Origin of the sequence: Shewanella sp. HN-41, assembly GCF_000217915.1 — a bacterium.
GTDB lineage: Bacteria > Pseudomonadota > Gammaproteobacteria > Enterobacterales > Shewanellaceae > Shewanella.
Genome location: NZ_AFOZ01000038.1, coordinates 1 through 57,582, shown reverse-complemented (window position 1 = coordinate 57,582; position 57,582 = coordinate 1). Strand labels below are relative to the sequence as shown.

Below are 57,582 nucleotides of genomic sequence, written 5' to 3'. Positions count from 1 at the left end.
TGTTTGTAACTGAACTCGCCTTTTTCGACTTGGTCGACCACGGCCAATTTAAAAGCGAGGGAATAATCCCGTTGAGTTCGTTTGGTTGTTGATTTCATTACACTCTCCAAATAAAGATTGAAAAGTGTCAACGCTATTTAGGACGGGTCACTCAAAAATAAAAAGGCCTTACAGTGTAAGGCCTTTTTATTGATATATCGCAGTTACTTAGTGGTTACGATCTACAGAGATTTTTGCCAGTGAGATCAATGCGGCTTTGAAGTCACTGTCGGGTAATACCGCAAGCGCTGCAATGGCCTTGTTTGACTCTTCAATGGCTTTTTGCTGAGTGTAGGTGAGCGCGCCGCAGTGATGCAGGGCGGCAACGATTTTCTCAATCGCATGGGTGCCATCGCCTTGCTCAATCGCTTGGCGGATAAGCTGCTGCTCTTCTTCTGTGCCGTGGGCAATGGCGTAGATCAGCGGTAAGGTAGGTTTACCTTCAGCAAGGTCATCACCAATATTCTTGCCTAACTCTTCACTATCGGCGGTGTAGTCGAGCAAATCGTCCGTCAATTGGAAGGCTGTGCCTAAATATTTACCATAGTCGCCTAATGCGGCTTCTTGCTCGGGTGTTGCTCCTGCTAACACGGCAGCAAGTAAGGTGGCCGCTTCGAATAGCTTGGCAGTCTTACAGTAAATGACCCGCATATAGCTTTCTTCTGAGGTATTAGGATCATTGCAATTCATCAGTTGCAATACTTCGCCCTCAGCCAATACGTTGGTGGTATCGGCTAATACACGCAGTACGCGCATGCTGTCGAGCTCGGTCATCATTTGGAATGAGCGGGTATAAAGGAAGTCCCCCACTAATACACTGGCGCTATTACCAAAGAGCGCATTCGCCGTTTCGCGGCCACGTCTGAGGGTCGATTCATCGACCACATCATCATGGAGTAGCGATGCGGTATGAATAAATTCTATAATCGCAGCCAGCTTGAGATGGGCTTCACCTTCGTAGTCTACAGCGCGTGCCGCGAGTACGGACAGTAAAGGACGAAGACGTTTACCACCACCATTAATAATGTAGAAACCTAGCTGGTTAATCAGGGCGACATCTGACTCCAACTGTTTATATATCAGCTGATTGACTGCTTGCATATCAGTGTCAGCCAGTTGACGAATAGCGTTTAAATCCATAATAGACTCTGGTTGTGGGGCCATTACGTACCCGGCCTCTATTTTAGGCTCACGTGTTATATAGAATGAATTTTACCTAAAATTCCGACATATGACAGCACTAGCACTACTAATGTGCGAGTTATTCCGGCCTTTTTTTATTCTTTCCTAATTAGGGCTTGCCAGAAATAGATTCTTCGCGTAAACTCCGCGCCCATTGTCAATAAAGTTTTTGTAGCGCCCTGCCTCCCCAAAGTGCGAGCCAGCGTGTTAGGAATATCGGAGTAAAATAGCTATGTACGCTGTTTTTCAAAGTGGTGGTAAACAACACCGTGTAGCCCCAGGCCACACAGTTCGTTTAGAAAAATTAGAAGTTGCAACTGGTTCAACCGTTGAATTTGATCAAGTTTTATTGATCGCTGACGGTGAAACTGTGCACGTTGGTGCTCCTTTAGTAGCTGGCGGTAAAGTCGTTGCTGAAGTAGTAAGTCACGGTCGTGGCGAGAAAGTAACTATCGTTAAGTTCCGTCGTCGTAAGCACCACGACAAGAAAATGGGCCACCGTCAGTGGTTCACTGAAGTTAAAATTACTGCTATCAACGCATAATAGGAGTCTAACTCATGGCACATAAAAAAGCTGGCGGTTCTACTCGTAACGGCCGCGATTCAGAAAGTAAACGTCTAGGTGTTAAGCGCTTTGGCGGTGAATCAGTTCTAGCTGGTAACATTATCGTTCGTCAACGTGGTACTAAATTCCACGCTGGTGTAAACGTGGGTATTGGTCGTGACCATACTCTGTTTGCTCTGACCGACGGTAAAGTGAAATTCGAAGTTAAAGGTCCTAATAACCGCAAGTTTATTAGCATCGAAGCTTAATTTTCGAACCTAGCTTATACTGTTAAAGCCCCGCCATTGGTGGGGCTTTCTGTTTTTTATGCTTCTATTTACACTGCATCAATGGTGAATTTGGTAAATTATTACCGGATTGAGGGTGTTGGCAGGTAAGATTGGGAGCAAAGTATCTCGAGTTTTTTGGCGGCCGATGAAGTTAGACGGTATAATTCCTTCATTCAGCGATGCCAGGAGTAAGTATGAAGTTTGTCGATGAGGCAGTAATTAGGGTCGAAGCGGGCGACGGCGGTAGCGGTTGTGTCAGTTTCAGACGCGAAAAATATGTACCTGATGGTGGTCCTGATGGTGGTGATGGTGGTGACGGCGGCAGTGTGTATCTGCAGGCCGATGAAAACTTCAACACCTTAATCGAATTTCGTTTCGAGCGTTTTCACATGGCTGAGCGCGGTGAAAATGGTCGTGGTCGAGACTGTACTGGTCACAGCGGTAAAGATCTGATCTTAAAAGTCCCGGTGGGAACCCGTGCAATTGACCATGATACTGAGGAAGTGCTCGGTGATTTGACCTCCCATGGCCAAAAACTCTTAGTGGCTAAGGGGGGGTTCCATGGTTTAGGTAATACTCGTTTTAAGAGCAGTACCAACCGTGCACCACGACAAAAGACCTTAGGTACACCCGGTGAAGTCCGTAGCTTGAAGCTTGAGCTATTACTGCTCGCCGATGTGGGCTTGCTCGGTATGCCCAATGCGGGTAAATCGACCTTTATTCGTGCCGTGTCCCGTGCAACCCCTAAAGTTGCCGATTATCCCTTCACGACGTTGGTCCCTAACTTAGGTGTGGTGAATCCGCGTCCTGGCCAGAGTTTTGTGATTGCCGATATTCCTGGGTTGATCGAAGGTGCAGCCGAAGGTGCGGGTTTAGGTATTCGCTTCTTAAAGCATCTTGAGCGTTGCCGTATTTTACTGCATATCATTGATATTGAGCCTATCGATGGAACCGATCCGGTTGAATCGGCGCGTGCCATTGTGGGTGAGCTTGAAAAATATTCCCCTAAATTGGCGAGTAAACCACGTTGGTTGGTCTTTAACAAAACCGATCTGCTGCTCGAAGAAGAGCTGCAAGAGAAGGTTGAGCGCATCGTTAAGGAACTAGAATGGGAAGGGGATGTGTATACTATCTCTGCCTATAACCGCGAAGGTACCAAAGAGCTAGCCTTGAAGTTGCTGGATTATATTATGAGTCTTCCACCAGAAGACACTGAAGTTAATCCAGAGGATGAAGTCGAGTTCAAGTGGGATAATTATCATCAAGCCAATCTTGATTCCATTAATGAAGATTATGATGATGATTTCGACGATGACTTTGATGATGACGACTACGATGTAGAAGTGATCTACCAAAGATAATACTCATGTCTTAGTTTTGAGAACTTCGTGTACGCTGATACTCAAAATGATATTACTCGACAGGTTGTGCGCGTAGCACAACTGTTACTGGCCTACGGTGCAGAATCTGATTTAGTTGAAGAAATCAGTCAGCGCCTAGGTCAGGCTTTAGGTCTAGCCAGCGTTGAGCTTTCTATTTCCTCAAATTCCCTCGTATTGACCAGTTTGGTTCACGGTCGTTGCATCACAACAACCCGTCGTATTCGTGAGCATGGCATTAATATGACCATAGTCTGTGAATTACAACGCATCTGCTTATTGGTCGAAAAGGGCTTATATGGACCGAATGAAGTCCGTAAGCGTCTTGCTCGTATTGAGCCTAGAACCTATCCTCCATCGCTTGTCATACCTATGATAGGTTTATCATGTGCGAGCTTTTGTCACCTATTTGGCGGTGATATAGCGGCAAGTGTGATTACTTTTTTTGCCTCGGCAGTCGGGATGACGGTTCGTTTAGCGATTGCTAAACGTCACTTTAACTTACTAGTTAATTTTGCTGTCACGGCTTTTGTGATCAGCTTAATTGCCCAAACTGGGTATCTGTTTTCCCTAAGCGAAACTCCGCAGTCCGCAATGGCGGCCAGTGTGCTAATGTTAGTGCCCGGTTTTCCGATGATTAATGCGATTTCGGATATGGTGAAAGGGCATATGAACGTAGGCATCTCCCGCTGGGGGCACGCGACCTTGTTGACGGTTTCATCTGTGATTGGCATTACTATTGCGATGCAACTTGGCGGTATTTTTCTATGATGGAATTGTTGACGATACTGCTCCATGACGCTTTCTTTTCAGCCATTCCGGCCGTTGGTTTCGCCATGGTATTTAATGTACCCAAGCGTTTCTTACCCTACTGTGCCTTAGCTGGGGCGATAGGCCATAGCTCGCGTACCTTAATGCTGCAATTTGGTCTTCCCATCGAGTGGGCAACATTTGCGGCTGCGGCGCTCGTGGGCACTATCACTATCGGATTTGCCAAGCGTCACTTAGCGCCACCTTTGATGTACGCTGTGGCAGCCATTATTCCCATGATCCCTGGGACCTATGCCTTTAATACTGTGATTGCCTTAGTGCAGTTGACGGCCCAGTCGCAGGTGAGTCAAGAGTTGACGGGACAAGTGATCAGTAATGGTTTAAAAACCGTCTTCATCTTGGGTGCTTTATCGGTCGGCCTCGCGTTGCCAAGTTTGCTGTATTTTAGGACTCGTCCCGTTATTCAATAATTCTAATATCCCCACAACACAGGAGTGAGCATGCGCATTGCTATGATAGCCGCGATGGCAAACAATCGAGTCATTGGAAAAAACAATAAAATGCCATGGCATCTTCCAGAAGATTTACGCCACTTTAAAGCTATGACCTTAGGCAAACCCGTGGTGATGGGACGCAAAACCTTTGAATCCATAGGTAGACCGCTTCCTGGACGACACAATATTGTGATTTCGCGTCAAATCGATCTCGTTATTGAGGGGGTCACCTGTGTGACGTCCTTCGATGCAGCAAAGCAAGCCGCGGGTGATTGTGAAGAATTAGTGGTGATCGGCGGTGGACAGCTCTACGCCGAATTATTGCCCCAGGCTGATATTCTCTACTTAACCCAAATTGATTTAGAGGTTGAAGGCGATACCTATTTCCCTGAATGGAGTGTGGATAATTGGCAGGAAACGGAATCCTTGTCTAGTATAAATGCCGATGGGCTGGAATATCGCTTTATCAATTTGGCAAAAAATGTTAAATTACCTGCTCTGTTGTGTACCCTGTGCGTATGGATTGTCAATGTGTCTAAGGTATTAGATGATGTTGGGTATTGAGTGTTGGCCAAACTGAAATAACTGAATTGGGTTATCGAGGTTTATCGCCAAACGCTAACATCAAAGAGGCTAATATCCGTTAGATATCTATACAGACCATACTGAATTGATAACAAAATTATAAGAAAGTATTTAAGGAGTATCGGATGCGTCTTATGCCTGTAGCCTTGGCTGCACTCATCGGTTTTAGCTATGTTTCTGTTCCTGCAACGGCAGAAGCTGCCGAAGCAGATCCCTTAGTTGCCAGTATCTGCGACTATGTAAAAGCGAATGATAAGAACCGTTTACGTAAAAAATTAAAAGAAAGCCGCGTTAAATTACGTCAGATTTATAGCGGTATCAGCTGTGATGGTCAAAGCCTATTGCGTACTGCCTATGGCGCGAATGCCAACGATGCTGGTGAGTTTGTGGCGAAGCGTTTATCGGTTACTGAACTGAGTGTTCCCGAAGCGGACGGTATGACTATTCAAGCATGGGCAGAGGGTAATGGCCATGGTGCTAGCCCAATCACAGCGGCAATTAAAGAACGTTTAGGCGCAGCTGCGGGTGGCGAAGAAGAATAATCGCAATCTTAGTGAATAAACAAGCCATCAATAGATTTACCCTTTTATTGGCCTGTTAAGGCCCATCCCAATTAAATGCCGAATATATATTCGGCATTTTTATGCCTGAAACATACAAAGCGGATCTTGTGTTCGAGTGGATAAAAAATGAAGGGCCGCATTGCGGCCCTTCATTGACATAGTGCTTAAATCTAGACTCTAAACTCGCCAACGGAAGCTTGCAGTTCTTCGGCTAATTTAGCTACCTGATGACTCGACTGAGCCGTTTGGTCGGCACCTATGGCTGTTTCTTCGGAGATTGCTGCAATATGTTCCAGTTTCTCAGATACCTGTTGACTCACTAGGTTTTGTTCCTGCGCGGCATGGGCAATATGGGTTCCCGAATCATAGGCCTTATGCACCGATTGGCTGATAGTTTCCAAGGCTAAGTTGGCCTGCTCGGTTTTTTCCACACAGGCGTTTGCTTGGGCACGTCCCATATCCATGGCTGCTACGGCTTGCTCTGCCCCTTGTTGTAGCACTTCAATCATTTGCTGGATTTCACGGGTGGAAACTTGGGTGCGAGAAGCAAGACTTCGTACTTCATCCGCTACCACGGCGAAGCCTCGTCCTTGTTCACCGGCCCGCGCCGCTTCAATCGCAGCATTCAGTGCTAGCAGGTTGGTTTGCTCGGCAATACCGCGAATAACATCGAGAATCGAGCCTATTGAGGCACTGTCGGATTGTACTTTGTTGATCACTAGGCCCGCTTTTGATACTTCATCGGCTAAGGCCAAGATAGTGCGTTTGTTCTCTTCGGCGATGGCGCGCATATGCTGGGTTTCTTGATCGGCTTGTTTTATCTGCTCCAGCGCCTGATCGGCACTCAGTGAAACCTGTTGTGCACTCGAGCTTAGCTCGGTTGTTGCCGTAGCGACTTGATCAACTTGGCTCTTTTGTTCCTGGATGCCAGAGGTGGTTTGCGCTGTGATGGCTGAGGTTTGCTCCGCGGCGGCAGCCAGTTGGTTCGAGCGATCTAGAATGCCAATAATCAACCCTCGTAGACTATCCACAAGGCGGTTGCAGTTTTTAGCGAGCTCAGCAAATTCATCGTGGCCCGAGTCATCTAGCTTATGGGTTAAATTACCGGAGGCGAGGACATTAAGGGCATTATTCACTTGATTTAGTGAGCGTTTTAATGGACTAACGACGGCGATACTGATGATAATAGCTGCCACTATCGCAATCAGTACGACTATGATGGTTCTAAAACTTGCCGAGTCAATTTTCGCTATGGTTTCTTGGCTCATATTGGCCGCAACTGACTCGATGTTATTGCTGACATCTTCCATATTGCGGTTGATGGTTTTCACATCCTTTTCAATAATAGTCAGTTGATTGTTCGATGTTTGAGTGTGTTTTAATTGGCTTGATTTCAGTAACAACATCGAGTTTGGCCCTTCGAAGAGGGCTAGCACTTTACCTATATCCTCATTAATGGATTTTAAGGTATCTGCATCAATGATGTCCTGTGCATGGCGATTGACATAGTCGAGTCTATTTTTAGTTTCGCCTAGGGTGTAATCGAGTTCTTTTGAGATCAGTTCATGCTTACTCATTTCATCGTTGCTGACTAAATCGGCAATTGTGGTAATAAGGTTGCCAAGACTGGTGTCTATCGCGCTTGCCGATGCCGCAAGGCTCTGGGCATCCGGATTTTGGCTGGTTTCAAGATCGATCACATCGAGGAGAACCGAGGAGGCATCATCTGCGGCATTCTCGAGTTTTTTCTTCAAGCCAACTAATTGTTCTTGCTTGCTCAGTGCTGCTTCGCGTTCAGTAAACATCGCGAGGCTATCGCGTTCGAAGGCGGAGAAGCTGTCACTCAGTTGAGAGATTAGAGAAGGTAAATTTGTTTGGCTTTTGACTAATTGAGTGAGATTAACGATCTCGCTCTTGAATTGGCTGCTATGTTCATCTAATACCCGACGAATATCGGGAATATTAGCCGCTTTGGGGGCGTGATAGGCGATAAGAACCTGACGTTGTTGCTCACTCAAACTCTCGGTGAGATGGTTAGTGGCCTTAAGTGCTGGCAAGCTTAATTCTTGCATCATGGCCGAACTATCTTTGAGGCTTATATTCGTTAGATAGGAGGTAAATCCTAACAACACAAGTAAAAGCGTAACAATGCTAAACCCGCCAATAACTCTGGTGGCTACATTAACTTTCATAGGATACTCCGGTTATTATTATATTTTTCCAAATGAAAAGATTATAAAATTCAGGACTTAGGCGCACAGTCGTTTATCGACCATAGTCGACTTTAGTTTAACTCTTTTTAACCTTTTTTGGGTAATTTTTTGGTCTTTTTCAAGATGCCATAGAGTAAGGTATTCACCCCAGCAGCATCCAGTATCTAACGCTTTTAATTGGGGATCGTCGACTTTCCCCATTAAGGCAGCCCAATGGCCAAAGACTAATGTGTGACTTTGACGTAGCGGTGATGTAAATTCAAACCAAGGGCGTAACTGTGGGTTAGTGCAATCCTCGGGCGGTTGTTTACAGTCAAAGTCTAAGTGGCCATCGACATAGAGATAGCGCATGCGAGTCAAGGCATTGATACAAAAACGTAGGCGATTGATGCCGATGGCGCTCGGCTCCCAGCGTTCTGCGGTGTCAGTGTACATTTGGCTAATAAGAGCGTCGAGATAGTCGCTCTGTTTGAGGGCTTGACTCACCAATAAGGATTCTTGCCTTAGTACTTCTAATGACCACTGCGGCGGGACTCCTGCGTGGGTCATTATCACCTTATGTTCAGGCAATTCACGCATTAACGGCTGTTGCCTGAGCCAGTCGATCAAACCAGAAATATCGGGCGCGTTTAATAGGGGGGTGAGATTATCGCTGGGTTTATCCCGCTTGAGTCTGCCATGGAGGGCGAGTAAATGCAGATCGTGGTTACCGAGAACGCTTTTGCCCGCATCGCCTAAGGATTGAAAAAAACGCAGTGTTGCTAATGAGTCTGGACCTCGGGCGACCAGATCTCCCACAGCCCAAAGTTCATCTCGGGATGGATTAAAGTCGACTTTAGCGAGTAATCTCTGTAATTCGACGAAACAGCCTTGAATATCACCAACAAAATAATGGGCCACAATATCCTTTCTACAGCTAAATCAATGTAACAGGCCAGGAGTTGCTAAACGGAAGGGGTTAATGATCGCTTGAAAGCGCTCCCCTGATTCGCTGACCATACCATAAGTGCCGTGCATGATGCCAAGGGGGGTATCGAGTACAGTGCCGCTAGTATATTGATAAGCAGTATTCGGGGGGATTGTCGGTGTTTCACCCACAACACCCACGCCTTGAACTTCACTGGTATTACCATTGGCATCGGTGATGATCCAATGGCGGGTTTCAAGCTTTGCCGCTTGATCGCCGAGGTTAATAATGGTGATGGTGTAACTGAAGAGGTATTTCTCATCCTCGGGGGAGGATTGCTGTTCAATGTACTCAGTTTTGACTTCGACCCGAATAGAGGTATCCAATGCGCTCATTTTCATTCCTGCAATGATGTTGGGCACGATTGAGTGCCCAACATTCTTAGCCTAATTAAGCTTTTTTATCACATACCATGTTCGCCATTGCCACATATTGCTCGACGCTGATTTGCTCCGGTCGCTGGCTTTGATCGATTCCTAATTGCTCAAATTCGGCATCACTCAGCATATGTTTGAGGTTATTGCGCAATGTCTTGCGGCGCATATTAAATGCAGTAGTGCAAAGCTGACGCAGCACGTTCACATCTTTACATGGGAAAGGCTTTTCTGCATAGGGTAAGAGCCGTACAACCGCAGAGTCCACCTTAGGGGCTGGCGTAAAGCTGTGGGGCGGTACTTCCAGTACAGGCACCACTTGGCAGAAGTACTGCGCCATAACAGTTAAACGGCCATAGGCTTTGCAACCTGGGCTTGCCGATAAGCGTAGGACGACTTCCTTTTGCAGCATAAAGTGCATGGTTTCAATCTGCTCGGCAAATTCGAACAGGTGGAACATCAGTGGTGTTGAGATGTTATAGGGTAAGTTACCAAAAACTTTGAGTTTTTTACCAGGAACGCTGAGCTGACTAAAGTCAAATTGCAGGGCGTCGCCTTGGTGAATAGTCAACTTATCCTTAAGAACCGGATGTTGGTGCAAACGTTCAACCAGATCGCGGTCTAATTCCACTACGGTTAAATTATCGACTGCGAGTGCGACGGGTTCAGTTAGGGCGCCAAGGCCTGGGCCGATTTCCACCATCACATGGTCATTATCGGGGGCAATAGCGCCCACAATGCGGTTAATCACATTGCCGTCGGTTAAGAAGTTTTGTCCAAAACGCTTTCTGGCCGTGTGGCCTAAATGTACTTTGTTGCTCATTAATAATGTAATCGTTTAGTTTTTTGAGGATAACTCAATGGCTTTATTCAGAGCACAGACAAAACTACCGATATCGGCCTTGCCTGTACCCGCGAGATCGAGCGCCGTACCATGGTCAACCGAGGTACGAATATAAGGTAAACCTAAGGTGATGTTTACCGATTTGCCAAATCCCTGTGACTTGAGAACGGGTAAGCCTTGGTCATGGTACATGGCCAAGACGACATCGGCGTCCTGTAGATATTTGGGTTGGAATAGGGTATCGGCCGGTAATGGGCCGACAATATTCATTTGATGCTCTTCCCTTAACTCATTCAATGCAGGAATGATCACATCGATTTCTTCCCGCCCTAAATGCCCGTCTTCACCCGCATGGGGATTTAAACCACAGACATAGATTTTAGGTGAGGTAATGCCAAATTTACTGATAAGGTCGGCATGTAAAATCTTGATGATATGGTGCAACCTTTGGCGTGTAATCGCCTTTGCCACATAGGCCAGCGGAATATGGGTGGTGACTAGCGCGACTTGTAATCCAGGTGTTGCTAGCATCATTACCACATCGGGGCAATTTGCTTGGTGAGCAAAAAACTCCGTATGACCGCTAAAGGAAATGCCTGCCTGATTAATAATCCCTTTATGTACCGGGCCCGTGACAACGGCATCAAACTCGCCGCTCATGTTTTTTTCACCGGCATAACGGAGGGTTTCAACTACATAGGCACTGTTCTGCTCATCGAGTTGGCCACATACGGCTTCGCTGACTAATTTGAATGGCGCTATGGTTAAGGTGCCAGCCACTTGAGGTCTTGGCGCTTGATCTGGCTGATAGGGACGAAAAGCCACTTGTAGACCGAGTCGTTTCGCACGACTTGCCAATAATTCGGGATCCGCACAAACGACTAACTCAGCGGGCCAAGCCTGCTGAGCCAGTTGTACGACTAAATCGGGGCCGATACCTGCAGGTTCACCTGGGGTAACGGCAATACGTTTAGTGGTCAATTCTACTTAACCTCGGTTGGTCTCAGGCGCAAAGATTTCAATGTATGCGTCAGAACGCATTTCGTCTAGCCAGTTTTGCAGTTCTTCATTAAATTTGCGACGGAAGATCAATTGGTGCGCACGGTTACTGTTGAACTGATCCGTCGCATCTGTTTTTCTGCGCTCTTCTAACTGAGTGATATGCCAGCCGTGGGTGGTACGGAAGGGTTCACTGATCTGATCTGTGCTTAAGCTATTCAGAGTTTGCGCAAATTCAGGCACATAAATGCTTGGCTCTGCCCAGCCCAGTTCGCCACCTTTGGTTGCAGAACCGGGATCTTCTGAGTATTGGCGTGCTAAGTCTTCAAACTTGGCTTCGCCTGAGCGGATTTGTTTTAGGAACTGCTCCAACATGGCTTTAGCACGGTCTTCAGACAGGATCGGGGATGGCTTGAGCAGAATGTGGCGAGCCCTGACTTCCTCAATCTCTTTTGTTTGCAAGCCTCGAGCATCCATAATTTTGATGATATGGAAACCTGCGCCACTCTTGATTGGGCCAATAATGTCGCCGGTTTTTGCACCATTGATGACTTCAGCGAAAAGTGTTGGCATTTCGTTGATATTCATATAATCCCAAATACCGCCCTCCAGAGCCTTAGGGCCAGAGGAAGATGCGATAGCGGTACGGCGGAAATCTTCACCACCCTTTAAACGCTCCAAGACGATGTTGGCACGTTTGCTTGAGGCTTCCAGTTGTTCACTGGTTGGATCGCTTGGCACGTCAATCAGGATGTGACCGATTTGGTATTCAACATCCTTCATACCTTGCTCTTGGATAAGTTTGACTAGGCTGGTAATTTCCTGTGGTGAAACTTGAATGCGACGTTGTACTTGAATGCGTTGAATTTCACCTAGGGTGATTTCCTCCCGCAGTTGCTCACGGTATTGGCTAAAGCTTAAGCCTTCACCTTCGATCTTCTGCTGCATCTGTGCCACGGACATTTTTTGCTCACGGGCAATGTTTTCAATGGCTTGGTCTAATTGCAGATCACCAATATGCAGACCGATACGATCCGCCATTTGCAACTGTAGGCGGGTTAAGATCAATCGCTCAATAACTTGGGTACGCAAAGCGTTGTCGGATGGTAGCGACTGGTTTGCCGCTTTGGCATTGGCTTTAACTGTGTCGATCATGTTAGTGATTTCACTTTCGAGCACAATACCGTCATTAATTTGGACCGCGACACGGTCGAGTTGCTGGGGTGCGGCCAATGTAGGTTGGCTGATGGCGAGTGCAAATAAAGCAAAAATCAGATGTTTACTGGGTTTCATCCACAAAATCCTTGGCACATTCTAAGGTCAGGTTCGACGGCTTATTTAAGTTAACTTTACCATTTATATCGAAATTACAGCGAGTTGCCTAAGTGTTATTTTGCTGGCGACTCAAGAAAGAGAGCGACATCGGCGGTTGAACTCGGCCTTGTTCCCTAAATTGCTAGGGTGTCGCACTGCTTCCATTAACCTGTTTGGACTCTCTGTCCTTGTTGAGGTTCAGCAATCTATCACAATTCTTTGCTAATTCCTCAGATAAAGCGGTTTTCTGTAGTTAAATAGGCCGTCATTGAGCATATCTGTTACGCCTAACGGGCCAGAACCACCGAGTCCTTTGATGACTAAATTCAGGTAGACACCGCTTTCAAATTGCTCACGCTCATCGATAACGGCAGAGCCGATATTGTCATCGTAATTGGTTTTAATCCGGTAGTGGTAGCTTAGGCGAAGAGCATAGCAGCACGACTCGTATTGGAAGCCTGTATAAGTTTCGACACTGCGGCTTTCGTTGAGATCATAATACCAGTTACCGACAAAATAGAGATTGTCGCTAATTGGCCAAGCACCGCGAAAACCCGCTTGGGAAATATTCACTAAATCATTGGTGTTTGAGTTTAATAAATCGGGCACATAACGATAACTCAGTTGCAGTAACTTATTGGCCTCAGGGCGGAAGTCTAAGGTGACTTCGGTCTTCTTATTCTCGCTGGTATTGGTATCGTACTGGATGGCTGCACCTAAGTACCAGTCACTGCTCAGACGGGTATCTAACTCGGCGGCTAGTACGGATGTCGATTGATTTTGTTCGAAAATATTATCTTCGTAACCTAGCTTACTGTCCTGAAGATAAAAAATTTGCCCTAGACTGAATTTAGTCGCCTCTTGGTTATGATCGTCAAATAGGCGAGTCGTCACACCTAGGGTGACTTGGTTAGCATCGGCAATGCGGTCAAGGCCGGAGAAGCGACGATCACGGAACAGACCAAAGTAGTCGTCCTGCAATTGGGCTGTATCATAAATACCAATGCCACGCTGATCTTCATAACCCACATAAAGATATTGGAACTGTGGTTCGAGGGTTTGACGGTAGTTTTGATCAAACAGTGCCGTATAGCGTTCGAAGTTGATCTGGCCGTTAATTCGCAGCTGTGGAATAGTGCGGCTGACTGATTCATCTAATTCTTCGGTCGAATCGTTATTCTGCTGCCAATAATTTGTTTGCATCAGTTTCACTTGGCTAGTGAACGAACCTGAGGGGCCATGGATGGGCAGCGTTACGCTGGGGGCCATGTGCATACGTGTCGCCGTGTTGACGTCGCTATCCTGATGGGAAAAGTTAGTCAGTTCTGAGTTAAAGCCAAAGTCGAGATTATTCCAGAAGTTGGCGGCTCGGTAATTAAAATTCACCTGAGGCATGACTTGGTAAGGCTTTTCATCTTCGCCGAGGACTTTAATATCTTGTACTCGGGTGCTGAGATCCCAGTTATGCTCAAAGTAACTTACCTCACCAATACGGGATAATTGGTTGTCTGTTGCACGGTTCACATCAGACTTTAAGTCATTGAAGTAGTTGTTATCTGAGACTTCAGTAAAGTTGGCTTGTACCCGCCAGTTTTTGTCTATTGCACCTTGATGCTGCCAGTTATACAAATAGCGATTTGGGCTGCCACTGATAAGTTTATCGCTGCCGAGATATTCTAAGTTCACTCGGCCGTTCTGGGCTTCACCTGTGAGATAACGAAACTCGGTTTTTGTAAATAAACCCCTGTTTGTCATATAGTTAGGTGTAAATGTTAAATCATACTCTGGGGCGATATTCCAATAATAGGGAGTGGAAACCTCAAAGCCATTGGTGGTGCTAGTGCTAAAGCTTGGGTAAAGGAAGCCCGACTTACGCTTATCGGATACTGGCACTGTCATGTAGGGAATATAAAATACGGGAACGCCGCCGACCCTCAGCTTTGCATTCCAAATCTCACCCCATTCTTCCTCGCTATTAATCTTGATTTTCTCGGCTTCGAGCAACCAAGACACATTGTCCGGTGGACAGGTAGTGAAGTTAGTGTTGGTGAGGATCAAATTGTTATTCATGGTAATTTGCAGTTTTTCGGCATCGCCGTGAACCTGCTGACCATGGAGCCAATACTGGGCACTCTTCAGTGTTGCTCTATTGCTGCGCATTTGCGCCTGTAATGACTCCGCGGTAACGGTGAAGTTACTGTCTTGGAATACTAAATTGCCATTGGCATCAAATTGTTCGGTGGCTTGATCGAGAATCGCTTCATCGGCGGCAATGTGCCTGTCGCCTTGGCTAAATACAACATCACCCGTAAAAATCGCCTGCTTACCCATTTCAGCCTCGGACCGGTCGGAAATAATCCTAATTTTATCTAGGTCAGCCGCGTCTATCCCAGGTTGAGATACGATTCGGGGTACTGGCGGTTCGATTATGCATTGGGACGCTATTGCGGTTGGAGATTCGTCTGCCAGGACTAATTGCGGTAACAGGCTCAGGGCCAGAAGGTAACGGATCTGCATCTTAGGTAATGGTTATGATTTCTTAGTCTGGACAAGTATTGACGGGGAAAGTTGCAATATACAAGTGCAACATCGCTAAATAAATCTCTCAATTTCTTAGCTGTTTCCAAATTATATGCCAGCTATAATAAAGCAATTTTTCTTTAAGAGCCATGAAATGACTTTATCCGATCCGAGATTTATTTCCCTTAACCTGTGGCTGAACCGTTATTTTTCCTCCGATGTGATCCCTGTATTGATTTCAGGTGACGCCAGTTTTAGACGTTACTTTCGGATTACCACTGCGGATGCGAGCTACATTGCCGCCGATTCACCTCCACAGCTTGTGCCTATCACCCCCTTTATTGTCCTCTCTAATAGCTATGCGAGTGCGGGACTGACAGTGCCAAAAGTGATTGCTTCGGATGTCGAACAAGGTTTTATGTTACTGAGCGATCTCGGTGATACCCAACTGTTATCTGTGTTAACTCCGTTGAATGTCGGCGATTATTATCGCCGTGCCTTGGCATTATTACCTAACATCGCCGCAGTGGTTAGCAGCACAAACCCAGATACGGGTATGTCTCAGGCCCTACCGCTATACGATGAGGACTTTGTCCGCCGTGAATTAGGTATTTTTACCGAGTGGTTGTTAGGGCGGCATTTGCAGCTTGAACTCAGTGGGAGCGAACAGGATTTACTTAGCCAAAGCTTTGATATCTTGGTGGATAGTGCCCTGTCTCAACCTAAGGTGGGAATGCACCGTGATTTTCACAGTCGTAACCTTATGCTGCAAAATGATCAGCTGTGTGTGATCGATTTCCAAGATGCGGTTATCGGCCCTGTGACCTACGATGCCGTGTCTCTGCTTCGGGATTGTTATGTCCGTTGGCCGCAGGCAATGGTTGCGGACTTAATGGCACAACATTATCGACAAGCCTTAGAACACGAATTTATCCCCCAGGATATTAGCTTAGAACAGTATCAGCGTTGGTTTGACTTGATGGGGCTACAGCGTCATATCAAGGCTGCGGGGATTTTTGCCCGTTTACATTACCGAGATAACAAACCCGCCTATATGGCCGATATTCCGTTGACCTTAGCTTACATTGTCGATATCGCACAGGCTTATACCGAATTAGCACCGCTGGCGACATGGCTGCAGGCTCGGGTATTGCCCGCATTCACTGCCACAAGGGACGAAGGGGATAATCGATGAAAGCCATGATCCTTGCGGCGGGAAGAGGTGAACGCTTAAGGCCGTTGACCGATACTGTGCCTAAACCTTTAGTGCCGGTATTAGGTAAGCCCCTCATTATTTATCATATTGAAAAGCTTGCGGCTTTAGGTATTGTCGATATAGTGATCAATCATGCTTGGCTAGGGCATAAACTCGTTGAAACCCTAGGTGATGGCGGTGCCTTTGGGGTGAATATCCGTTACAGCGCCGAAGAAACGGCACTGGAAACCGGGGGTGGGATCAAGCGAGCATTGCCCCTGTTGTGTGAAGGTGAAAGTGATGCTCCTTTTCTCGTGATCAATGGCGATGTATTTATCGACGCTTTGCCACCATTATCGCCACTGGCAGAAGGTGCCCTAGCTCATCTTTGGCTGGTGCCTAATCCTGAGCAGCACCCTAATGGGGATTTTGCGTTAGTGGACAATCGAGTGCATGAGTTAGGTGGCACAAAGTACACTTTCTCAGGGATGGGAATTTACCATCCTAAGTTATTCAACGACATGCCAGAAGGGGCGTTTGCCCTAGCTCCGTTGCTGAGAACGCAAATGTCTCAGGGGCGAGTCAGCGGTGCCATGTTTAAGGGGCTTTGGTGTGATGTCGGTACGCTTTCACGCCTGCAAGCCCTCGAATCCCGACTGCAAAATAACGGGTAAATTTGGCGGCTAGCCTAGTCCAGTATATTGGGTAGATACATTGTTAAAATCAGGAAATAAGATGCGGCTTTGGGGTAAGTTTTTTGGCTTTGTGATTGGTTTTATGTTCGGTCGGATCTTTGGCGCCTTGTTAGGTCTATGGCTTGGGCATCTTTATGATAAACGTGCCAGTGGCGGTGGGAGTTTCAAACAAATTCTTGGACAGGCGAAAAATCGCCAGAGTATTTTCTTCAATACCACCTTTGCGGTGATGGGCCATGTCGCTAAGGCATCTGGGCATATTACAGAAACCGATATTCGGATTGCGACGCTGTTAATGGATCAATTGCGCCTTACTGGCGATGCCCGTAAGGAAGCTCAGCAGGCTTTTCGACAGGGGAAGGCAAGCGATTTTGACTTGCGCAGCAGCCTACAGGCATTTCGTGCCGTGACCATGGGGCGCAAAGAGCTGGTACAGATGTTTATTGAGATCCAGATCCAAACTGCACTGTCCGATGGTGAGCTTGATCCCGCGGAGCAAGCTATCCTAATGACGGTGGCCCAAGAGTTAGGTTATGGTCGTGAACAGTTGGATGAGTTACTCAAGCGTTGGCAGGCTGAGTATCGTTTCCATCAGACCTCAAACGGTAATAAAACCTCAATTACCGACGCCTATAACTTACTGGGGATCACCTCAGATGCGAGCGATCAAGAGGTGAAGCGGGCCTATCGCAAGTTGATGAATGAACACCATCCCGATAAGCTGATCGCTAAGGGGTTACCGCCCGAGATGATGGAAATTGCCAACCGTAAGGCGCAGGATATTCAAGCTGCGTACGACAGGGTGAAATCGGAGCGCGGCATGCGCTAACGCTTCGGTTAGCGTTGTCGACGCAAGGAATCATAATACACATAAGGGATTAAGATGAAATACGCTAACCGATGGTTTGTTATTGCAGGTTTATTGCCCCTCAGTCTTGCCTTACCTGCCCATGCTGAGCCAGAGCTGTTTGTTGCCCCCTACGGTGGTTATAGCTTTGGCGGCAGCTCGTTCGATATCAATCAACTCGATAACGACAATGTAGAAACGGGTAATAAAAAGAGTGTGGGAGTGGAAGAGGCGAGCCATTACGGCCTAATGTTAGGGATTGGCACTAATGATCCCGGCAATATTTACCTGCTCTACAGTCGCCAATCCTCCGAGCTGAAAAGTGGCGGCATGTTTACCCCCGATTTAGTCACCTCATTAGATGTGGACTATATCCACCTTGGCGGTACCTTATTCTTCCCCAATGGCGATTTTCAGCCCTATATTACCGCCAGTGCCGGGGTAACCCGTATGATGCCCGATGATTGGTCAACGGAAACCCGTTTCTCCATGGGCATTGGTGGCGGCGCCGAATATCGTATGACGCAGAACTTCGCGCTATTTGCAGATCTTCGCGGCTACGCCACCTTTATTGACAGTGATACCTCACTTTTTTGTAATGAAAACGAATGTCTATGGCACGTCACCTCGGATGTGATGTGGCAGGTGCAAGCCAATCTTGGGGTCAAACTCAGTTTTTAATTTGTCTGTGTGATTGGCAAGGTGTAAACGCAGTTAAGAGGTAAAGGATGAAAATAGTCGTACTCGATGGTGAAACCTTAAATCCCGGTGATTTAACCTGGCAAGCGGTCAGCGCGTTAGGAGAGTTTAGTTGTTTTGCCCGCACGCCCTATGCCGAGATTATCCCTCGCGCTCAGGATGCTGAGGTAGTACTCACCAACAAGACCCCCCTCGATGCCAAGACCTTAGCCCAACTACCTAAGCTTAAATATATCGGCGTGCTTGCCACGGGCACCAATGTGGTGGATCTCGCCGCCGCAAAAGAGTTAGGCATAGTGGTAACCAACGTGCCCGCCTATGGCCCCGATGCGGTGGCGCAAATGGTGTTTGCCCATATTTTGCATCACACTCAAGCGGTTGCTGCGCACCATCAAGCCGTTGCCGCAGGGCAATGGACCCATTGCAGTGACTTTTGTTTTACCTTAATGCCGCTGCAATCCCTTAAGGGCAAAACCTTAGGCTTGATTGGTTATGGGGATATAGGTCAGCAGGTCGCCAAACTCGCCTTAGCCTTTGGGATGAAGGTATTAGTCAATACCCGCACCGAACCCAGCGATTTACCCCAAGGTGTGAGCTGGACATCCCGTGATACGGTATTCAAAGCGTCCGATATTATCTCACTCCACTGTCCACTCACCCCTGAGACAACCGAGCTTATTAATGCCCAAACCCTTGAATTGATGAAGCCGCAGGCGCTACTGATCAATATCGCCCGCGGCGGCTTAATCGATGAGGCAGCGCTGGCTGCGGCATTAGCGCAGGGCAAAGTCTTTGCCGGTGTCGATGTACTCTCGACCGAGCCACCGAGTGCGGATAATCCGCTACTAACTGCGCCCAATATCAGTATCAGCCCCCACAATGCCTGGGCGACTAAAGAAGCGCGGCAGAACTTACTTAATATCGCGATCGCAAATCTTAAGTCCTTCCTACAAGGGAATATTCGGAATTGTGTAAATAACAAATGACGTGAACAAGGAATGTTATGTATAGAACCTTATTGGTGTGTATGTTGGGATTCACTTTAAACGGCTGTGCTAATCAGATCAGAGTGCCAAGCTCCTGCGAAACCGTAAACCAGTGTGCAGAATTAGTAAAACTCAAAATTCAATCCAATCTTGAGTTTGATGAATCATTTAAAGATCAGACAGTAAAAGTTAACTTTCATCTTGATCAAAGAGCTAATGTCGTTAGCTATACAATGTTAGAGCCCAGCAACGTTATTAAACTAAATGAAGCTGTAAAATCTGCAGTATTTGCCTCATCACCTTTTTCAGAGGTTTTATCTGCTGATTCAGATGTTTTTTCTGAGATTAAAGAAGTAAATCTTATTGTGATCCCACAGTTAGACTAAATGATATCTCGTAAAATAGAACGCCTAGCGATATGCTAGGCGTTATTTGAGAGATGTTTTAATACACTTTGATTTTTATTCTTCTGCGCCAAGCGTAAACCCCGAGGCTGGTCTTGATTTTAGTCTCGAAAATAACCGAGGCTCACCTTTTTAGTATTAGCGTAATCTGTAGATTCAAAAAATTACGCAGCACGCTTTGGGACAAAACGAGCCATATTCTTCACTCTAATTCGTGGGATTGTGATTAATATTTTTATTGATTAACAATCGTTTAACTGGTAAATGGTGGTTGATTAGAATCCGAAGCGAAGCTTAGGAGCCAACCACTATTTGACCTTGTTGAAGCACTGTTAGGTACGCTTACTTTACAATTATTTTTTCACCTTTTTTAGCGTCCCTGACATGCTCAACCAGTCCTTGATAAAAAAATGGAATATTATCTGCTTTATCACCGTTCATTCGTCCTTCTACTTTATCGTGAGCAAGGATACCAATCGAATACTCAGGCTCCCCGACGATTAAAATTGGAACAGGCTCTTTATTGAATTGAAAGAGTGTAAACCGCCCACCATATTCTTTATAAGCAACGTTTAAAATGTACGAAGCATATATATTTATAAGATTGGCTTTCTGTTCTTCATTTAAATCTTCAACGAAGAAGGAAGCGTCATCAAGAACATATTCAATATCTTCCAAGCTTTTTCTTGATAAATCTAGATTTCCTTTTACAAAATTACGATTATTTTCGATCGCAACTTTTGCATTCTCTTTAACGATATTCAAAATATCTAAATGGAGTTCATCATCTTTTGCATTGGCATTAAAACTAAAGCTTAACAACAAGATTAGAGAAAAGACTACTTTTATATAATTCATTTAATTGACTCTTCTAAATTACCTAACGCTTCAATCACCGGCTTGGTGAAGTCGGCGTTTTTTGGGGGGAACAAAAAAGTGACAGCTTTACCAAGTCAGCTTGCTTTGACTTGAATAAATCTGGCCACCCATTTTAAATCAACAACATAATGTACTTTCGGTTTACCTACAACCTGCTTTGGCTAAAATTGCTTGAATGAGCGTTATCAAAAGTAGCAGAGCCGTATTTTAGGCAAAAAATCGGACTCATTCATTCAAAAATGGTGTCTTTCAGACGTCACAAGTCATCCCATAGTGCTTGGGAGATGCTCGTCGATAATTCTTATTAGTGAGATATCAAGTCGCTATCAGTTTTTGTGAAAGTGCTGGCAGTCTGCCACAAAATGTCGTCGTTTTTCTAGATGCTCGTAGTAATCGGTCAGCTCTTGCAAGGTTCCCACCGGGCCATGAAATAGCTTGCCAAACTCAGTGGTCAACTTGAGCCAATTGTCATGGGAGATATTTAATCTTGTCAGTAACTTGCAGCTATTTTCACTGATGACACCTCGTTTATCACTGCAAAGGCAGCCACATCAATAGCAAAAAACGCTTCAAGTTCAAACAGTAGCGACTCTACCCAAGCGCGGCGATGGTCATAGTTTTTACCCGAGTAACTATCATCGCCACACAAAAATGCACATCGAACCACGCGGCTACAGCAATGGTAATAAGGCGTGTCTTCAAGACTTATCTGAGTTCTGCGAGGGCGCAGCATACAAACCTCCTTGTTCAATGCTTAACCAAAACATAGTTGGAGGTTAACTACCGCGCTATTAACAATGGGGGTCCATAATTTCTCACAATAGGGGCACTTGTTGTTAAATAAAGAGGCTACATATCACTGGAAAGATATTGCAGCCCTTACATTGTTGCTATTTGCACAACCAAAGATGACTCGCCATTTCACTTTGAGAGTTAGTTAAAACTTACCTATTTCTTTACGCCAAATAGCTCTCTCTTGCACATCGGTTAATTTCAATTTGGCGAAATACCTCGTCACAATAAAGGCAATAGGAATAGTGGATATGGCAATAGCTTCATAGTTGTATAAGGTCATTACAGCAAAGCCATTGGTCAATAGCCCTATCACACCTATCATGTTTGCATATTTACTCTCATAGATTTTCCCAAATTTGCAGGCTAAATAACCAATCACAGCAGCAGGAACAAACAGCATCCAATAAAAGACTAGCCCATTCCAAACAAAGAGAATCAGTAAGGCTAAACCTAAGAAAACACCCAGTATTGCACCTAAAAATGCCTTTTTCGGTGATTGGTTTTTAACTAGTTCCTCATATGCTTGCTTTGCCTGCTCATCTATAAATTTACGATAAGATTCACTTTCAGCCTTTTCCTTACGCGCCAATTTTTCTCTCCTTACAGATGCGTTAAAACTAATTGCTAGGGCCATTATTTTTTAATAACGGCTTTGTTGTGTACTCGGGGCCATCAAAGCGACTGATAAAAAGGTTTTAGTTTTATGCCCAAACTAACTGAATCCAGCATCTTCGGGTTGTTTGGGCATATTTAACTTTTAAGCTCAGTTGATTTTAGCTTTGATGGTTTTTAGCTCTGCGAGATCGTCTGCGTAGACCAATAAATCCGATCAATACTGCAGTGATAATCAGTGAACCATAGGCCACGGGCTTTTTCAGTTTATGGTAGATGGCATTCCACTTGGCAATACTATTCGCCCGCTGCCGTTTGACGGCACTGTCAAAATCTGGGGGTTCACACTGTAGGCCAAAGTGCTCTGCCCAAGGCACAAAGGGGCCATTGGCGACGTACTTTTTGTAGTAGCGGCTAGCCAGTTCATGATCTCGATACAGTATCCACCCCGTTGCTTGGCAAAGCAGTGCGGCATAGGCTTGGCTGTTATGGGGGACAAAATCCGTAGCCTTATCGGCAAGCTGCGCCGCGGTATAGCGGTAGTGGAATCGTTTATCGGGAATGGCTTGGCTAGCGTCGATGCGTTGCTGCTCTTTATCACTGAGTTTATCCGGTGAATACCAATCACTTAGGTCAAACACCCCTTGGTAGATTGAGTAATCGGGTGCCAGTTCAAACCCCAATATTTCCATCCCTTGGTGACGTGCAAGTTCTGCCGCTACCCAATAAGCCTTGGCGCTCTCTATACCAGTTGTGGCCTTGGCGGTCGTAAGTGCTTTGCCATAGTTTTGGGCGATGGTGTTCAAACTAGGGTTGGGGAAGTAAGCTGGCGCCTCTGCGATTGCACCTTCACGTAATAATCGACGGCCGAGTAAGTAGCGTAAGCGATTGTTAATAGGCTCGATACTATCGTACCAATCACTGTCCTGTGGGTATTCAAATGCGATCAACGGCACCTGTGTGTCGATAAACAGCTTAAGCTCGGCCGTGGTCAGTACGCGCTCGGCCACATAGGCGATATCTTGCCAGTACTCATCGCCACTGGTGAGTAACTGGCGTAAGGCCTCGATATACTCGCCGCGTTCAAGGGATAATACCCCTTGTTCGGCGAGAATACGGCAATAGGTCGCTTGTTCTGTATCGGCATGTATGGCTTGCTGTTGGGTCTGATTGGCATCGCCCCTAGGCTTACTGGTATTGGCTTGTTCGGGAAAGTGGCGCACAGCCTCAGCATAGGCCTTGGCCGCTTCAGCTTGATCGCCCTTTTGTAGCATCAATTTCGCCCTAAGCCACCAGGCGAGGCCGCTCGGCTTAGCGAGTGCTAAGAGGCGATCGGCACTGGCATAATCCCCGAGTTGGTAATAAATGGCCGCCAACTTGTCACCTTGGGTGAGCACTAAGCCATCGGTCGGAAACACCTTAAGGATCTCGGCGATCTTTAAGCCCATATCCGACAATTGACCGTCATAGGCGAATTCATTAGTGCTGCTTTGCCAGTAGGCAATCAATAATTGCTGCACACTTGCCTGTTGTAAAAGAGGGGTGAGCTCGGCAATGTCTTTAGCCATTAAGCTGCGACTTAACATCAAGAGCGAATCATAACCACCACTGTCACCCTGTGCAGATTGGGTTGCATAGAGTTCGATGATTTTATCTAAGGTGGCAGGGTTTAATGCAACTTCAACCTTGGGCGGTTCATATTCAGCATGGGAGGCTTGGATTAAAGGCTGGCCTTGGTGCAATAAAATATAAGCCTGCTCCCCAAGGCTAGCGAGGCTTAAACGGAGTGGATCGGGAGCGCCCCTTGCGACTTCGGCTTGCAGTTGGGTCAGGTAAGCATTGGCACGAACAGCCTGTTTGGGATCGGATGAAGTCTTACTTAATATAAGTTCGATGCGAGAGAGTGAATAGAGCGCCCACAGGCTGCGTCCAGCACGCTCTTGCTCTGGTAATTCAATCACTTTAATAAAATAGCGACTCGCTCTGTCGTAGTCTTTAGCATCGAAAGCCACAGCCCCTAAGGTGTACCATGTCAGTGCTTGTGGGAGCGCATCATTTAGCTCAGCGGCGATTTGCTCGGCTTCAACGGGACTAGGGGCATCGCGTAGGGCATTGACTAAGGCCAAATGGGCCTCATTCAGCTCAGAGTGCTCAAAGGCGCGCGTTTGGGATAAGTAACGATTATGTACTTCATCCCACAGGTATTCCTGTGCGGCTGGTGCATCTTGGTACTGCCAAGGTATAGGTTTAGCTAGGGAGGTTAACTGCTGGCTAAAGGCCGTCTGCGGTAAATAACTGAGGTGGCTCTGCCTGTCTTGGGTCAATTGTAAAGGGAAATCGGGGCCGCAGGCCAAGAGCATAGGGGGAAATAGGCTTAAGCTGATGAACAGGGTCTTTTTAAGCATAAAAGCCCGATTAGTTATTGGGATTGTGAACGATGATTTTGGCTTATGGCACATAAATTCCCTGTAGATATAATGACTCACAACGGGCCCACCCTATCACTCTCTGGCCACCGGGGTTGAGCCTAGTCGTTGTTTTTGAAACTGGAGTCGCCGCAGACGACGTAAAGGGCGCAGGGGCTTCAGCCCTTAATTGCCATTCCAATAGCCCTGACTTTGGTGTGACTCTATAACCATTTTGCGCATCATACCCGCTGCAAGCCTTTGCTGCTAGAGACAAAATACTCGGCAGCTCACCTGCAATATTGCCTTTGTTTATCAAGGTGAGCTGAAAGAGCCGCGACTCTACATTCAGGCTAAGTTGTGGGACATTTGCTGTTGCTATGGCATCTTTGGCTGTTAGCTTGTTATCGCTCAAGAGTGCTAATTCTATGTTTGCAGTGAGTTTTTCGCCCTTGGCCACTGCGATTAAAGTATTGAGTGGCCAAATGCGCCTATCGCCTTCAAGGGGCAGCCTAAACCAGATGATACCCTTGAGTTTATCGTCTGGGAGGGCCTTTAGTCGCTGCACAAAAGTGTGCAAAACCTGCGGGTTGGCCATCAGTTCTTGTACTGTATCAGGGGAGCGAGTCTGATCCCGCAGCGGCGTTTCACTCTCCACTTTATAACCTGAAGTTGTGCTGATGACTGCTGAGCCATAGGCGGGGAGTGCGATAAGGTAAGGCACAGTGCTGATCTTTGAGAGTTGCTGCACCCATTGCCAGCCTTGAGAGGCATCGAATAGTCCGAGGCGCGGGTCGCTGACGCTGTGAATTTGCAGCACCAGTTCATCGATAGTGCTGAGTAGCGGCGGAAAATCGGCACTATTAAGCCAAGTAGGCAGCGCGGTAATACTGAGTTTGAGTTCTGATGGTAACTGGGTTTTAAGCTTGTTAAGAAAATCCCGATAGGCGGGCAGTTTACTGCTGGCGCTGTCGTGATCAATTTCAACACCTGCGATACGCGTGCCTTTTGCCTGCCAATCTGCCAGCACTTGGCTGATTTTATGGATTACTTCTGCATCATTTAAATGCGTGAATTGGCCATCTAAGCGAATGACGACGATTTTGGGCCTAGGATCGGCCTGAAGCCAAGCATGGTTGACTGCAACTTCAAACCAAATGTCTGCACCATTGGGTTTTGGATGTGCCTGTAGCGCTAAAATGCGTAACCCTCTGAACGTGCCTTGGCTTTGCACTAATGCCGTTTGATTGGCGGGGCGCCATTGGCGTTGCCAGATATAGACTTCCTGCGCGAGTCGAGCCTGTATATGGATGGGTTCTGAAGGGGATTTAGCCGTGTGTTCACTGGGCTCCGTCGCTGGCTGGCAGGCGCTTACGGATAGGATTGCGCTCAACAAAGCACATAAGAACCATTGATTTCGGCTAATGTTTTTAACCAGATTGCCCATGCTACTAGTATCAATTCCGTTTTGGGTGAAGCACTACTATGCCCGAAAAATGCCGCTTATACATTGCGGTAAAACATCCAACATTAAATCTTAAACTTCACACATCTGATATCGCAGCTTAAGTTCGGTTTTTCCTTTGCTGCTTTGGTATTACATATCTGAAATTAGAACTCGGGATCGACTTGAAAACGCATTGGTTCGCGGCTGACCGGGTGCTCGAGGCACAATAAATCGGCATGGAGATGCAGTCGCTGGCCGCGCTTGCCATAGAGATCATCACCAACAATGGGCGTATTTAGCCCCTCAGTATGGGCGCAGTGCACTCTGAGTTGGTGGGTTCGGCCCGTTTTAGGCGAGAGATACATGCGGGTTTGGCGTACCGTTTTATCGAGCTGACTCAGTTCCCAGTGTGTTTCCGCCGCTTTGCCAAACCCGTGACAAACCAGTTGCCTCGGCCTGTCGTCTAAGTCACCACGCAGGGGTAAAGCTATATGGCCCGTCGTCTGTTGATCTGTCACCTGAGCAGGAATACCGTCTAGCAGTGCCACATAACGCTTAGTGACAGTGCGCTGGATAAACTGTTTTTGCAGCTGTTTATGGGCGTCTTTTGTCAGCGCTATCACCATTAATCCCGAGGTCGACATATCGAGTCGATGGACGATAAGTGGACCAGTGGCATGGGGAAAGGTGTGTCGCATACGCGCATAGACTGAGTCTTCAATCTCCTTACCGGGCACAGATAAAAACTCGGCGGGTTTATTCACAATTGCCATCGCATCATCTTGGTAGATAATGGCCACGTTTTTACCCTCGGCGGGATTGATAAGCAGAGGATTCTCATCGATGTCGAGCCCTTCTAGCATATGCCCTAGGATAGGCTGGCATTTCCGCAGACAGGCGGGATAAAACTGCTTATGCTGGCGGATCTCCGATTTTGGCGGCGCGCCCCACCAAAACTCAGCGATTGCCAGAGGTTTTAGGCCGTGTTTAAAGGCGTAATGTAATAACTTAGGTGCGGCACATTCCCCCGAACCCGCGGGTGGCGTTAGCTCAACCGTGCCTTTAAATATGCCGTTAAGGCTCTTTTCTGCACCGCGAATATTCAAAAAACGATACTGCTCAAATAGCTTTTGCTGCAACGAGGCTGAGAGCTGTTTGCGCTCTTGCCTTAAGGCGTCGCGCTTATCTGTGAGCTGGCTTAGCGCTTGGTTAATGGCATTAATATGCTGATCCCAATAGCGTTTTATCTCTTTTAATTGATTTTTATCATTGATGCTTTCTTGGCTGAGTTTGGCTTCGAGCGCAGCATTTTCACGCAAGGTCTCATCAGTCGGATTCGCCGCCAGGTGGATTGCGAGTTGATTGCGCTGTGCCTTGCGGGATTGGCGGCCATCGATCATCAATTGTCTGTGGGCGGCGAGTTGCGTCTCGGCTTGCGTTTGTTTAGTGACCAGCTCAGCGCAGAGACGAGGAATATCGGGATGATTTTCTACTGCAAACAGCTGCTCGTTGATTTGGTTGATTTGCAGATTTTCGGCGTGGAAAAAATTGTCCTTAGCCAGCATATCAAACACGGGCGGCACAAAGCGTGGCCAATGGTTTTGTTCGGCTAACTTGCCCGAAAAAGCCGACAAATAGCCCACTTCGCCCTGGGGATTTTGCACCAGCAACACCCCGAACATTTTACCAATGGCGCCAGTTAGTTCACCCGTTAGGCCAAAGTTATGTTGCCAATCCTGTTGAGTCTCAAGGTGTTGTTGTAATTCTTCGGCGGCGATAACGCACAGCGGATGTGGTTCGTAATAGAAAGGAAAAGTAAAACGTTGCGGCAGGGCATAGGCATCAATGGCTTGAGTAAAAGAGGTAAAGCAAGAAGGCTGAAGATGCATATTGGGTTTTACTTATTAGCGTTAAGCCACGACTTAGGGGTTAACTGCAACGTGGGGCTGTGCAACAAAGGGCGCTAGTTTACTCCGTCGGTGTGGGACGGTCACTTTTTATTAGTGCGGATCTGGGTTGAAAAAAGGGAAATGGCATTGAAGCGCATTTCCCTTTGATTTTTAACCTGTGCTTAAAGCCAATCTAAAGCGGTTAAACCGCTTAAAAGATAACTTTTACCTTGCTGGCGCTATCGAGTGCTTTGCTGACTGCGCTGTCGATATCGATATCACGGGCAAGCGCGACACCTAAGCGGCGGCGGCCATCGATATCGGGTTTGGCAAATAATCTAAGCTGAGTGTTGACCGCCTCTAGTGCCGCGGCAATACCTTGGTAGCGGATATTGCTTGAGGTGCCTTCGGCCAAAATCACCGCCGAGGCGCTTGGGCCATGCTGATGGATATTGGGAATGGGCAGGCCAAGAATCGCCCTAACATGCAGGGCAAATTCCGATAAGTCTTGGCTGATAAGAGTGACTAGGCCCGTGTCGTGTGGCCTTGGTGAGACTTCAGAGAAATAGACTTCATTGCCTTTAACAAATAGTTCTACGCCAAATAATCCATACCCGCCAAGGGCTTCGACGACTTTGCTGGCAATGGCTTGGGATTTTGCCAGCACTTCATCGGACATGGCTTGTGGTTGCCATGACTCACGGTAATCACCGTCTTCCTGCCTGTGGCCTATGGGCGCACAGAAATGAATGCCGTTGACTGCACTGACAGTTAATAGTGTGATTTCATAATCGAAGGGAATAAAGCCTTCCACTATCACGCGACCACCGCCGGCGCGGCCACCTTCTTGGGCGTATTGCCACGCTTTATGGCTGAGGGCGGTATCGCGAATAACACTCTGACCTTTGCCCGATGAACTCATCACTGGCTTAACCACACAGGGTACGCCAATCTTGCTAATGGCTTGGTTAAATTCGGTTTCAGTGTCGCAGAAAAAATACGGAGAAGTGGGTAAACCTAAGGTTTCTGCGGCGAGGCGACGAATGCCTTCCCTGTCCATAGTGAGCTTAGTCGCCCTGGCGGTTGGGATAATATTCACCCCTTCTGCCTCCATTTCCACTAAGGTTTGGGTGGCGATGGCTTCAATTTCTGGAATGACTAAGTGCGGTTTTTCTAGTTCGATAACCGCACGCAGGGCGTTGGCATCGAGCATATTGATCACATGGGAGCGGTGGGCGACTTGCATGGCGGGGGCGTTGGCATAACGGTCAACACCAATCACTTCAACACCTAAGCGTTGTAGTTCAATGGCGACTTCTTTGCCAAGTTCACCGCAGCCGAGCAACATGGCGCGTCGGGCGCCCTCAGTGTAGGGAGTACCAATCATGTATGAATACCTTTGGGATTGTAGGGATTTTGAGTTTTATATCTGCGCTCTAGGTCGCAATCATGGCGCTAGTTTAGCTTGAACATACCTTATGATCATGGCGTAAATCGACAACTGTGTCCTAGATCTAAATAAAAATAGAAATATTTTTTTGATATTGTGACGCTAAACTTAGTGGTTATTCATTGGCCTATAGCGAGTTTGGGCTTCATCTACTAGTCTTGATTACGGAATTAATATTACTAGTATAAGGAGTCTCTATGTTCTTAGATTACTTTGCGTTAGGTGTTCTTTTATTTGTGATTATCGTCATATTTTATGGTGTGATTGCCATTCATGATATTCCCTATGAAATTGCAAAAAAGCGTAATCATCCCCAGCAGGATGCGCTCCATATTGCAGGCTGGGTCAGTTTATTCACTTTACATGCCATTTGGCCATTTTTATGGATTTGGGCCACCTTGTATCGGGAAGATCGTGGATGGGGCTTTAATACCGTAATGAAGCGTGAACAAGCATTAGAAGATGATGTTGAAGCACTAAGGAAAACAGTGACAGAGTTACAGTCCCGCCTTCAACTGTTAGAGTCTGTGCCTTCATTGGTCGATGATGCTAAACACAACAATAAAGTAGAGGTATAACATGGATTTATTACTCATACTTACCTATGCCGCCATTTGTATTGTGATCTTTAAAGTCTTTAAAATACCAATGAACAAATGGACTGTCCCCACGGCGGTGTTGGGAGGGATCTTCATTATTGGTGCTTTGCTACTGGTGATGAATTATAACCACCCCTATTCCCGTTTCTCCCGTGAGTATTTTGCCACTATTCCTATTACGCCAGCGGTTAAAGGCTTGGTCGCGTCGGTCGAAGTTAAACCTAATGTGCATATAAAACAAGGAGATGTGCTATTTCGTCTCGATCCTATTCCCTTTGAAGCCGCAGTAAAGCGTAAACGCGCAGCTTTGATGGAAGCCGAACTCGAAGTGCCACAACTTGCCGCGGCGTGGGAGTCGGCTAAAGCAAATGTAGAGCGCGTTCGGGCCGATAAAGACCGTAATAAATCTGCATTCGAGCGTTACGACTTAGGCCGCAAGAAGGGCGGCGCGAATTCGCCTTTTACTGAACTGGAACTCGATAATAAGCGTCAATTGTACTTAGCCTCAGAGGCACAACTGACAGTGGCGAATGCCGAAGAACTGCGTGTCAGGCTGGCCTATGAATCTAATATTGATGGTGTTAATACCAAAGTGGCTGGCTTGCAAGCGGATTTAGACGGTGCCCTGTATGAACTAGCTCAATCCGTGGTGCGAGCTCCGGCAGATGGCATGGTGACCCAAATGGCATTGCGGGTCGGTGCTATGGCTGTGCCTTTGCCTTTACGCCCCGTGATGAGCTTTATTCCCGATGAGGAACGGTATTTTGCGGGCGCATTTTGGCAAAATTCCTTGTTGCGTTTGCAGGAGGGTGATGAAGCCGAGGTGATACTGGATGCCGCGCCCGGACAAATCTTTAAGGGGAAAGTGGCGAAAATATTACCCGCTATGGCTGAAGGTGAAGTTCAAATGAGTGGCGCTTTGCAGTCATCGGATCGGTTTTTTAAAAATGGCCGTGTGATAGTGCTTATTGATATTGAAGATGAGGCTATCCGTAAACAGTTTCCCGCGGGTGTTTCTGGTCAGGTTGCCGTTTATACTGAACATTTCCATCATGTTGCCGTGATGCGTAAAGTATTGCTGAGGATGCAGGGTTGGCTGAATTACTTGTTTTTTGATGGACATTAGTGCATTAAATTACGGAGTTAATTTGGTGGCATCATTTTGTAAAGTCCAGTTCGCTGGACTTTTTTATATAACATTTCCGTTTAATTACAGCTAATGGATAGAAGCATGCAAGATATTCGCGATTTAACCTCAGTGCTGCGCTCCAATACGCCAATCGTAGTGATTGAAACCTATGAAGAATATCGCGTAGTCGAGCTGCTTAAGCGGATCGCTAATGTACTGTACCAGCCAGTGTTTACTTGGAGTATTACCCAAGGTTTAACGCGGGTCGATAGGCCTATGGCGGGGCAAAAGTTTAATAGTGAGCCTACAGATCTGCTCGGGCAGATTAAATCAACCTCGCAGCAGGGGATTTACGTGCTGTGCGACTTCCATCCCTTTGTGATCGACGCCCCTAAGAATGTACGTTTACTCAAAGAGATCGCCCTTGAGTATGAGACGCTGCAGCACACCTTAGTACTGGTGAGTCATGCCTTTGAAATTCCTCCCGAAATTAAACGCTATTGCGCCTATTTTCAATTAACTTTGCCAAGTACAGTGCAATTGCAAAATCTGATTTACCTCGAAGTCGATAAAATTCGTAACCAAGGTATGCCTTTACTGGTCGATGATGCCGCCGTAACAAAACTGGCGGAGAATCTGCGGGGAGTCACCTTAGACGATGCCCGCCGTCTAGTGCGCAAAGCCATAGTCGATGATGGCGCTATTACCTCGTCGGATATTGATGCCATCAATAAAGCCAAGTTTCAGTTACTCGACTTAAATGGCGTGCTGCAATTTGAATATGACACCAGTGATTTCTCACAGGTCGCAGGGCTGCATAACCTCAAAAAATGGCTTAAGCAGCGCTCGCCTATAGCGGACGTCAAACGTGATACTGGGATAGCGAATACCAACGATGTTCCTAAAGTGTTGGATGCGCCTAAGGGAATATTACTGCTCGGGGTTCAGGGTAGTGGCAAGAGTTTAGCGGCTAAGGCGGTTGCAGGTGTTTGGCAGAGGCCCTTGCTCAGACTCGATATGGCAGCCTTATACAACAAATACATAGGTGAAACCGAGAAGAACCTGCGTAATGCACTGGATCTCGCCGATATGATGTCGCCCTGCGTACTTTGGATAGATGAAATTGAAAAAGGTCTAAGCGGCGGTAGCAGTGATGAGGGCACATCGACCCGCATACTCGGCACTTTGCTCACTTGGATGGCGGAGCGTAAATCTGAAGTCTTTGTGGTCGCCACCGCAAACGATATTCAAGCCCTGCCGCCAGAGCTGATGCGTAAGGGGAGAATGGATGAAACCTTCTTTGTCGACCTCCCCGATGAAGCCATCCGCAAAGCTATCTTTTTAATCCACTGTCAGCGCCGTGGAATCGATGTGACGAGCTTAGATCTCGCCCAATTAGCGGCCCGTAGCCAAGGATTTTCCGGCGCCGAAATCGAGCAAGCCGTTATCGCAGCCATGTATACCGCTAGAAGCGTTGAGCGCGGTGTCGATCAAATGCTATTACTCGAAGAACTCAGTAAGACTCGACCTCTATCTGTAGTCATGAGTGACAAAATCAATGCGCTTAGACAATGGGCCGCAGGACGAACCGTCAATGCCCATGAATAGGATTTTTGCACTTGCTCCAAAGCGTATATGGGTGGGCGAATGTGCGTCCATCCATTATTAGCGGCTTACCTCTTCGGTGGGAATTATGCCAAGATCTGGCTGGCGGTATCACTGCCCAGTGGTACCGCTAATGCTGCTTATTCCTAACATGATGACATTTAGATATCAAATGCGAGACTGCCCGGTGGCAGGAATGGCCAGCTTAGACGTGTCGGTGAGCTTTCACCCTGCGCTCCAAAGAAGTAACCAGTTCTTGGGGTGGCGTAAACCACGTTGCCTTTTTGCAGGCCGAGTTCCTGCAGATTATGGTGGGTGAATTTAGCTTCCCACAGTTCTTCGCTATGCCAGCCTAGTGGTGCTAATTCCACTCTCACTTCGGCGCCAATGGGGGTCATGGCGACAATATTGAATGGTAAATTGGCCTGACTATTAGGTTTGTCTGATAGCGCCAATTCATGACTACGTACATAGAGCGCGCCATCCTGCTGTAATACTTGCTGTTCTGGCGGCGTCAAAAATGCTTCGCCATTCTCCCAACGTTTTTGTTGCCAACTGGCTTCAAATACGTTGACGTTACCTAGAAAATCAAACACAAAACGACTATTGGGGTGCGAGTATAACTCTGCAGGGGTATTGATCTGCTCTATATGACCATTGCTCATCACTACCACTCTATCTGAGAGTTCAAGCGCCTCATCCTGATCGTGGGTCACAAACACGCTGGTGAATTTTAATTCATCATGCAGGCTGCGTAGCCAGCGGCGTAGTTCTTTACGCACTTTGGCATCTAGGGCACCAAAGGGTTCATCCAGTAGCAAGACTTCTGGCTGGGTCGCTAATGCGCGGGCCAGAGCTATACGCTGTTTTTGTCCACCCGAAAGTTGTTCGGGATAGCGCTGTGCCAAGTGCCCAAGTTGCACCATCTCAAGTAAATGATTGACCCGCTTCTGAATTTCTGCCGCCGAAGGCCTTTGCTTTTTTGGGATCACTTCGAGCCCAAAGGCGACGTTATCGGCGACCGTCATATGGCGAAACAGGGCATAGTTTTGAAATACAAACCCCACGCGCCTTTCACGCACATGCACTTGGGTGACATCTCGATTGCCAAATTGAATTTGGCCGCTGTCAGCCCCCTCAAGACCGGCAATAATCCGCAGCAGTGTGGTTTTACCTGAACCAGATGGTCCCAGCAGACCAATCATTTCCCCTTCTTGAATGTCGAGATTAAGTGGAGAAAGCGCCTGAAATTGGCCAAATTTCTTGGAAATATTAGTAAGACGAATACTCATAATTGGCTCTGCTCTTTATTGTCATTGGCGGTTAAACTGCGTTGTTGCCGCCATTCCACTACGGCTTTTAGCATTAGGGTAAATAGGGCGATCAGGGCCAGTAATGACGCGCTCGCGAAGGCGGCTTCGGCCTGGTAATCTTCGTATAATAACTGCACATGCAAAGGTAAGGTGTTGGTTTCGCCGCGAATGTTACCTGATACTACAGCAACGGCACCAAATTCCCCCACGGCTCTGGCATTGGTGAGAATGACACCGTAAATCAGTGCCCATTTGATGTTGGGCAGGGTCACGCGGCGAAAGAGTTGCCACCATGAGGCGCCGAGGATCACTGCGGCTTCTTCTTCCGATGCACCCTGTTGTTGCATCAATGGGATCAGCTCTCTGGCCACAAAGGGACAAGTGACAAAAATAGTCACTAACAGTATCCCAGGCCAAGCAAACATGATCTGCAGATCGTGTTCATATAGCCATTCGCCCAGCCAGCCACTGTTGCCATAGAGCAGCAAATAGAGCAAACCTGCGACGACAGGGGATACCGCAAATGGAATATCAATCAGTGTGATCAACAACTTGCGACCGGGGAATTCAAACCGAGTGACACTCCATGCCAGCATGACGCCGAACACTAAATTGATGGGCACTGTGAGTGCTGCCACCATCAGCGTTAAACCAATCGCATGCAGCGAATCCGGCTGAGTTAGGTGCTCAATATAACGCTCCCAACCTCCGACAAACGCCTGCTGAAAAATACTTACCAGTGGCAATAGCAGTAATAGCAGGGCTAATGACACCGCAAGGGTAATCAGGCTCCATTTTATCAGGGGCGCTTCACCGACTCTTAAGGGTTTGAATGAGTTCATATTCGCTCCTTATCGCCCATGAATGCGGCGCAGGTAACGCGCCTGCCACAGGTTTATCAGCAGTAATAGCAATAGCGAGGTGAGTAGAACCACAGAGGCAATGGCACTGGCACCTGCAAAATCAAATTCCTGCAGGCGGACAAAGATCATTAACGAAGTGATTTCGCTGATATAGGGCATATTGCCAGCGATAAAGATCACGGCACCAAACTCACCCAGACTGCGGGTAAAAGACAGTGCAGCTCCAATCATTAATGCCGGCCAAAGGGAGGGCAAAATAACCCGCCAGAATACCGAACGATCCGAGGCGCCAAGGGTCATTCCCGCTTCTTCTTCATCGTTAGATAACTCTTCGAGAACGGGTTGTACGGTACGAACTACAAAGGGAATGCTGGTGAAAATCATCGCGACCACTATGCCCAGGGGGGTGTAGGCGACTTTTATGCCCCATTCTGCTAATAGACTACCGATTTGGCCATTTTCCGCATAGAGGGTCGCTAAGGTGATACCTGCAACGGCGGTCGGTAACGCAAAGGGCAAGTCTACCAAGGCATCTAATATGCGTTTGCCGGGAAATTCATAGCGCACTAGTACCCATGCAAGTAATAATCCGAAAAGGCAGTTAAATAGTGATGCTGCGAGTGCCGATAGTATCGTGACTCGGTAACTGGCAACCACTCGGGGATCGGCAATCACACCCCAGTATTCGGACCAGCTCATTGAACTGGTCTGCATTATCAGTCCTGTGGTCGGCAATAATAGGATCAGGCTGACAAACAGTAGGGATACACCTAAGCTGATGCTAAAACCGGGAAGAACCCGCTTATGGCGTAAACGCCCGTTATTAAAAATCACAGAATCATCACCCGATCAGGTTAATTGCGTTAAGACCAATACGATTCAATTGCCATCACTGAACTGCTGTCTGAGTTAGAGCCTATCGAAGTCGTCTTCGCTGCTGAAGAATCAACAGCAGTAAACACCATAAAGTTGCTTAACCCGGGACTTAGCCCGGGTTGCAACGTTAACCTCTTACAATATCAAGCTAGGATTAACGCTTGAGTAATTCATCGAGTTTTGCACCGTTCGCAAACTGCGTTTTCATGGCGTTATCCCAACCCCCGATGATTTGCTCAACAGTCAGCAGATCAACCGTAGGGAACTGTTTAGCGAACTCTGCCTTCACCTTTTCGTGGTGTACACGATAATTGAATCCTGCCAGTAGACGCTGTGCTTCTTCACTGTAGAGATAACTCAAATACTCAGTTGCCAGTTCCTGTGTGCCGTTACGCTTAGCATTTTTTTCAACCACAGCGACGGGGAACTCTGCCAGAATCGAGGTTTTTGGAACAACCACTTGGTAATCGTCCGTACCATACTGCTGGCGGATATTGTTCACTTCCGATTCAAAGGTAATCAATACATCACCTATGCCACGTTCAACAAAGGAGGTGGTTGCACCGCGACCGCCAGTATCAAATACAGCTACATTACCGAGGAATTTTTTCAGGAATTGATCCAGTGAAGCCTGATTATCCTTACCATAGTTTTTCTGGGCATAACCTAATGCGGCTAAATAAGTGTAGCGGGCATTACCAGAGGTTTTTGGGTTAGGAAAGACCAGTTTAACGTCATCTTTAGCTAAATCACCCCAGTCGGTGATCTGCTTTGGGTTACCCTTACGTACCAAAAATGCAATGGTGGAATAGTAAGGTGAACTGGCGTTAGGCAGTAATTGTTGCCAATTTTCAGGGATCAATTTACCGCGATCGTGGAGAACTTGTACGTCCGTCACTTGGTTAAAGGTCACTACATCAGCTGGCAATCCCTGCATAATCGAGCGTGCCTGTGCCGATGATCCCGCATGGGATTGCTTAATCTCGACGGTTTTACCTGTCTGTTCTTGCCAATGTTTGGCAAAAACAGGGTTATAGGCATTGAATAATTCCCGAGCGATATCATAGGAGGAATTCAGCAGAGTTTGATCTGCGGCGATCACATTGAGTGAGGTTCCCAGAACTAGGGTCCCCAGCATGGCCTTTATCAATTTTACTGGCATCTTTAACTCCTTAATCTGGCAACTTGCTCAGTGTTATAGCATATAGATTAATAGAATTAATTGATTATAAAAAGTCAATTGCATAGAGCTTTTTTGAATAACTATGAGCGATTTATTTTATGGCATAAGCAATATTCACCGTGTTTGTGCGGGATAACCCACTTAGAATAGGTTATTGCTTAGTTATTTTATCTAGTAAAGGATAACCCTAGTGTCTGACTTTCCGACAATTGAAGCCTGTATCGGGCAAACTCCGCTGGTTCGTTTACAGCGGCTTAACTGTGGCTCTTCCACTGTACTGCTTAAGTTGGAAGGTAATAATCCTGCAGGTTCGGTAAAAGATCGTCCAGCGCTCAATATGATCATTCAGGCCGAACTGCGTCAAGAAATAAGCCCAGGTGATACGCTTATCGAGGCAACGAGTGGCAATACTGGGATTGCGCTGGCGATGGCGGCGGCAATCAAAGGCTATAAGATGATCCTGATTATGCCGAACAATTCGACTCAAGAGCGTAAGGATGCAATGCAAGCCTATGGCGCTGAACTCATGCTAGTGGATAACATGGAGACAGCGCGGGATTTAGCGCTGCAGTTACAAAGCGAAGGCAAAGGCAAAGTGCTGGATCAATTTAATAACCAAGATAATGCTAATGCACATTTTCTTACGACAGGTCCTGAAATCTGGCAACAGAGTCAAGGCAAAATTACCCACTTTGTCTCTAGTATGGGGACGACAGGCACCATAATGGGTGTGTCTAAATACCTTAAAGGCTGTAATCCTGAAATCACTATCGTCGGCCTTCAACCCGCCGATGGCAGTAGCATTCCTGGGATCCGACGTTGGCCACAGGCGTATTTGCCAGGGATTTTTGATGCTTCTTGGGTTGATTTAGTCATGGATATTGAAGAGCAAGATGCAAAAAACATGGCGAGAACCTTAGCGCGGGAGGAAGGGATTTGTGCAGGTGTTAGTTCTGGTGGCGCCGTGTTTGCTGCGCTAGAAATCGCTCAACAATACCCGGGTTCAGTGGTTGTGGCGATTGTCTGTGATAGGGGCGATCGCTACCTTTCATCAGGACTTTTTTCCTAAGCCTTAGGGATCTACGTCTGAAACTTGTGTCCCCTAGTGTAGTGAGTGATGCAAGTTCTTTAAGGGTAAACTGGGCGAGATACGCCCAGTTTACCCTCTCAATCGTGATTATTTTTTCGGTGGGAACTGCGCCAAGATCCGGCTGACGGCTTTGGCGGTATCCAGGGCTTTTTCATTACCGCCTGCGTCGAAGTCAAATTTGTCGCTGCCTCGCCAAATTAATTTATTGGTCTTAGGGTCGATAATATCTATCTGAATGGTTTGAATTTTAGCGGTATCACTCCCCAGCGGCACGCCAACACTGGTGCCTATTCCAATCCCACCAGAGCGGCCGAAGGTGCCTGTGCCTAATCCAATGGAAAGGCCTGAATCCTTAGGTTTATCTTGGGTGAGTAGGGCGTAGGCAACGTTAAAATCGGGGGAAGCGGGGTTTTCGACAAAGCCTTTTTGGAGCAATTGGGTATTGATTTCAACTTGGATCCGTTGGGCACTTAAGGGGTCGTCCGTAGACGATGGTGCGAGCTGAGTGAAGTCGTGCAATGTGTTGAAGTCGTAATTGAGGTCGTAATCGTTTTTAGGTTTACTGCTGCAAGCGCTCAATAAGGCGACGGCGAGGAGTAGGTTAATAAAGTGACGATATCCCATGATAGTGCTCCAAGTTGTACAAACTCTGTTCAATGTGCCTTGATTAAGGTTGTTCCTGCAAGTACTTTAGATAAACGTGTTGAATTTTTAGCGCGCATTTAGCGGCAAGTTCAATACGCCCCAATTAACGCGCGTGAATTATGGCAGAGAAGCTCTATCATCATGGAACAGTTAGCCTTTTTTGAGATCCCTAGTCCCTGCGTCGGTGTGTGTCAAACCGATGCGCGGGGCTATTGTAAAGGTTGTCTGCGTAGCCGTGATGAACGCTTTAATTGGCTGAGTTTCACCGACGCACAAAAGTACGATGTGATCCGCCTATGCAATCAACGTAAGCGTCGTCGTCAATTGGCAGCGATCAAGGCGCAGCAACTGCAAATAGCGCAGGAGAGGGCGGCATTAAATCCGCAATTGAATTTTGAGGCCGAGAGCAGCACCGATTTAGACTTTGGTAGCTTCGAGCTAGACTAATATGTTGGATAACTTGCTGAACTCACAGTTTACATTTTCCCGTTGTATTTATTGCAGACTGTTACTTGATGAATCCCCATCCTATTAGAGTGTGCGCTTTTTAGGCCAAGTTAGGCTAAAGCGTGTTTGTTGCGGGTTGCTTACCACAGTTACATCCCCTTGATGGCGTTGCATAATACGTTTGATAATCGCCAACCCTAACCCATGCCCTTTATTGCCATTTTGTACCGACTGACTTCGGTAAAAAGGTTCAAACACTTTGGGTAAATCGACCTCTGGTATGGGTTCTCCATCATTGCTCACACTTAAGGTGACCTTTTTCTGGGTTTGGTTGACTTCAATGTTGATGCCTGTGCGGGCGAAGCGTTGAGCGTTAGTAAGTAAATTTTGCAGAGCGCGTTCGATTAAGGCAGGCTCACCAATAAGGGCTAAGGTACCGAGCTGTGTTTGCAGGTGAATAGGGAGCGGGCTTAAGCTCTCTAGGCGTTTAATGGTTTGATTAACAAGCTGGATCAGATCGTATTCATCCAGTTGAATTCCTTCCCGCTGGGATTCTAAGCTAGCGTAGGTTAATAATTCTTGGAGCAGATTCTCCATTTCCTTAATATCGAGTTGCATTTCATTGAGGAAATCTTGGCGTTTTTGTTCGTCAGAATCTGGCTGACAATACATGGGCATAAGTGCAAGGGCGAATTTGAGCCTTGCCAGTGGCGTACGGATTTCATGGGATACGGCATTAGAGAGGTGTTTTTGGTTCTCAATTAAGGCACTGATATGGCGCGCCATTTCATTAAAGGTACTGGCTAAGGGTTTAACTTGGGAACGATTTGACAGGGTTATGCGCGTATCCCACTTTGCTTCACCAAATTCTTTTGTGGCCTTTCGCAGTATGCTTAAGTCCCGAGAAAGAGGGCCAACCCAAATCAGTGCGACTAGGGCTAGTGATAGATAAAAGAATAATGTGAATAAGTTACGTAAGTTCGCCCTAGGATCTATATCTAAGGGCCCTGCCATCAACACTTGACTGTCAACCATGATAAATTGGAACTGCTCACCATCGTTTGTGGTGGTGGTCACTACATGGTTTGGGCTGAGTTGTTGGTCCTTAGCTAAAGCAATTTGATCAGCATCGAGTAGATTTAAAGGCAGTACTGGATTATTTGGCAGCGCCTCAAGATACGCTCTACGAGTATCCTGAGGTAGCTGCGCCAATAGCTGCGCGAGTGCAACGAATGGCGCATCGAGTGCGTTGTTATCATCTACATTTTTCTGCCATAGGCTGTCGAGTGTCCAACCTATGCCAAGAAAGCTGAGGCTAAGTAACAAGTATAAGCTGATAAAGAGACGTTTCACTGTTGTGGCTTAGTTATTCCAGGCCTCGGGGGCAAAGAGATAGCCTTGGCCCCAAACGGTTTTAATTCTAAACGGCGTCTCAATATTATCGTTGAGTTTTTTGCGAAGCCTTGAGATACGCACATCAATTTTTCGATCTTTCCCATCAAAATCAATATTAAGCAGCAATTGATAGATATATTGACGACTCAGCACTTGTCCCGCCTGTGAGGCTAGCAGCCAGAGTAATTCGAACTCATGGCTGGTTAAATCGACTTCTTTATCATCGAGTCTTATCGCATGGGTGTGGGGATCTATGCTCAGTTTCCCAAAGGTTAAACAATGGGATTCGGCCTGGGGTGGTTGATTTTGGCGGCGCAATAAGTTGTTGATCCGTGCGACTAAGAGTGCGGGATCTACGGGCTTGACGACATAGTCATCGGCACCAAGTTCTAACCCTTTGATTTGATCTTCACTCGAGCCTAGTGCGCTCATAAGTAGGATGGGACCGGCAAAGTAGTCGGGTAATTTTTCACATAGGCTAAGGCCATCCATGCCTGGAAGCATGATGTCTAGCAAGATGATATCGGGCTTGTAGTTGAGTAAGCGTGTTAATACTGTATCGCCTCGGCGTTCCACTTCAACGTGCATGCCGTGGGATTTCAAGTAATCAACAATTAAATTCGCAAGACGGACATCGTCTTCAACCAATAACACTCTGTGGGGTGATTGTGGGCTCGTCATTAAAATAAACTCCAAGGGTTACGGTAACGTCTGCGCACCTGAGGCTGCGAGGTTGACGTGATTTTTAGTTTGGCACCTGCCAAGGTTTGATTATTTTTCTTACTGACCAAGACGAAATGGATATCGGTCAAGGTGCTTACATTTAAGCTAATACTTTGTTGTTCGGGCGTATCACTACACCACTTAGGGTAGTCGGCATTATCTGACAAGATACAAATCGGTTCGTTGCGCGGTAATTCCCAACGTAATTCGACTCGGATTTCACAGGCTTCTCCCTCGGCACCTGTGATGCATATTTCGGGTGTTAACTTAAGGCTGGATACGTCACTCGAGGCGGCTTGTGCTGGATTTAGATCCATCAAGCCGAGGCTTAGACCTAATACGCAAAGCAAACTAATACGAGGGTAGGCCACTAATGTTAAAACCTATAGGCTGCGCCAACAAAATAGGTGCTGCTATAGTCTTCATCGAGCAAGGGACTGGCGGCAATTTCATCGGCAATTTGAGTGTAGCGAACTGCCAATAGCAGATCCCAGTTGTCTGTTAATATATAGCGTGCCGTGACTTCTGCACCTTGATTCCAACCCGAATCAGCTTGGTACTGTTGGCTCCAGTAGGCATTTTCGCTTGGGCGAACACCGTAATAATAGTCCACTACATTTTGACTCTTCCAATCAAACACCAGTGACAAATCGATAATCCAGTGATTGGGATGCCAGCCGTAGGTCCATTTTACTTGCGCTTCAGAGCCGTTATGCACATTAAACATATCGTGGGTGTATGCCAATCGAATCGTACCTAACCAAGTGTAAATAAAGGCTTCGGCACCACCAAGCATGGTGAAGTTCCGTGACTCCAGTGAATTAAATATGGGATCGGGTTCACTGCTCAAAGAGGTCGCGGTTTTAAAGTTAGCCTGTTCCTGTGTGCTACGGGTAAGAAAGATATTGGAGGGATCCCAACGATAGAAATAGGCTCTATCTAAGCTATAGCTTGTCACTAAGTTGAGGCTAAAATAGTTTTGTTCGGTCAGGCTATAACCGACATTACCATTATCGAAAAACCAACGTTCACCATAGTAAGCCACTGAGGGAATAAAAAAGACGGGAATATCGTCGAAATCCCTTAATGGGTTAGTCTTTTGTCCCCAACCAATGGCAACACCTAAATCCCAATTTCGCATCTCTATACATTCATCTTTCGTCGCGCAGGAGTCCTTCGCCATTCCAATCGAAGGCAGACAGAGGCTGGTTAATAAGATAACTACAATACGATACATGATTTAGCGTTTGGGGTTGAGGTTGTTATCAGAGGGAAACAGATTAGCATTTTATGCTGAATTCGACAGTGCTTTCACTTGAAGGGATGCAAAATGATACAGATATCATATAAATAGCTGATATGTAGATGCTGTAATCAGTTGAAAGACAACTTAAAAAGCACCAAAGGCTATATTTGCGGGCTCTTGTACGGTTAACTTAAAATGTTAATTCGATGGCTTTGGGTGTGAGGAAATGTAATTAAAAAGAGATGCAACATGATGGTTATTGAAATAAGTAATGCCATTCGATAGATGAATGGCGTTACAGAAAGTGGTGAAAACCGGGAAAGGGGATCACGCTAAAGGAATGATGTGAATAGTCTTAGTTGAGTTCTTTTACGGTTTGATAACCCATTTCAGTTAACTGGTCATTCACACAATCGAGCACGTATTGCTTTAATTCAGCATTTTCCACTTGATCCTCAGATGCCATCTGTTGGCAAACTTCGGTCAGTTGAGCTATGTCGCTTGCAGGAGCGGGGGGAAGGGTCGATTCATCGGCAACAGTTGCAAAGCTCATTAAGGCCGACAAAGTGATAATAGTAGATAACTTATTCATTTTATTTCCTTTAGTTATAGATTGTTAACATCAGACTAAGATTTGTTTTCTCAATTTTACTGTGTCAACTGCAGCAATTTATCACTGCTATTATTTTTTGGATATAAATAATTGCTTGTGGGTTTGCTCAATCTTATTCCCTAAATAAGGCAAGGAGTTATGAACTTCTGCCTCGGATCCTAATCCCAGCTCACTCAGTCCAATTCTAAGTGCGGACATAGATAAATGCTTCGGTGCTGTTGTGGGCCTGCAGCTTGAAACGGCTTGCTATTGGCGATGTTACAGAACTAGGTGAAGTTGAAAAAATTTCTTAAAAGTAGGATTTATCTCACTCTTCTGTCGATATTGGGATGAAGTTAATAATTTATGCTATTTTTCTATCGTTTTAGCCTTAGCTTATTTATGTGCAAATAATTGAAGTTTGAACTGATGCAAATTTGCTTGCTAAAGCTTGATGTATCTCACTATTTATTAAATTTTTTTATAGTTTGTTGAATCTAAAAGATTAATTTTATGGCAAAATTTTTAGGTTTCAATTTTTTAAAGTTAAATTTTATATCCATTTGAATTTGTTGGTTTTTGTTTTGATTTTTAACTTGAGATGTTTTCGTTGCTAATATTTTGGCTGTTAAATAGAATGCGTCACTTCCTTCTATTTATTGTATCAACGTGTCTTATAACATATTGATATTATTGGTTAAAAATTCTCTCGGAGAACTCTTGTGTCAACAAAACTGGCAAATCCAGCACCATTAGGTCTAATGGGCTTTGGTATGACGACAATTCTGCTAAATATCCATAATGCCGGATATTTTCCCATCGATGCCATGATATTAGCGATGGGCATTTTTTACGGTGGTCTTGGCCAAGTCATTGTGGGTATTATGTGTTTTATGCGTGGCGATACCTTTGGGACAACAGCTTTTACGTCCTATGGATTGTTTTGGTTGACCTTGGTCGGGTTAATTTTGATGCCGAATGCTGGCATTGCCGCAAGTCCAACCTATTTTATGGGATGGTATTTAACACTTTGGGGGATCTTTACTGCGTTTATGTTTGTAGGATCATTGCGTTACCCAAGGGCTAAACAATTTGTGTTTGCTTCATTGACCCTCTTATTTTTCTTACTGGCAGCCCGTGATTTTACCGGCAGTGCCTTGATCGGTACGATTGCGGGTTTTGAAGGGATCATTTGTGGTGCGGGTGCGATTTATTTTGCCATGGCACAAGTGCTGAACAGCGAATATGGCCGCACCATTTTGCCCGTAGGCGAATTAAAAAAATAACCTCAAGGTTAGCGAGGATAGGTCAGATTACTGACAAAAGGCTGATAAGTATCAGCCTTTTTTGTGGGTGGAAGTTGGGTTTGCGCTGCTTAACTGAGTCCTAATTTAGTCTGTGACCGAATCTCGTTTTTTTGACCTAATATAGGCAACGGTTGCTGCATCGAGGCAACTTGAAGATACATAGCTTGTCCCCTGCCTGTGGGTGAGCAAGAAACCCTTTGCGGTTTCTTTGATCTTATCTATATCTGTCCATCGAATTTGGCTATTCACATACTGAGAGTGGGTGCGAATGCCTTGCTCATCAATGGTTAATGTCACTTCATTGCTTGCGGCTTTACTCATCATCTGACGCATCAACCACCAAGCTTTGTGATACTTCACATTGAGGGCTTCGATAACGCCTAGCCCAACGAAGAAGTAAGCTAAATACAGGCTAATGTCGGTGAAGATAAGCGCGATACCGATGAGTACCAGTCCAATCCCTTTGTAGTAGGGTTTGAGCGTGGTGGCTGGGATAACTGATTGGGTATAGCATTCATCAAAATGCGCTTTATCTAGGGTATAAGTCGTGGAATAGGAATAAGGCGTAGGCATAGTGTCATCTATTTAGTAACTCGCTTTGTGGCGGCTAGTGTAGCGATTTACGGTTTCAAAGTAACGATTTTAAGCGCGAGTGCATGATGGCAAAGTGGACCGCAGCTTGACCGCTTTTATCCACTTCTGCCGACTAAGCACTCTAACCATTGAAGCTATGTCATTTATGATTTTAGCCTGAAGCTGACATAGAGCTACCGCCGAGGTTCATTTATCAATAACGATTGCGCTCTGCTGGAATATCACTCAAATACTCCACAAACTCCACTTCAAAACCATGGGCGTCGAAGAAGTAAATATTGCGCCGATAGGGATCTTCCATCCCCTCTTTGGCAATCGGAAATCCTGCTTGGGTCAATCTTGCTATCACAGCATCTAAGTTGTCGGTGACAAAGGCAAAATGCGCCAGTCCAATTTGATGGCCAGTTAAATCTCGGTTTTCTCCCTCACCATTGTCACTAAAAGCAATGTATTGATAATCATCGCCAAAATGAATCCAATTGCGGGGTTTACCGTACCAGGAGCCCTTATCGCCACCGCGAACACGCCAGTGGGGAAAAGCCGCTTGATAAAAGCGCAGTGCTGCAGTGATGTCGTCTACTACTAAGTTGATATGCTCTAAATGAATCATGATGCGTTCCTTGTAATGATTTTAGTCTGTTGCTGGTGGTTAAAATCTCAAGCCGCTTACATACCGTAGCAGTATTCCTGCTGCTTTGGGTATGCTTGACCTATGTGTCGTTCACGAATGGGGGCTAATGCTTGGGCATATTGATACAGCATATACAAGCTGTATTGCACTCTTTCCCTGAGTGCGATATCACGCTCACCCTCGGGAACGGCATTGAGTACATTGCTGACATTGCGAATGATCAAGTGATCGGGAATAGGGACTAATTTATTGTTTTTCAGTGCATTCATCTTCACTTCAACGATGGGATAGGTGCCACCAATCCCGCTCGACACTGAGATTAGTAGTGCCGGTTTATGGGCAGTTTCTTCGCGAGTACACATCAAGAGAAAGTTCTTCAGTAGTGGCGAGGCCATGCCACCCCATTCTGGAGTGATAAGCACTAGTGCATCGGCTTCATCGACTCTTTGCATTATTTCGGGCCAGTGTTTCCCCTTGTTGTCTTCCTCACCATCCCAAAAGGGCAGATTGAATTGGCATAACTCTAAGTGATGTATGCTGGCGTAGCCCATAGCATGGGGTGATAAGAAACTGCTTTCGGCGATATAGCGACCGACTTTAGCACTCTGGGAACCAGCTCTTTGGCTGGCGCTGATGATGAGTAATTTCATTAAGTAAACCTATTTGTTTATAAATTATTTATAAGGTAATTACTTTATTTAATCTTGTAAAGGATAAAGTAAATAAAAAAGTTTATTTAATCTATTAAAAAGCGGGCGATTGGGGGATAATCCGTTGTGAAGATCGGAGAGCTTAAATGAAAACCACTGATAAGATTATTCAATTGCTCAAGTTGCATGGCCCGCTCACCGCTAAAACCTTAGCGGAGGAATTGCTGTTAACGACTATGGGCGTGCGCCAACATCTTCAGGCTTTGGAAGAGGCTGGCGATGTGGATATTGAAGATAGAGTCGAAGGCCGTGGTCGTCCAACGCGTTACTGGGGATTGACTGAACAAAGCCGAACTCACTTTGCCGATCGCCATGGGGAATTAACTGTACAACTGATTGATTCTGTTAAGATGATCTTTGGCGACCAAGGCTTGGATAAGCTTATCGACCACAGGGAGCAAAGTGCATTAGTCCAATATAGTGCCGCTATGGAAGGGGCGGCAGATATTCCGACACGTTTGGGTATACTCGCGCAATTACGCTCAAACGAAGGTTATATGGCGACGATGGAGCAAATCGATGGGGTGTATTTTCTACTCGAAAATCATTGTCCTATCTGCACTGCGGCAACTCATTGTTTGAACTTTTGTCGCTCAGAGTTGCAACTTTTCCAGCAGCTATTCGCCGATATCGCCGTGGTAAGCCGTGAAGAGCATATCATCGAAGGCGCACGCCGCTGTGCATATCGAATGCTTCCCCTCAGCCAGTAGTATAGGTCGATATTGGGAGCCACTTTTTATGGGCTATTTAGGGTAAATATGTCGAGGTGTTATGCAATCTAAACGTGGTCGGCTCGATAGATATCTTAGTACAAAGCAGCAAATACCCCGCAAATTGGTACGAGAACTATTGCTCGCTGGCCGTGTGCGGGTCGATGGCCAGATTACTAAAGAAATGGATAGGCAAGTGGATGAATTTTCCCATATACAGCTCGATGGGCAAATTTTACAGGCCAACAGCCCCATCTATATCATGTTGCATAAGCCCATAGGCGTAGTGAGTGCCACTAAAGATGAGCAGCATAAAACGGTCATCGAGCTACTCAACTGCGAGCAGCGTGATGAGTTGCATATTGCGGGTCGATTGGACTTAAACTCTTCCGGATTATTATTGCTAACCAATGACAGTCGCTGGTCAGAGGCTCTGATGTCGCCCACGCAGAAGGTTGAAAAAGTGTATCGGGTAACGCTCGCTAATCCCCTAACGGAGGATTATATTGCTGCATTTGCAGAGGGTATGTATTTTGGATTTGAAGACATTAGGACGCAAGCAGCCAAACTGATTATCCTCGATGATCATGTGGCTGAGGTGACGCTGAGGGAAGGTAAGTACCATCAAATTAAACGCATGTTTGGCCGATTTCGTAATCCTGTGATTGGTCTGCATCGATTATCGATAGGCGATATTGTGTTAGATGAACAACTGGCGCCGGGTGAGAGTCGCCCGCTCACCACCGCTGAAGTGGCTTCTATCCGTTAGAATTGATAAAACCCAGAGAACATATCTGCCAGTCCAATCTCTTTGTCGCTATCGTTGCCCATGCGAAGCATAAAATCTAAGCTCTAAGTATAAATACTGGCTTGAGCGCCAATATTCCCTCCAGTCAGTGATATGCACTTATAGCCTAAATGCGCTGACTTGATTACGCATACTGCTGGCGAGTTTTGTTAAATTAATTACCGATTCACTTAGCTCAATAGCGGAAGTTGTAGAGTGTTCGGCGATATCACTAATGGCAATAATGCTGCGGTTAATGCTTTCGGCTACGCTACTTTGTTCTTCGGCCGCGGTTGCAATATGCGTGTTAAGTTCAGTGATATTATCCACTGAGGTGACGATTTCTTTCAGTGCTTGGCCCGCCTGATTGGCTTTATCATTGGCATCGTTAACTTGATTTATCCCCACTTCCATTGAGCTGACGGCTTCTTTGACGCCTAATTGCAGGGTGGCGATCATCACTTCAATTTCCTGAGTGGACTTTTGAGTTCGCTGGGCGAGGGTTCGCACCTCATCGGCAACGACCGCAAAGCCGCGACCTTGCTCACCGGCGCGAGCCGCTTCTATGGCCGCATTCAGTGCCAATAGGTTGGTTTGCTCAGCAATACTCTTAATCACATCAAGCACGCGGCCAATATTCTGACTTTCATTGGATAGCACTCCAATCACTTGGGCCGTTTTTTGAATTTGATCTGAAAGTTGCGACATACTGTTAATCGACTGCATCACAATATGATTACCATTGGCTGCGTAGGTATCAGCGTCTTTCGCGGAATCAGCCGCTGCGGCAGCGCTCTGGGCAACTTCGGCAACCGTCGCGGTCATTTCATTCATCGCGGTTGCGGTTTGTTCCGTCTCGGCTTGCTGTTGCTGCATACGTTTATTCGTCGCTTGAGTAAAGCCACTGAGATCGTTTGCAGAATCATTTACTGTGTTTGCCGCCTCTGCAATAGAATTCAAAATACCCCTTAAGTGCTCGATAACTTGGCTGAGACTTGTGGATATTTGACCTAATTCATCATCGTTGAACATCTTAAACTTTACAGTCAGATCTGAGTCTTGGTGAATAGTGCTAAGTTTAGCGACGATATCAGTGATGGGATTCATAACACTGCGATTAACCCAGAGTCCAATTCCGATACTGATCAGCATGGCAAGCCCTGCTAAGATCATGAAAATAGAGATGGAAGATTGATAAATTCCCTTTACGGTATCTTTTTCTTGTCCTGCTATGTTGATTTGCAGCGCAATTAACTCCGAGATTTTTCCGCTAATGGGATCGACGGCTTGGTAGAGAGGCAATATATCTGCGTTTAGTTGGTGGGCAACATTCCCATTTAATAACCGTAAGCGTGAGATTAGTTTCTCAATCTGTTGATTTGCAGGTGAAAATAAGTATTCAGCCTGTTGCGCGAGTTGCGATTCTTCTTTGGTTAACTCTGTGGCGAGGTATTTTTGCCAATGTTGATTAACCATAGATCTTGCACTTTCAAGTGCATCAATAGCTTGGGGAGTGCTAAATCCGCCTGCATTGGCTTTATTAATCGCATCAATGACATCGACGGCATATTTGTCGGCAATGACTTTTAAATCATCCAGCGGCACGACTCTGTCGTTATAGATGCGTTCAACACCCGACTCGATTTTCCCCATCATATTAATAGCGATAAAACCGATAACGAGTAGCATTGCAAGTGGCACAAGAATGCCGATGAACATTTTTTGTTTGATCTGTAGGCCATTCATATGGATTGTCTCTGTAGAACTAAGAGTGTCCTTTAGGCAGAGCTCGAGTTATCCCTATGATGAGCCTGTAAGATTAGTTATAGCAAAGTTGGGGAAATTAGGGGAAAGCGGAAAAGTTTTATTGCAGAAACAAAAAAACCTCGCTAAGCGAGGTTTACATGTTGGTACAGATGAGAGGACTTGAACCTCCACGCCCTTGCGAGCACCAGCACCTGAAGCTGGCGTGTCTACCAATTCCACCACATCTGCATTGGTATTCGGCCTTTGACCGAATCAAAATTTGAATTGCAATTTGGTACAGGTGAGAGGACTTGAACCTCCACGCCCTTGCGAGCACCAGCACCTGAAGCTGGCGTGTCTACCAATTCCACCACACCTGCACTGTACCTATTGCAATCCTTTAACTCTGGTCGCACTAGCAACCAAATTAAAGATGGTGCCCGAACCCGGAATCGAACCAGGGACACGAGGATTTTCAATCCTCTGCTCTACCGACTGAGCTATTCGGGCGACGGGCGCAATTTAAAGGCTTTTCGGGTTTTGAGTCAATAGATTTTTACTAAATCAGGTAAAAATCGGTGCAGTTGCATAAGTTTTACTCGAATAGGGGGCGCAGCTGTAGTTTAGGGCTATATTCTGGGGCAAATCATCAATTAAGGCATAGGACTGGCGGCAGTAGAAGAATCAAAAGTTTAGCTTAGTGCTAAAAAAATGCCCCTTTAGAAGGGGCATTCTTGGTCAGTTCGATAAGATTTCATTGTTTGGGAAGTTAGCTTGCATTACCATGAGCACGTTTTGCTTCAGTTGGTTCTGACCTAATTCGCCATAAGCTTCTATCATTATCTCTAACGCCCGTTCGGTTGAAGGGGTGCCAGGGTATGTTTCTAGCACTGATTGAGCTCGGATTGCTGCGGCACTCCAAGCGTTCATCTTGAGATAATACTCGGCAACTTGAATTGAATATTTTGCCAAGCGATTCTTCAGCGATAACATGCGCTTTTGTGCATCGGCGGCATATTTGCTGTTAGGGTAGGTTTTAATTAAACGTTCAAAATCCTTGAAAGCATCTTGAGCATTTTTAGGATCGCGGTCAGTTCGGTCGATATTTAACATATCGTGGAACAAGTAACTGTCCGCTTGCATATTGACGAGTCCACGCATGTAGTAGACGTAATCAATATCGGGATGGGTTGGGTTTAGACGGATAAATCTGTCTATATTGGCAATGCCTGAGGCGACATCATCCATTTTATAGTACGCATAAATCAAATCTAGCTGGACTTGAGTTTTATGGGGGCCGAAGGGGAAGCGAGAGTCCAATGCTTCCAATGAACGGACCGCTTTTGAGTAATTGCCAAGCTCCATTGAGGTTCTTGCCTGAGAATAAAGTACGTCAGGTGAGGTTTTTGCGGCAATGTCGTTATCTTCAGGACTGCTACTACAGGCTGATAACGCTAGTGAAAATAGGACTAAGGTTACGCCTTTGGAAAATTTATACATACTTGAATTCAATTCTTTTTAAGTTGTAGTTAAGAATTTTTCCATTTCACTATAAAATAGAAAACATCCGATTGTAACAGATAGCACACATTTTTTGACCCCTAAATGGGGATACGGTTCCTATGACACAAGAGATTAATCTAAAAAGCGAGATTTCGGCAACACAAACTGGCCTGAGATTAGATCAGGCTCTAGCAGAGTTGTTCCCAGATTACTCGCGCACGCGCATCAAGGAATGGATCCTATCTGATGCAGTTCATGTTGACGGCGTGGTTGTTAATAAGCCTCGCGAGAAAGTATTCGAGCTACAACAGATTGAAATTGCAGCCACACTTGAAGAAGAAGTGCATGCGGCAGCACAGGCCATCGAGCTGAATATTGTCTACGAAGATGATCATATTTTGGTGATCAACAAACAAGCTGGTTTAGTTGTGCATCCTGGTGCGGGTAATGCTGATGGTACGCTGATGAATGCTCTTTTGCACCATTGCCCCGATATTGAGCATGTGCCACGCGCAGGTATTGTGCACCGTCTGGATAAAGACACTACGGGTTTGATGGTGGTTGCGAAAACCGTTGAAGCACAAACTCACTTAGTTGCAGCATTACAAGCCCGTGAAATCACCCGTGAATACGAAGCGATTGTGATGGGCACTATGACTGCCGGCGGTACTGTGGACGAGCCAATTGGCCGACATCTCACTAAACGTACTCATATGGCGGTGCATCACTCGGGTAAGCCTGCGGTAACCCATTATCGTGTGGCGGAAAAATTCCGTAATCACACACGTCTGAGATTACGCTTGGAGTCGGGTCGTACTCACCAAATTCGTGTGCATATGGAATATATTGGCCACGTATTAGTAGGCGATCCTGTATACGGTGGCCGTCCAAAACCACCAAAGGCCGCGAGTCCTGAGTTTTTTGAAATTTTGAAAAACTTTAAACGCCAAGCACTACATGCGGTGCGTCTCGAGTTAGCGCACCCTGTGAGCTGTGAAATCATGAGTTGGCAGGCACCAATTCCTGAAGATATGGTGATTTTGACTAAGGCCTTACGTCAAGACACCCTAGAACATCCCATCGAGTATTGATTGGTGTTTGTTCACGATTGGCCTGTTCCTGCTAATGTTGGTATTGCCATGACGGATCGTCATGGTGGTGCCAGCTCGTCGCCTTATAATAGTCTCAACCTTGGGCTACATGTCGGTGATGCACCAGAGCAAGTACTGGCAAATCGTGGCATATTGGCAAATCTGCTGCTGCTTCCCTCTGAACCTGTTTGGCTTGAGCAAGTGCATGGTACTCATGTGCTCAATTTAGACACGCTGGATTTAGCCTGTATTGCCAAAGATACACCGATTGCCGATGCCAGTTATAGCCGAACCGCTGGACGAGTTTGTGCAGTAATGACCGCCGATTGTTTACCTGTGTTGCTGTGTAATCAGGCGGGAACCGAGGTTGCGGCGGCCCATGCTGGTTGGCGCGGTCTGTGTGATGGTGTGATCGAGACCACCGCGGCGCAGTTTAGTTCACCTATGGGGGAGTTGATTGCCTATCTCGGCCCCGCTATTGGTCCGCAAAAGTTTGAAGTCGGCGCCGAAGTGAAGCACGCATTTTGTGGTTTGCATCTCCAGGCTGCAGAGTGTTTTATTCCAAGTGGTGGCAAGTTTCTTGCTGATATAATTGGCTTGGCTAAATTGCGCTTGAGTTTACTCGGGATAACTCATATTTACAGTGCCGATATCTGTACTGTATCGAGCCCTGAATATTTTTCCTATCGCCGCGATAAAGTGACGGGGCGAATGGCTTCATTGATCTGGCTTAAGTCTTAAGCAAATTCCCCTACCATTTGTATTTATTTATCTTCCAGTTGCTTGAAATTGGCTAAATAGCCCCCATCATTTTAACTAATGAAATGTAATCCCAATCCCATTAGATCTCTCCATTAGCAGTACTGATTTTTAGCCACTACCTTGGCAAGATATCTTGTGGATTGGCATATCTCTAAATATGTGAGTTTTAGGAGGCTGTATGCGACTCGATCGTATGACCAATAAATTTCAGCTTGCCATCTCCGATGCCCAGTCACTCGCACTTGGGCGTGATCATCAGTTTATCGAACCGCTACATTTGATGATGGCACTGCTTAATCAGGATTCTGGTTCTATCCATCCCTTATTAACCCAAGCTGGTATTCGAGTGAGTGCGCTGCGTTCGCTGCTTAGCCAAGAGTTAGAACGCTTGCCTCAAGTCGAAGGCACTGGCGGCGATGTGCAGCTATCCCAAGGGTTAATTCGCTTACTAAACCTGTGCGATAAGTTAGCGCAAAAGCGCAAAGACAAATATATCTCCAGTGAGTTGTTTGTGCTGGCGGCATTAGAAGGTTCAGATGCTTTGGCTCAATGTTTGAAAAAGTCTGGCGCTACCAAAGAGCTGCTGGAACAAACTATCGAACAGGTACGAGGTGGCCAAAAAGTGGATGATCCTAATGCCGAAGATCAACGCCAAGCGCTGAAGAAATTCACCATAGATCTGACCGAACGAGCTGAACAAGGCAAGCTAGATCCTGTGATCGGTCGTGACGATGAAATTCGCCGCACCATTCAAGTGCTACAACGTCGCAGTAAAAACAACCCCGTCCTTATCGGTGAGCCGGGTGTGGGTAAAACGGCGATTGTTGAAGGGCTTGCCCAGCGTATTGTTAATGGTGAAGTCCCCGAGGGCATTAAAAATAAGCGTGTCTTATCCCTCGACATGGGGTCATTGATTGCGGGTGCTAAATATCGCGGTGAGTTCGAAGAGCGTTTAAAAGCAGTGCTTAATGAGTTAGCACAGGAAGAAGGTCAAGTGATCCTCTTTATCGATGAACTGCATACTATGGTCGGTGCTGGTAAAGGTGAGGGCGCAATGGATGCGGGGAATATGCTTAAACCTGCATTAGCACGGGGAGACTTACACTGTGTGGGTGCGACCACGCTCGATGAGTATCGGCAGTACATCGAAAAAGATGCGGCCCTTGAACGTCGTTTCCAAAAAGTGCTGGTGGATGAGCCCAGTGTCGAAGACACCATCGCCATTTTGCGTGGACTGAAAGAACGCTACGAGCTACATCACCATGTGGAAATTACCGATCCGGCGATTGTGGCGGCGGCGACCATGTCGCACCGTTATGTGTCGGACCGTAAATTGCCCGATAAAGCGATCGATTTGATCGACGAAGCGGCGTCCAGCATCCGCATGCAGATGGACTCAAAACCTGAGTTACTCGACAGGCTCGAACGCCGTGCTATCCAACTCAAACTGGAGGAGCAAGCATTAGCCAAAGAAAATGACGAGGCGAGCCGCCGTCGACTCGATCATCTGCGAGTGGAATTGCATGAGGTTGAGGCTAAGGCGTCTGAACTCAACGAGATTTGGCGTACCGAAAAAGCTGCATTAGCGGGAACTCAGCATATTAAAGCCGATCTCGAGCAGGCGCGGATGGATTTAGAGGTGGCTCGCCGAGCTGGCGATCTCACTCGAATGTCTGAACTGCAATATGGTCGTATTCCTGAGCTTGAGAAACAGCTCGATTTGGCGTCACAAGCTGAAATGCAGGACATGACCTTACTTCGTAATAAGGTCACAGAGCTTGAAATTGCAGAAGTGCTGTCGAAAGCAACGGGAATACCCGTATCGAAAATGCTTGAAGGCGAGCGCGAAAAATTACTGCAAATGGAAGTGGCGCTGCACGAGCGGGTGATAGGCCAAAACGAAGCCGTCGATGCGGTCGCGAATGCGATTCGTCGTAGCCGCGCGGGTCTGGCGGACCCAAATCGCCCGATTGGCTCGTTCCTGTTCTTAGGCCCAACGGGCGTGGGTAAAACTGAGCTGTGTAAATCACTGGCGAGGTTCTTATTCGATACCGAATCGGCCTTAGTGCGCATTGATATGTCTGAGTTTATGGAAAAACACTCTGTATCGCGTTTAGTGGGCGCCCCTCCAGGATATGTGGGTTATGAAGAGGGCGGTTACTTAACGGAAGCCGTTCGTCGTAAACCGTATTCGGTGATATTGCTCGACGAAGTCGAGAAAGCGCATCCCGATGTGTTTAACATCCTACTGCAAGTACTTGATGATGGACGCTTAACCGATGGTCAAGGTCGTACTGTCGATTTTAGAAATACAGTGATCATCATGACCTCGAACTTAGGCTCCGACATTATCCAAGAAGGATTTGGGCATGTGAGCTATGGTGAGATGAAAGCGTCGGTGATGAATGTGGTCACTCACAGCTTTAGACCCGAGTTTTTAAACCGTATCGATGAATCTGTGGTGTTCCATCCATTGGATGCTGCCAATATCAAACGTATTGCTTCGATACAGATTGCCTCCTTGCGCCAACGTTTGGCGGAGAAGGACTATACATTGGAGATCACCGACGACGCATTATCACTGATTGCGGAAATTGGTTTCGACCCTGTGTATGGTGCAAGACCGTTGAAACGGGCATTGCAGCAAGAAGTCGAAAACCCGCTGGCGCAAAAATTACTCCGCGGCGACTTGTTGCCGGGTAAACCGATCAAGGTCAGCTGTGCGGGTGGCGAGTTAGTGTTTGAGCAGTAAGGGGTCTAGTGATGGTTTAGTGCGGTAACGGCTAAACCAAGATCTCTCTTTGGAATAATGAAAGAGCCGAGTATTGACTCGGCTCTTCTTATATGGGGGAGACTATTTTTTATCACAGAAGAGTTTAATTCTCTCTTGCTGTTGTGCAATGGCGGTTTGCCTCTCTTCTTCGGTCATAGCCTCAGGCTCCTTAGTTGGATCTTCACTCTTACGAATAAGTTTGTTGTGTGTCGTCAGCACATCCAAATTATGTTTAGCATTTTCACAGATAGACTGAGCTTGTTTCGCATCTTTTTCTTTAATGAGTGCCGCTGATTTTTCGAGTTCACTCACAGCTTGTGGTTGCTCTTTTTTAATCGGTGCTACATAACCTACTTTTGCCCGTTCAATATCTTCACTATAGAGTTGACTGGCTTTCAGTTGTTCTTGTTCCGGTGGTTGTTGGCTGTAATGAGTGACACCCTGTTCATCAACCCAAGTGTAAATCACACCTGCAACTACGGGTTGTCCTAACAAACAGAGCCAAAAAATGTAAAACAGCGGCGCCGTTAACCTAGTCATCTTTAACATGGGTATCATCCCTCATTGTCGCTCATCGACATGTTAGTAAAATATGCTATCTTGAAGCTTACATTCATCCCAGCTTATAACTTATATAAGTGTATGCAAAATTCTTCGAATCAAACAGTAAAGAATAAAGGTATCTATTTACTGCCAAATCTATTCACCACAGCAGGATTATTTTCGGGTTTTTATGCTGTGATCGCCTCGATGAATGCCAATTTTGAAGCTGCTGCGATTGCTATTTTTGTCGCAATGATCTGCGATGGCCTCGATGGTCGAGTCGCAAGACTCACTAATACACAAAGCGATTTTGGCGCAGAGTATGACAGTATGGCAGACATGGTGTCCTTTGGCATGGCGCCCGCCTTACTCGCTTATAATTGGGCGTTAGCCGATTTAGGTAAAATTGGTTGGCTAGCGGCGTTCATTTATTGCGCCGGTGCCGCTTTAAGGCTCGCTCGCTTTAATACTCAAGTTGGCGTAGCTGATAAGCGGTATTTTCAGGGACTTGCAAGTCCAGCTGCAGCAGCAGTTATCGCTGGCAGTATTTGGCTCGGAAATCAGTACAGCTTAGATGGTAAAAGTATCAGCTGGATTGCGGGTCTTGTGACTGCGGCAATCGGCTTATTGATGGTGAGTAATTTCCGTTATCATTCTTTCAAAGAAATTGATTGGCGCGGTAAAGTTAACTTTATTGCCATATTATTGGTTGTGGGAGTATTCGTGGTGGTATCGGTTCAACCAGCATTAATCCTATGCATCGGTTTCTACCTCTATGCAATTTCAGGCCCAGTCATTACTATTAGAACGGTAAGAAAATTAAAGGTCGCTCATGTTGTAGGTGATAATGAGCCAAGCGAAAGTGAAACTGATATTGAAGTAGATCCCAACAATAGACATGAAGAGGATAGGCCTTAACGGGATATTTCACTCCTTTGTTTCAGATTGAGGCTGGGCGCACGGCTTGATAACTTGAGCATAGAAAAACGTCAGATGTAATCCAAATCAGCTAACCATGGGGAATGTTGGCTGATATAGCCAAAAGCTTCCACTGCCGACTGTTTATGTTTATTTGATCTATTAAATTATCAGCACTCCTAAAATTCCTATGCCAAACTTATCAACCCAAGGGTTTTATCCCTTTTAACGGACATTTTGGTGATTATTTGTTCGCTTGGCGTTGATTGTTAAAAAAGCCCTTGCACAAAAAGTTTAGCTGCCTATAATGCGCATCCACTGACACGGCAGACAGCGAAAGCAGCTTGGTGTGACAGTTCATCGATGAGTTTACTGATTGATGAGCGAAAAGAAAGTTTTCAAAAACTCCTTGACGCGAAA

The 57,582-nt window shown here is 46.3% G+C and carries 54 protein-coding genes, 3 tRNA genes and 2 pseudogenes; 25 read left to right on the top strand and 34 right to left on the bottom strand.

What is annotated here, in order from left to right; genetic code table 11:
- Positions 1-207 precede the first annotated feature (207 nt).
- The gene (gene ispB, locus SOHN41_RS14515) at positions 208-1,179 is read right to left on the bottom strand and encodes an octaprenyl diphosphate synthase (RefSeq protein WP_037459263.1); all 972 of its coding nucleotides are present in this window, start codon (positions 1,177-1,179) and stop codon (positions 208-210) included.
- 274 nt (positions 1,180-1,453) lie between these two features.
- Between ispB and rplU the strand changes: the two genes are divergently transcribed.
- From rplU to SOHN41_RS14480, 7 genes and pseudogenes are all read left to right on the top strand, one after another.
- The gene (gene rplU / locus SOHN41_RS14510) at positions 1,454-1,765 is read left to right on the top strand and encodes a 50S ribosomal protein L21 (protein ID WP_007650348.1); all 312 of its coding nucleotides are present in this window, start codon (positions 1,454-1,456) and stop codon (positions 1,763-1,765) included.
- A gap of 14 nt (positions 1,766-1,779) precedes the next feature.
- Entirely contained in the window at positions 1,780-2,034 is a 255-nt protein-coding gene (gene rpmA / locus SOHN41_RS14505) for a 50S ribosomal protein L27 (RefSeq protein WP_007650346.1), read from the top strand.
- Between the two features lie 215 nt (positions 2,035-2,249).
- Positions 2,250-3,416 carry an Obg family GTPase CgtA gene (cgtA, locus tag SOHN41_RS14500; protein ID WP_007650341.1) on the top strand — a complete coding sequence of 389 codons (1,167 nt, stop codon included), beginning with the start codon at positions 2,250-2,252 and terminating at the stop codon, positions 3,414-3,416.
- A 27-nt stretch (positions 3,417-3,443) separates the two neighbouring features.
- A complete protein-coding gene (locus SOHN41_RS14495; RefSeq protein ID WP_007650339.1) occupies positions 3,444-4,205 on the top strand; it encodes a threonine/serine exporter family protein in 762 nt (253 codons plus the stop codon).
- Positions 4,202-4,675, top strand: coding sequence for a threonine/serine exporter family protein (locus SOHN41_RS14490; RefSeq protein ID WP_007650333.1), 474 nt, complete (start codon positions 4,202-4,204; stop codon positions 4,673-4,675). The genes SOHN41_RS14495 and SOHN41_RS14490 overlap by 4 nt, the downstream gene beginning before the upstream one ends.
- A 30-nt stretch (positions 4,676-4,705) precedes the next feature.
- Positions 4,706-5,179: pseudogene (gene folA, locus SOHN41_RS14485) on the top strand (type 3 dihydrofolate reductase); the annotation flags it as partial.
- 230 nt (positions 5,180-5,409) lie between these two features.
- On the top strand, positions 5,410-5,826 hold the full coding sequence (locus SOHN41_RS14480) for a DUF3718 domain-containing protein (RefSeq protein WP_007650329.1): 417 nt from the start codon (positions 5,410-5,412) through the stop codon (positions 5,824-5,826).
- A gap of 191 nt (positions 5,827-6,017) precedes the next feature.
- On the opposite strand, the gene SOHN41_RS14475 is transcribed toward SOHN41_RS14480, so the two are convergent.
- From SOHN41_RS14475 to lptD, 7 genes are all read right to left on the bottom strand, one after another.
- Positions 6,018-8,039: a methyl-accepting chemotaxis protein gene (locus tag SOHN41_RS14475; protein ID WP_037459253.1), complete on the bottom strand. Its 2,022-nt coding sequence runs from the start codon at positions 8,037-8,039 to the stop codon at positions 6,018-6,020.
- Between the two features lie 57 nt (positions 8,040-8,096).
- Positions 8,097-8,960, bottom strand: coding sequence for a symmetrical bis(5'-nucleosyl)-tetraphosphatase (locus tag SOHN41_RS14470; protein ID WP_007650325.1), 864 nt, complete (start codon positions 8,958-8,960; stop codon positions 8,097-8,099).
- A gap of 21 nt (positions 8,961-8,981) precedes the next feature.
- Complete coding sequence (apaG, locus tag SOHN41_RS14465) at positions 8,982-9,362, bottom strand: Co2+/Mg2+ efflux protein ApaG (RefSeq protein WP_007650323.1); 381 nt, start codon at positions 9,360-9,362, stop codon at positions 8,982-8,984.
- 55 nt (positions 9,363-9,417) lie between these two features.
- Positions 9,418-10,224: a 16S rRNA (adenine(1518)-N(6)/adenine(1519)-N(6))-dimethyltransferase RsmA gene (gene rsmA / locus SOHN41_RS14460; RefSeq protein WP_007650321.1), complete on the bottom strand. Its 807-nt coding sequence runs from the start codon at positions 10,222-10,224 to the stop codon at positions 9,418-9,420.
- A gap of 15 nt (positions 10,225-10,239) precedes the next feature.
- Positions 10,240-11,226 (bottom strand): 4-hydroxythreonine-4-phosphate dehydrogenase PdxA, encoded by a 987-nt coding sequence (pdxA, locus tag SOHN41_RS14455; RefSeq protein WP_007650320.1) that lies wholly within the window; start codon positions 11,224-11,226, stop codon positions 10,240-10,242.
- Between the two features lie 6 nt (positions 11,227-11,232).
- The gene (gene surA, locus SOHN41_RS14450) at positions 11,233-12,537 is read right to left on the bottom strand and encodes a peptidylprolyl isomerase SurA (RefSeq protein ID WP_007650319.1); all 1,305 of its coding nucleotides are present in this window, start codon (positions 12,535-12,537) and stop codon (positions 11,233-11,235) included.
- 243 nt (positions 12,538-12,780) lie between these two features.
- The gene (gene lptD / locus SOHN41_RS14445; protein WP_037459250.1) at positions 12,781-15,075 is read right to left on the bottom strand and encodes an LPS assembly protein LptD; all 2,295 of its coding nucleotides are present in this window, start codon (positions 15,073-15,075) and stop codon (positions 12,781-12,783) included.
- 115 nt (positions 15,076-15,190) lie between these two features.
- On the opposite strand from lptD, the gene SOHN41_RS14440 reads away from it, so the two are divergent.
- The 6 genes from SOHN41_RS14440 to SOHN41_RS14415 all read left to right on the top strand — a co-directional run bounded on the left by SOHN41_RS14440 (position 15,191) and on the right by SOHN41_RS14415 (position 19,886).
- Positions 15,191-16,273 (top strand): aminoglycoside phosphotransferase family protein, encoded by a 1,083-nt coding sequence (locus tag SOHN41_RS14440; RefSeq protein ID WP_037459249.1) that lies wholly within the window; start codon positions 15,191-15,193, stop codon positions 16,271-16,273.
- Positions 16,270-16,947, top strand: a complete 678-nt coding sequence (gene murU, locus SOHN41_RS14435) for an N-acetylmuramate alpha-1-phosphate uridylyltransferase MurU (protein WP_007650314.1) — start codon at positions 16,270-16,272, stop codon at positions 16,945-16,947. Before SOHN41_RS14440 ends, murU begins: the two co-directional genes overlap by 4 nt.
- Before the next feature lie 61 nt (positions 16,948-17,008).
- Entirely contained in the window at positions 17,009-17,797 is a 789-nt protein-coding gene (djlA, locus tag SOHN41_RS14430; protein ID WP_007650313.1) for a co-chaperone DjlA, read from the top strand.
- Positions 17,798-17,851: 54 nt separating this feature from the next.
- Positions 17,852-18,496, top strand: coding sequence for an outer membrane beta-barrel protein (locus SOHN41_RS14425; RefSeq protein ID WP_007650312.1), 645 nt, complete (start codon positions 17,852-17,854; stop codon positions 18,494-18,496).
- Positions 18,497-18,543: 47 nt separating this feature from the next.
- Positions 18,544-19,500, top strand: a complete 957-nt coding sequence (locus SOHN41_RS14420; RefSeq protein WP_007650311.1) for a D-2-hydroxyacid dehydrogenase — start codon at positions 18,544-18,546, stop codon at positions 19,498-19,500.
- Positions 19,501-19,517: 17 nt separating this feature from the next.
- The gene (locus SOHN41_RS14415; RefSeq protein WP_007650310.1) at positions 19,518-19,886 is read left to right on the top strand and encodes a cell envelope integrity protein TolA; all 369 of its coding nucleotides are present in this window, start codon (positions 19,518-19,520) and stop codon (positions 19,884-19,886) included.
- Between the two features lie 360 nt (positions 19,887-20,246).
- Here SOHN41_RS14415 and SOHN41_RS14410 read toward each other — a convergent pair whose 3' ends face one another.
- The 7 genes and pseudogenes from SOHN41_RS14410 to purT all read right to left on the bottom strand — a co-directional run bounded on the left by SOHN41_RS14410 (position 20,247) and on the right by purT (position 29,318).
- Positions 20,247-20,762 (bottom strand): hypothetical protein, encoded by a 516-nt coding sequence (locus SOHN41_RS14410; protein ID WP_050801845.1) that lies wholly within the window; start codon positions 20,760-20,762, stop codon positions 20,247-20,249.
- 347 nt (positions 20,763-21,109) lie between these two features.
- Positions 21,110-21,516 (bottom strand): annotated as a pseudogene (locus SOHN41_RS19870) (hypothetical protein).
- Positions 21,517-21,720: 204 nt separating this feature from the next.
- Positions 21,721-22,167 carry a hypothetical protein gene (locus tag SOHN41_RS14400; RefSeq protein ID WP_007650301.1) on the bottom strand — a complete coding sequence of 149 codons (447 nt, stop codon included), beginning with the start codon at positions 22,165-22,167 and terminating at the stop codon, positions 21,721-21,723.
- Positions 22,168-22,351: 184 nt separating this feature from the next.
- The gene (locus tag SOHN41_RS14395; RefSeq protein ID WP_037459246.1) at positions 22,352-24,649 is read right to left on the bottom strand and encodes a hypothetical protein; all 2,298 of its coding nucleotides are present in this window, start codon (positions 24,647-24,649) and stop codon (positions 22,352-22,354) included.
- The gene (locus SOHN41_RS14390; RefSeq protein WP_007650296.1) at positions 24,639-26,042 is read right to left on the bottom strand and encodes a DUF3142 domain-containing protein; all 1,404 of its coding nucleotides are present in this window, start codon (positions 26,040-26,042) and stop codon (positions 24,639-24,641) included. The genes SOHN41_RS14395 and SOHN41_RS14390 overlap by 11 nt, the downstream gene beginning before the upstream one ends.
- Before the next feature lie 164 nt (positions 26,043-26,206).
- On the bottom strand, positions 26,207-27,931 hold the full coding sequence (locus SOHN41_RS14385) for an RluA family pseudouridine synthase (RefSeq protein WP_007650294.1): 1,725 nt from the start codon (positions 27,929-27,931) through the stop codon (positions 26,207-26,209).
- A 211-nt stretch (positions 27,932-28,142) separates the two neighbouring features.
- A complete protein-coding gene (purT, locus tag SOHN41_RS14380) occupies positions 28,143-29,318 on the bottom strand; it encodes a formate-dependent phosphoribosylglycinamide formyltransferase (protein WP_007650292.1) in 1,176 nt (391 codons plus the stop codon).
- A gap of 260 nt (positions 29,319-29,578) precedes the next feature.
- Between purT and SOHN41_RS14375 the strand changes: the two genes are divergently transcribed.
- The 3 genes from SOHN41_RS14375 (at position 29,579) to SOHN41_RS14365 (ending at position 32,717) form a co-directional block, all read left to right on the top strand.
- Complete coding sequence (locus SOHN41_RS14375; RefSeq protein WP_007650289.1) at positions 29,579-29,959, top strand: DUF3302 domain-containing protein; 381 nt, start codon at positions 29,579-29,581, stop codon at positions 29,957-29,959.
- A gap of 1 nt (position 29,960) precedes the next feature.
- Positions 29,961-31,106 (top strand): HlyD family secretion protein, encoded by a 1,146-nt coding sequence (locus SOHN41_RS14370; protein ID WP_007650287.1) that lies wholly within the window; start codon positions 29,961-29,963, stop codon positions 31,104-31,106.
- Positions 31,107-31,211: 105 nt separating this feature from the next.
- Positions 31,212-32,717: an AAA family ATPase gene (locus tag SOHN41_RS14365; protein WP_007650286.1), complete on the top strand. Its 1,506-nt coding sequence runs from the start codon at positions 31,212-31,214 to the stop codon at positions 32,715-32,717.
- Between the two features lie 158 nt (positions 32,718-32,875).
- On the opposite strand, the gene SOHN41_RS14360 is transcribed toward SOHN41_RS14365, so the two are convergent.
- The 4 genes from SOHN41_RS14360 to cysP form a co-directional block, all read right to left on the bottom strand.
- On the bottom strand, positions 32,876-34,006 hold the full coding sequence (locus SOHN41_RS14360; protein ID WP_007650284.1) for a sulfate/molybdate ABC transporter ATP-binding protein: 1,131 nt from the start codon (positions 34,004-34,006) through the stop codon (positions 32,876-32,878).
- Positions 34,003-34,869, bottom strand: a complete 867-nt coding sequence (cysW, locus tag SOHN41_RS14355; RefSeq protein WP_007650283.1) for a sulfate ABC transporter permease subunit CysW — start codon at positions 34,867-34,869, stop codon at positions 34,003-34,005. Before cysW ends, SOHN41_RS14360 begins: the two co-directional genes overlap by 4 nt.
- A gap of 9 nt (positions 34,870-34,878) precedes the next feature.
- Positions 34,879-35,724, bottom strand: a complete 846-nt coding sequence (gene cysT, locus SOHN41_RS14350; protein ID WP_007650282.1) for a sulfate/thiosulfate ABC transporter permease CysT — start codon at positions 35,722-35,724, stop codon at positions 34,879-34,881.
- Positions 35,725-35,920: 196 nt separating this feature from the next.
- A complete protein-coding gene (gene cysP / locus SOHN41_RS14345; RefSeq protein WP_007650281.1) occupies positions 35,921-36,928 on the bottom strand; it encodes a thiosulfate ABC transporter substrate-binding protein CysP in 1,008 nt (335 codons plus the stop codon).
- Positions 36,929-37,139: 211 nt separating this feature from the next.
- Here cysP and cysM point away from each other — a divergent pair, with 211 nt between their 5' ends.
- Positions 37,140-38,018 (top strand): cysteine synthase CysM, encoded by an 879-nt coding sequence (cysM, locus tag SOHN41_RS14340; protein WP_007650280.1) that lies wholly within the window; start codon positions 37,140-37,142, stop codon positions 38,016-38,018.
- 108 nt (positions 38,019-38,126) lie between these two features.
- Here cysM and SOHN41_RS14335 read toward each other — a convergent pair whose 3' ends face one another.
- Positions 38,127-38,663 (bottom strand): DUF4136 domain-containing protein, encoded by a 537-nt coding sequence (locus SOHN41_RS14335; RefSeq protein ID WP_007650276.1) that lies wholly within the window; start codon positions 38,661-38,663, stop codon positions 38,127-38,129.
- Between the two features lie 162 nt (positions 38,664-38,825).
- Here SOHN41_RS14335 and SOHN41_RS14330 point away from each other — a divergent pair, with 162 nt between their 5' ends.
- Positions 38,826-39,131 carry a DUF1289 domain-containing protein gene (locus tag SOHN41_RS14330; protein ID WP_007650274.1) on the top strand — a complete coding sequence of 102 codons (306 nt, stop codon included), beginning with the start codon at positions 38,826-38,828 and terminating at the stop codon, positions 39,129-39,131.
- An 84-nt stretch (positions 39,132-39,215) separates the two neighbouring features.
- On the opposite strand, the gene SOHN41_RS14325 is transcribed toward SOHN41_RS14330, so the two are convergent.
- The 5 genes from SOHN41_RS14325 to SOHN41_RS14305 all read right to left on the bottom strand — a co-directional run bounded on the left by SOHN41_RS14325 (position 39,216) and on the right by SOHN41_RS14305 (position 43,087).
- The gene (locus tag SOHN41_RS14325; protein WP_007650272.1) at positions 39,216-40,484 is read right to left on the bottom strand and encodes an ATP-binding protein; all 1,269 of its coding nucleotides are present in this window, start codon (positions 40,482-40,484) and stop codon (positions 39,216-39,218) included.
- A gap of 9 nt (positions 40,485-40,493) precedes the next feature.
- Positions 40,494-41,207 (bottom strand): response regulator, encoded by a 714-nt coding sequence (locus SOHN41_RS14320; RefSeq protein ID WP_007650270.1) that lies wholly within the window; start codon positions 41,205-41,207, stop codon positions 40,494-40,496.
- A complete protein-coding gene (locus tag SOHN41_RS14315) occupies positions 41,207-41,620 on the bottom strand; it encodes a DUF3019 domain-containing protein (RefSeq protein ID WP_007650267.1) in 414 nt (137 codons plus the stop codon). The genes SOHN41_RS14320 and SOHN41_RS14315 overlap by 1 nt, the downstream gene beginning before the upstream one ends.
- Before the next feature lie 5 nt (positions 41,621-41,625).
- A complete protein-coding gene (locus SOHN41_RS14310; protein ID WP_037459243.1) occupies positions 41,626-42,486 on the bottom strand; it encodes a MipA/OmpV family protein in 861 nt (286 codons plus the stop codon).
- Between the two features lie 364 nt (positions 42,487-42,850).
- Positions 42,851-43,087 (bottom strand): hypothetical protein, encoded by a 237-nt coding sequence (locus SOHN41_RS14305; protein ID WP_007650263.1) that lies wholly within the window; start codon positions 43,085-43,087, stop codon positions 42,851-42,853.
- A 722-nt stretch (positions 43,088-43,809) separates the two neighbouring features.
- Here SOHN41_RS14305 and SOHN41_RS14300 point away from each other — a divergent pair.
- Positions 43,810-44,373 carry an acetate uptake transporter gene (locus SOHN41_RS14300; protein WP_007650261.1) on the top strand — a complete coding sequence of 188 codons (564 nt, stop codon included), beginning with the start codon at positions 43,810-43,812 and terminating at the stop codon, positions 44,371-44,373.
- A gap of 105 nt (positions 44,374-44,478) precedes the next feature.
- Here SOHN41_RS14300 and SOHN41_RS14295 read toward each other — a convergent pair whose 3' ends face one another.
- From SOHN41_RS14295 to SOHN41_RS14285, 3 genes are all read right to left on the bottom strand, one after another.
- Positions 44,479-44,967: a YcxB family protein gene (locus SOHN41_RS14295; protein ID WP_007650259.1), complete on the bottom strand. Its 489-nt coding sequence runs from the start codon at positions 44,965-44,967 to the stop codon at positions 44,479-44,481.
- 214 nt (positions 44,968-45,181) lie between these two features.
- Positions 45,182-45,598 carry a VOC family protein gene (locus tag SOHN41_RS14290; RefSeq protein WP_007650257.1) on the bottom strand — a complete coding sequence of 139 codons (417 nt, stop codon included), beginning with the start codon at positions 45,596-45,598 and terminating at the stop codon, positions 45,182-45,184.
- Positions 45,599-45,654: 56 nt separating this feature from the next.
- Positions 45,655-46,269 (bottom strand): NADPH-dependent FMN reductase, encoded by a 615-nt coding sequence (locus SOHN41_RS14285; protein WP_007650255.1) that lies wholly within the window; start codon positions 46,267-46,269, stop codon positions 45,655-45,657.
- A gap of 146 nt (positions 46,270-46,415) precedes the next feature.
- On the opposite strand from SOHN41_RS14285, the gene SOHN41_RS14280 reads away from it, so the two are divergent.
- Both SOHN41_RS14280 and SOHN41_RS14275 read left to right on the top strand, forming a co-directional pair.
- Complete coding sequence (locus SOHN41_RS14280; RefSeq protein WP_007650252.1) at positions 46,416-47,039, top strand: helix-turn-helix transcriptional regulator; 624 nt, start codon at positions 46,416-46,418, stop codon at positions 47,037-47,039.
- A gap of 61 nt (positions 47,040-47,100) precedes the next feature.
- Positions 47,101-47,808: a pseudouridine synthase gene (locus SOHN41_RS14275; RefSeq protein WP_007650246.1), complete on the top strand. Its 708-nt coding sequence runs from the start codon at positions 47,101-47,103 to the stop codon at positions 47,806-47,808.
- A 138-nt stretch (positions 47,809-47,946) separates the two neighbouring features.
- Here the strand turns inward: SOHN41_RS14275 and SOHN41_RS14270 are convergent, their stop codons facing one another.
- From SOHN41_RS14270 to SOHN41_RS14250, 5 genes are all read right to left on the bottom strand, one after another.
- Complete coding sequence (locus SOHN41_RS14270) at positions 47,947-49,572, bottom strand: methyl-accepting chemotaxis protein (RefSeq protein WP_007650244.1); 1,626 nt, start codon at positions 49,570-49,572, stop codon at positions 47,947-47,949.
- Positions 49,573-49,734: 162 nt separating this feature from the next.
- Positions 49,735-49,821 (bottom strand) — tRNA-Leu (locus SOHN41_RS14265).
- 44 nt (positions 49,822-49,865) lie between these two features.
- Positions 49,866-49,952: transfer RNA gene (locus SOHN41_RS14260), tRNA-Leu, on the bottom strand.
- Positions 49,953-50,006: 54 nt separating this feature from the next.
- A tRNA-Phe gene (locus SOHN41_RS14255) sits at positions 50,007-50,082 on the bottom strand.
- Between the two features lie 228 nt (positions 50,083-50,310).
- Entirely contained in the window at positions 50,311-51,072 is a 762-nt protein-coding gene (locus SOHN41_RS14250) for an outer membrane protein assembly factor BamD (protein ID WP_007650242.1), read from the bottom strand.
- Positions 51,073-51,194: 122 nt separating this feature from the next.
- Between SOHN41_RS14250 and rluD the strand changes: the two genes are divergently transcribed.
- The 3 genes from rluD to clpB all read left to right on the top strand — a co-directional run bounded on the left by rluD (position 51,195) and on the right by clpB (position 55,680).
- On the top strand, positions 51,195-52,166 hold the full coding sequence (gene rluD / locus SOHN41_RS14245) for a 23S rRNA pseudouridine(1911/1915/1917) synthase RluD (RefSeq protein ID WP_007650240.1): 972 nt from the start codon (positions 51,195-51,197) through the stop codon (positions 52,164-52,166).
- 3 nt (positions 52,167-52,169) lie between these two features.
- On the top strand, positions 52,170-52,907 hold the full coding sequence (pgeF, locus tag SOHN41_RS14240) for a peptidoglycan editing factor PgeF (protein ID WP_037459256.1): 738 nt from the start codon (positions 52,170-52,172) through the stop codon (positions 52,905-52,907).
- Positions 52,908-53,106: 199 nt separating this feature from the next.
- Positions 53,107-55,680, top strand: a complete 2,574-nt coding sequence (gene clpB / locus SOHN41_RS14235; protein WP_007650236.1) for an ATP-dependent chaperone ClpB — start codon at positions 53,107-53,109, stop codon at positions 55,678-55,680.
- A 102-nt stretch (positions 55,681-55,782) separates the two neighbouring features.
- Here clpB and SOHN41_RS14230 read toward each other — a convergent pair whose 3' ends face one another.
- Entirely contained in the window at positions 55,783-56,250 is a 468-nt protein-coding gene (locus tag SOHN41_RS14230) for a DUF4124 domain-containing protein (protein WP_007650235.1), read from the bottom strand.
- A gap of 93 nt (positions 56,251-56,343) precedes the next feature.
- On the opposite strand from SOHN41_RS14230, the gene pssA reads away from it, so the two are divergent.
- Positions 56,344-57,162: a CDP-diacylglycerol--serine O-phosphatidyltransferase gene (pssA, locus tag SOHN41_RS14225; protein WP_007650232.1), complete on the top strand. Its 819-nt coding sequence runs from the start codon at positions 56,344-56,346 to the stop codon at positions 57,160-57,162.
- The last annotated feature ends 420 nt before the right edge of the window (positions 57,163-57,582 follow it).

Coding starts and splice junctions, on each gene's coding strand:
- SOHN41_RS14305 (WP_007650263.1), bottom strand. CDS start 43,087: ATGAATAAGTTATCTACTATTATCACTTTGTCGGCCTTAATGAGCTTT.
- SOHN41_RS14395 (WP_037459246.1), bottom strand. CDS start 24,649: ATGTGCCATAAGCCAAAATCATCGTTCACAATCCCAATAACTAATCGG.
- SOHN41_RS14420 (WP_007650311.1), top strand. CDS start 18,544: ATGAAAATAGTCGTACTCGATGGTGAAACCTTAAATCCCGGTGATTTA.
- SOHN41_RS14230 (WP_007650235.1), bottom strand. CDS start 56,250: ATGTTAAAGATGACTAGGTTAACGGCGCCGCTGTTTTACATTTTTTGG.
- SOHN41_RS14440 (WP_037459249.1), top strand. CDS start 15,191: ATGCCAGCTATAATAAAGCAATTTTTCTTTAAGAGCCATGAAATGACT.
- SOHN41_RS14270 (WP_007650244.1), bottom strand. CDS start 49,572: ATGAATGGCCTACAGATCAAACAAAAAATGTTCATCGGCATTCTTGTG.
- ispB (WP_037459263.1), bottom strand. CDS start 1,179: ATGGATTTAAACGCTATTCGTCAACTGGCTGACACTGATATGCAAGCA.
- djlA (WP_007650313.1), top strand. CDS start 17,009: ATGCGGCTTTGGGGTAAGTTTTTTGGCTTTGTGATTGGTTTTATGTTC.
- SOHN41_RS14275 (WP_007650246.1), top strand. CDS start 47,101: ATGCAATCTAAACGTGGTCGGCTCGATAGATATCTTAGTACAAAGCAG.
- rpmA (WP_007650346.1), top strand. CDS start 1,780: ATGGCACATAAAAAAGCTGGCGGTTCTACTCGTAACGGCCGCGATTCA.
- SOHN41_RS14365 (WP_007650286.1), top strand. CDS start 31,212: ATGCAAGATATTCGCGATTTAACCTCAGTGCTGCGCTCCAATACGCCA.
- surA (WP_007650319.1), bottom strand. CDS start 12,537: ATGAAACCCAGTAAACATCTGATTTTTGCTTTATTTGCACTCGCCATC.
- rluD (WP_007650240.1), top strand. CDS start 51,195: ATGACACAAGAGATTAATCTAAAAAGCGAGATTTCGGCAACACAAACT.
- purT (WP_007650292.1), bottom strand. CDS start 29,318: ATGATTGGTACTCCCTACACTGAGGGCGCCCGACGCGCCATGTTGCTC.
- SOHN41_RS14415 (WP_007650310.1), top strand. CDS start 19,518: ATGTATAGAACCTTATTGGTGTGTATGTTGGGATTCACTTTAAACGGC.
- cysP (WP_007650281.1), bottom strand. CDS start 36,928: ATGCCAGTAAAATTGATAAAGGCCATGCTGGGGACCCTAGTTCTGGGA.
- rsmA (WP_007650321.1), bottom strand. CDS start 10,224: ATGAGCAACAAAGTACATTTAGGCCACACGGCCAGAAAGCGTTTTGGA.
- murU (WP_007650314.1), top strand. CDS start 16,270: ATGAAAGCCATGATCCTTGCGGCGGGAAGAGGTGAACGCTTAAGGCCG.
- SOHN41_RS14295 (WP_007650259.1), bottom strand. CDS start 44,967: ATGCCTACGCCTTATTCCTATTCCACGACTTATACCCTAGATAAAGCG.
- SOHN41_RS14490 (WP_007650333.1), top strand. CDS start 4,202: ATGATGGAATTGTTGACGATACTGCTCCATGACGCTTTCTTTTCAGCC.
- SOHN41_RS14320 (WP_007650270.1), bottom strand. CDS start 41,207: ATGACGAGCCCACAATCACCCCACAGAGTGTTATTGGTTGAAGACGAT.
- cgtA (WP_007650341.1), top strand. CDS start 2,250: ATGAAGTTTGTCGATGAGGCAGTAATTAGGGTCGAAGCGGGCGACGGC.
- SOHN41_RS14360 (WP_007650284.1), bottom strand. CDS start 34,006: ATGAGTATTCGTCTTACTAATATTTCCAAGAAATTTGGCCAATTTCAG.
- SOHN41_RS14335 (WP_007650276.1), bottom strand. CDS start 38,663: ATGGGATATCGTCACTTTATTAACCTACTCCTCGCCGTCGCCTTATTG.
- SOHN41_RS14285 (WP_007650255.1), bottom strand. CDS start 46,269: ATGAAATTACTCATCATCAGCGCCAGCCAAAGAGCTGGTTCCCAGAGT.
- SOHN41_RS14475 (WP_037459253.1), bottom strand. CDS start 8,039: ATGAAAGTTAATGTAGCCACCAGAGTTATTGGCGGGTTTAGCATTGTT.
- SOHN41_RS14480 (WP_007650329.1), top strand. CDS start 5,410: ATGCGTCTTATGCCTGTAGCCTTGGCTGCACTCATCGGTTTTAGCTAT.
- SOHN41_RS14370 (WP_007650287.1), top strand. CDS start 29,961: ATGGATTTATTACTCATACTTACCTATGCCGCCATTTGTATTGTGATC.
- SOHN41_RS14290 (WP_007650257.1), bottom strand. CDS start 45,598: ATGATTCATTTAGAGCATATCAACTTAGTAGTAGACGACATCACTGCA.
- SOHN41_RS14250 (WP_007650242.1), bottom strand. CDS start 51,072: ATGTATAAATTTTCCAAAGGCGTAACCTTAGTCCTATTTTCACTAGCG.
- cysW (WP_007650283.1), bottom strand. CDS start 34,869: ATGAACTCATTCAAACCCTTAAGAGTCGGTGAAGCGCCCCTGATAAAA.
- SOHN41_RS14385 (WP_007650294.1), bottom strand. CDS start 27,931: ATGCATCTTCAGCCTTCTTGCTTTACCTCTTTTACTCAAGCCATTGAT.
- pssA (WP_007650232.1), top strand. CDS start 56,344: ATGCAAAATTCTTCGAATCAAACAGTAAAGAATAAAGGTATCTATTTA.
- SOHN41_RS14375 (WP_007650289.1), top strand. CDS start 29,579: ATGTTCTTAGATTACTTTGCGTTAGGTGTTCTTTTATTTGTGATTATC.
- lptD (WP_037459250.1), bottom strand. CDS start 15,075: ATGCAGATCCGTTACCTTCTGGCCCTGAGCCTGTTACCGCAATTAGTC.
- rplU (WP_007650348.1), top strand. CDS start 1,454: ATGTACGCTGTTTTTCAAAGTGGTGGTAAACAACACCGTGTAGCCCCA.
- SOHN41_RS14330 (WP_007650274.1), top strand. CDS start 38,826: ATGGAACAGTTAGCCTTTTTTGAGATCCCTAGTCCCTGCGTCGGTGTG.
- SOHN41_RS14280 (WP_007650252.1), top strand. CDS start 46,416: ATGAAAACCACTGATAAGATTATTCAATTGCTCAAGTTGCATGGCCCG.
- SOHN41_RS14425 (WP_007650312.1), top strand. CDS start 17,852: ATGAAATACGCTAACCGATGGTTTGTTATTGCAGGTTTATTGCCCCTC.
- SOHN41_RS14310 (WP_037459243.1), bottom strand. CDS start 42,486: ATGTATCGTATTGTAGTTATCTTATTAACCAGCCTCTGTCTGCCTTCG.
- apaG (WP_007650323.1), bottom strand. CDS start 9,362: ATGAGCGCATTGGATACCTCTATTCGGGTCGAAGTCAAAACTGAGTAC.
- SOHN41_RS14390 (WP_007650296.1), bottom strand. CDS start 26,042: ATGGGCAATCTGGTTAAAAACATTAGCCGAAATCAATGGTTCTTATGT.
- clpB (WP_007650236.1), top strand. CDS start 53,107: ATGCGACTCGATCGTATGACCAATAAATTTCAGCTTGCCATCTCCGAT.
- SOHN41_RS14410 (WP_050801845.1), bottom strand. CDS start 20,762: ATGAATTATATAAAAGTAGTCTTTTCTCTAATCTTGTTGTTAAGCTTT.